This is a genomic window from Runella aurantiaca (assembly GCF_003339505.1).
Classification (GTDB): domain Bacteria; phylum Bacteroidota; class Bacteroidia; order Cytophagales; family Spirosomataceae; genus Runella; species Runella aurantiaca.
On sequence record NZ_QPIW01000032.1, the window covers coordinates 1 to 57671 of the forward strand.

The window sequence follows — 57671 nt, forward strand, 5'->3', positions numbered from 1 at the left end:
TTTTTTGAAGCAATTTAATAACTTCGTCCCTAATGATTTTTTTCATTCTTAAAGGCTGGTTTGATGCTTGGTCGCTTCAAAATTCAGCCTTTTTGTTTTACATAGCAATTATCTTCGGGTACAGTACGAAGAATGAATGATTTTAAAAGATTCTTAAAATTATACAATTAAACGTCATCATTTTCAATCTTTTAAGTAGATTAGTGTAGAAATAAAGCAATTTTTTAGGGAGACGTAAAATCAAAGCCGTAATTTTACGTTTTATTAAATCAGATGAGAATTTAGCTGTTATTATGAAATATTCGGTTCATTTCCTTGTCCTGCTGTTTCTTTTCTCCTATACATTACTCCGAGCGCAGGACAATCGTTCCAGTTTCCAAATCGAAGTCCCTACCGAACCCAATTGGAATTGGGTGTCGGAAGGGAGTCGTTTAGAATTTACTTTAAAAACATCAGGAGGCAAAGGTGACTCGGTGACTTTCGTCATTATGCAAGGGTTGATTGAAGGAATGTCCTTTGATTCAACAGGCCATTTTGCGTGGGTTCCCTCCTACGACTTGGCCGACCGCACCAATACGCAAAAAAACATTCAGGTTATTTTTGAGGCACGAAACAATCAAAACGAAACCACCACACGTTCGGTAGAGCTCAAGGTATTTCACGTCAATCGCCCACCACGGGTCGAAGATTTAAAGCCTTTTTACGTACAAAATCGCACGCAGAATGTTTATAAAATAGACGCCAATGCGCTCAAAGACGATGACAGCGACCCTTTAGTCATCATTCCCGTCGCGGAGACCTTGCCCGAAGGCGCTAAGCTTAGTTCGGCAGGAGAACTCACGTGGCAACCTTCGCTGACGCAGTTTAATAACCTCAAATCAAGCCCGATTTTTATTGATTTTTTTGTGGAAGACCAGCCAGCTAAAGCACGGGCCAAAGGGCGTCTAAAAATTGAGGCTACGCAGATGGATTTGCCACCAAGCATTATTCAGATTCCCAAAGGAGAATATTTTAAGTCCAAAGAAAACGCAACCGTTAATCTTAAGTTTTTCCTGTCTGACCCCAACGGCGATGATGATATTGCCACGTTTGACTTAGTAACCGACAACCCAGAGGTTCCAGCAAGTACGCTGGTACGAAATACGCCTAACCAATACGAGTTTATTTGGACGCCTAATTATGATTTCGTTAAAGACCCCTACGATTCTTTGTCGTTCCACATCACTTTTTTTGTGATTGATAAAGAGCAAAATCGCGATGAGCGTAAAATCAGATTTACAATTCTCAATGCCGTCAATGAAGCCGAAAAAGACCGACAACTCTATGAAATGTACCGGGTGTCGTTGGTAGAAGCTTGGAATCTAGTTACGCAACTCAGTGAGAAAGAGCAAGAACTCAAAAGATCGTACTTAAAAGCCAAAAAAGGAAAAAAGAATCGGTCGATGGTCAACGCAGGCTTAGGCGCAACGACGGGTCTTTCTCCAGCCATCATAAAAACGCCACAAACTAAATCCATTGTATCGGCCGTGGGTGGTACAACGATTGTCACTATCGGAGCCTTAGAAGCAGCCGAGGTCATTGGAAAACCGCTACGCGATTTGTTGGACCGGTACAATTATGTATTGGAAAAGAAAATCGAGATTCAAAATAAAGGCGACGTTTTTGCCCGTGAATATGCCCTCAAAGCAGCGCGCCGTCAGCCAGATTATGCCAAAAAACGCGATGAATTTAAAGCCGCGCTTTCCATCAAAGGGCTAGTAACGCTTGATTTGGATGCTGGTTGGGAAAACAAAAAAGAAGCCACCGATAAGGCTATTGGCCGCGCTTTCAAGGATTTTACACCGTTGGAATCACAGAATCGCGCCCGTCAATAAGTACGAATTACAACAAAAAACGACCTCTAAGCAAGCTTAGAGGTCGTTTTTTGTTACTCAATTGTCAAGTAGTAAAACCCACTGACAATCATCCTATTTTTTTTATTTGGTCACTTTCAACTTGCCTTGCATCAAGGTATGGTGTCCAGGAAATGTACACAGAAAAGTGTAGTCGCCGGGTTCGTTGGGTGCGATAAAATAAATGGCTTCGCTTGTTTCTGGCTGCAAAATATTGGTATGAAACAATACATTTGCTGACTTAGGAACATATTGTAAATCAGACCCTTTCAAACCTAACTTAATGGCAGCTTCGCCGATTGGATTGGCCGTCCCAGGTTTTACAATGACGCAATTGTGAAGCATGTCATCGTTGTTATTGAAGACCCATTTTATCCGGCTTCCCGCTTTTACTTGTACCTGAGTGATGTCAAACTTTAATCCTGGCACTGTACCAAGGGTTATCACTTGGTCGGGACCGTTTGTCCAGTCTGCGGGTTGTTCAACGTTTCTTTTTGCAGTACTTGGCCCTTTGGGCACAGCGGTTGTAGCGGCAGGCATGGTATGCCCACTGTGGGCCGCCATAGAATTATCGGCTGGTTTTGATACACTTACCGTCCATTGAGACGCGGGGATTTTTTCACCTTCTGCAATTTCATTCAGAGTATAGTAACCTACGTTATGTAACAAAGGCAAACCCGCCGCCGACCGAATGCCTTCGGCTTTGATTTCGTGGATATAGCCCAGTTTCAAGCTATCCAACACAATTCTGGCTTTCAAGCCATTGTCCGACACAACAATGTGGCGTATTGCGCGCTCAGAAGCATTGATGATGGGACTTCCGTAGTTGTGGTGATACTTGTAGGTAAACGAATTGAACTGGTACGAGGCTGGATCCTGCGCCGTTTTTTTATCAACGGGCAATGTAAATTCCACTTCAAAACCATCAGGCTTCGAGATAACTTTTTTCATTTCAAAAGGCATTTGCCCAGTCCACACCAACCGTTGGATGCCAAACGGGTCTTTGCCAGTAGCCGACCAACCCCGACTGGTTTGTCCTACAAACATCGAACCATCCAATCCCCAGACCATCCGTAAAATCCCCGACTGAAATCCTTCACGAAAAGGGAAACAGATACCCTGCCAGCGGCCTTTTACTTTTTCAAGCATCACCCGCATGATTTTACTGTGGCCTTGGTCTCCCACAAACAATTGCCCTTCAAAAGGCCCAAAGGCCCCTTTTGTCATATCCTCTGTAATGTCTGACGTTGAAATTCCCATCAGCGTATGCGGAAACCAAACCGCAGGCGCTTTCAGGCCCGGCACTCGTTTAGCAACATCATACAAAGGCTCGCCCGTATCAGGGATGTCTTTCATGGTCAATTTTACAGGGGATTCGGGGTCCTGACTCCAAACAAGCCCTTCGGGATTACCAGCAAAATCTCCTGTTTCTAAGTGCGTCATGCGGCCAGACCCAACCCAATCACCTTGGTTTTCGGTATAAAACATGTCACCGTTTTGTAGCGCAATATAGCCTGCGGGAGAGCGCAAGCCCGTGGCAATGGGCTTCATATTGGCTTTATCGTCGAACTTCAATAACCAGCCACGCCACTTTGCCAAACTCGCTCCGTGGCCAATCCAGTCCAAATTGAGCGTAACCAGCAAATCACCGTTGGGAGCCAATACTGGGCCATACGAATATTCGTGGTAATTGCCCGACAAAGGCCATTTGTAAAACGACTCGTAGACATCGGCAACCCCGTCGCCATCTGAATCCACCAAATGCGTAATTTCTCCCCGCTGCGAAAGCAAAAAGGAGCCATCTGGACGGTACAGGAGGCCCAATGGCTCGTGCAAACCGTGCGCAAAACGCTTGTAAGTAGGTTGTCCTGAACCTTTTAGATAGGGATTATTAATCATCCAAACTTCTCCACGACGGGTAGAGGCGGCCAAGCGGCCATCAGGTAATACTGACAAGCCTCCGACTTCCAATTGGACATTTTCGGGAATGGGAAGTGTGACAATTCGATAATAATCTTCTTCGGTCATGGGACGGTTCTGCGCCTGACCCACGAGTGCCGAAGCAAACGACAGAATGAATGAATATAAAACGATTTTTTTCATGAACACCAACCTTGTTTTAACTGATAAAGACCACTTAGCCCTGCTTTTACCCAAAAGAAAAGCGAGGTACACAAGGCGCCCCGCTTTTCTTTGTAAGAACTTAACGTCAATTACATCGTTGAAAGTACGTTGTTCATCGTGCGAACAGCATCGGCCGATTTGGCAAACGTTGCTTTTTCAGCTTCGCTCAAGCGTAGGCTGATGATTTTTTCCCAGCCACCAGCACCGATTACTACTGGAACACCTAAGCAAATGTCTTTTTGGCCATATTCGCCATTAAGATATACTGAACAAGGGAAAATGCGCTTTTGGTCACGAACGATGCTTTCTACCAACGTAGCTACCGCCGCACCTGGGGCGTACCAAGCTGAAGTACCAATCAATTTAGTTAGGGTAGCACCGCCCACCATAGTGTCGGCGGCTACTTGCTGTAGTTTTTCTTCGGATAAAAAACGGCTTACCGGAATACCGTTGTAGGTAGCCAAACGGGTCAAAGGAATCATGGTAGTGTCACCGTGACCACCGATTACCATTCCGTGAAGGTCGTTGGGAGATACGTTCATCGCCATTGATAAGTAGGTTTTGAAACGTGCGCTGTCCAAAATACCACCCATTCCGATGATGCGTTTTTTTGGCAATCCCAATTCTTTAAATGCCAAGTAGGTCATAGTATCCATTGGGTTGGAAACAATGATGATGATGGCTTTAGGCGAATATTTCAGAATATTTTCGGCAACTCCCTTTACGATACCCGCGTTGATGCCAATGAGTTCTTCGCGCGTCATACCGGGCTTGCGCGGAATTCCTGAAGTGATTACTACTACTTCCGAACCTTTGGTTTTTTCGTAGTCGTTGGTCGAACCAGTGATTTTGGTATCGAATCCGTTCAAAGTAGCGGTTTGAAACATATCAAGGGCTTTTCCTTCCGACAAGCCTTCTTTGATGTCGAGCAATACTACTTCCTGAGCCAACTGACGGCGAGCGATGTTGTCAGCGCAGGTTGCGCCTACTGCCCCTGCTCCTACTACGGTAATTTTCATTGGGATTATGAATTTATTGGTGAATTAACGTTTTTTTTAAACCGGCCGTAAATATAGGGCGAAAACCTTTTAAAGCTACTCTTAAAGGCATTTTTAATGCTAAAAACATATAGTGAAGCGGTAGTTAGGAGTTTATAGAGCAAACTTCTTGACTTAGGTAAGTGATAGTTTGAAACAGGATTTCCTAAGCTCTCCAAAGGAACCATGCGTCTGACGGTTCTGAACCGTCGGACAGCATGATGCTGCATCTGGCTGCCTGAGCGCCCCCGTTAAAACTGTCGGATACATTCTTCCTTTTACCGTTCATCCAAGTTTTACAAGAGTGACTTTAATTAAAAAGGCTGCTCATCCGATTTCATTGGTGGCCTTTAAATCAATACCTTACCTTTACGTTACCTTTTTCAGCCATGAAACACTAACTTTATCGTTGATTATCAAACAACCTTTACACACATGACACCTAAACGTCAAGGGGCCGTCGTCAAGACTGTCAAAGACATTACAATCGGCGCTGCCCTGACGGTGGCGTTATTGAACGGAGGAATGATGCTCCAAAGCTGCAGCAGTTCCGACGACGAACAAAAGCAACAGGAAGCCCCTTTTAAAGGGCGTCCCGTGAGGACTTACATCACGGAAATGAAACCCGGTGAGTATAAAATCACGGACGAAGTAGCCGTCAGCAGTGATAAAGAAGCGGGCGCCATAGTTCGTTATGTGGACGGGCGACGCGACACGCTCACCGTGGCGGAAGCACAAAGATTGGTCAAAACCGACTCGACCACCCGCGATTATTACAACAATCCCAATCACTACCATTCGCATCATCACCACAGCAGTTCGTTATCAAATGCCTTGCTATGGGGCGGTATGGGGTACATGTTGGGTCGGAATAATAATTCTCAATTCTATAACGAAGGGCGCGAACGGCAATACAGCTCTGGCGCTTATGCCAACTCTTCCGTTTATCAGCGTTCGGCTGGTATTCACGAAAGCTACCACAGCCACCGCAAAAGCGTAGCCGCGCGTCCGAGCAGCAGCCGCAGTGGATTTTTCAGCCGCAGTCGCAGTTCTGGGAGTTAATTTTTTATTCAGGCAAAGAGGCATAAGATGCAGAGACGCAAAAACACTGCGACTTAGCGGCTCTGCGTGAACTTACATTTGATAAAAAAATGATCAACACAAGATATTTGAATAACAGTCCAGAAACCCAACTGCGCAATGTAGGCTGGGATTGGATGCTCGGGGCTGATACGTTACCTTATCTGACCAACGAGGCGGTCACGGTGAAGACCTACGAAGCAGACGCTTATTACAACGCCGCCAACGAACTGTATGAGATTTATGCAGAGGCCGCTCAACACGCCATTGACCGCAATCTGTGGAAGGAAATGGGCATACCTGAAAGTCTCATTGAATTGATAAAACTGACGTGGGAAGACGACCGTCATTGGCACATCTATGGGCGTTTTGACTTGGCCGGAGGCGTAAGCAGAGAACCCATCAAACTCATTGAATTCAACGCCGACACTGCTACCTGCATTCCCGAAACGGCCGTGGTGCAATGGGCGCACCTCAAGGCCAATCACATGGATGAAAGCAAGCAGTTCAACAATGTGTATGAGGCATTGAAAGAGCAGTTTGCCGAGCTTCGCCGCCGCAATATGCACCTGACGCCCACGCTGCTGTTCTCAACTATGCGCGACGCTCCCGAAGACGACACCAACGTAGCAGTACTCGGTGAAGCCGCTCGTGAAGCAGGGTTTGACGTAGAATTTAGCTACATGGACGAAGTGGAATTTACGGCCACCGAAGGAATTTTCAAGCAAAATCCCAAAAACGGCAAGTTTGAGCAATTTGACTTTTGGTTTAAGCTCGTACCCTGGGAATACATCGGCTACGACGAACCTGAATTGGCGGAATTACTGACAAAAATCGTTAAAAACGGCAAAGCGGTCATCATCAATCCGGCATATACATTGCTGTTCCAATCAAAATATATCTTGAAATTGTTGTGGGATTTGTACCCCAATCACCCTCTTTTGTTGCCCACTACGGCACAGCCGCTTCCCAATAAAGTAAGCGTAGAAAAAGTGCTCTTTGGCCGCGAAGGTGCCAATGTACGCATTCTGGAAACCAACGGCACGGTCATCACGGCCGCCGACGGCGACTACGGGGATTATGAAAAAATCTATCAGGAATACGTAGAGTTCCCACGCGACGCCCTCGGCCAGCGCTACCAAGCGGGCGTATTTTGGGCGGGCGACGCCTGCGGGTTAGGCTATCGTCGCGGTGGAAAAATCATTGACAATACGGCGCAGTTTGTGGGGCATTTGGTGGAGTGAAGAAGCTGAACGAAAAGGAATCAGGCCGCAGCAGCGAGCGTAATTTTAACCAGCAGTTGAGAAGCCAATGAGGGCAATTTCAAAAAACAGCGAGTGAATTCTGCTCGAAGCAGGGATTGTTCGGCAAGGGAAAGCGTAGCAATTTCCTGCCATAACTTTTGAGTTAATACATCTTTTTCAGCTTCCGTGTCAGCCATCAGATAAAGCGTAAAAAAAGTAGAATCGTCGGTTAAACGATTGACGAATTCCCTAACTTTTGCGTATTTATTAAGCATTTTTAGTCTCGTTTTAGCAGTTCATCAATTTCATTGGCTCTGTATTTACTTGAAAATTAAGCCAGTATCGGCAAGCTCACCTCCCCCCGCTCACAATCTTCCCATCCGACATTTCAATGATCCGATCGCCGCCTTTGGCGAAGTCGGGGTCGTGGGTGACGGTGATGATGGTTTGGTGGTTTTCGTGGGAGATTTTACGAAAAATATCAAAGACTAGATTTGAATTTGCTTTGTCGAGGTTGCCCGTCGGCTCGTCGCCCATGATGATGGTCGGGTCGTTGATGAGCGCGCGGGCAATGGCTACGCGTTGCTGCTGTCCGCCCGACAGTTTGGAAGATTGCTTGCGGGCGTAGTCTTCCATGTTGACCAGTTTTAGTTTTTCGTAGGCGCGGGCTTCAATCTCTTTGGTGCTGTATTTTCCCAGTTTTTGCGCTGGCAACATCACATTCTGTAATACGGTAAACTCAGCCAACAAAAAGTGAAACTGAAACACAAACCCCAGATGCTCATTGCGAAAGTCGGCAAGGCGGTCTTGACTGAGGCCCGTAAGGCGACTGCCATTCATTTCCAGATTGCCTTCGTAGTCGGTATCCATGGTCGAAAGGATATACAGCAATGTAGACTTGCCGCAACCAGATTTACCAACGATTGACAAAAACTCCCCTTTTTTCACTTCAAAGTTGACATTCTCCAACACCTGAAACTTTTCTGGCTCGTAGAAATATTTGTTGATATGGCTGGCTTGAAGAACCGTATTGCTCATGGTTAGTGTTGTTTGTTGCTACGCAGACACAGAAAAAAACAATTACCCTCTCAATATCGCTACTGGATCAATTTTAGAGGCTTTTTTGGAAGGGAAATACCCCGCTAAAATGGTCGTAATCAAGCCAAAAGCCAATCCCATCACGTAATATTCGACGCGAAAAACCACGGGAAATGTTTTGAGGCTAATCATATCGCCCGTTTCAAACGGGGAAATGGACAAAAGATAGCTGATACCGAATCCAATAACCAACCCCAACAATCCTCCCGCCAAGCCAATGATGATGGCTTGCAACAGGAATACCGCCACCACATCTTTGCCACCAAAACCCGTCGCTTTCAGAATGGCAATGTCTTTGAGTTTGTTAATGACGTTCATGTTCATAATATTATAAATCCCAAAACCTGCCACCACCAGCAGCGTCATGGACACCACAAACGTCATGACGTTACGGATTTTCTCTCCCGCCAAAATAGCCTGATTGGCCGTAGACCAATCTTCGGTGTAGGTATTGAATTGCTTGCTGAGGGTTTTGCCAAAGGCAATGGCCTGCAAGGGGTCGTCCATTTTAATGTGAATATCGGTGATATAACTTGCGTCTTTTCCGAGTATCTCCTGCACCGTGCTGATGCTTGTATAGCAGCGAATATTGTCGACCGTGCCAATGCCAAATCCAAACGTACCGACCACGCGTAAGGTGATATTGCCGCCAAGCGGTGTCGTTACGCTTACTTTATCCCCTACTTTTACATTCAGCTTTCGGGCCAACGTAGCTCCTAACACAATGCCATTGGGATTGGCCAAAAGCGACTTAAAACTGCCCGTTTTTATCCGGCTGTCGAGGTTATACAATCGGTTTTCGCGCGGGTAATCAATCCCCGCAATGACGCCCGAAATCTGAATGGGGCCATTGTTGAAAAATGCCTGCGAACTTACCTCTGGCGAAACGCCCAACACGCCCGGCATTTGCTCAATCATGCTCACCATTTGTAGCCCGTTTTTGATGCGGGTCAGTTGTTGTTTGGGTTTTTGGTGATAGACAATGTTCATTTGGTCGTCACCATTTTCAACCGCATCAAGGATGCTGGGCCGCTGGGTGTTGACATCGTTGTAAATCCGTACGTGTGGACTGGCATCCAGCGCGGAATCTTCCAAAAATTGGTTGACACCCTGCATAAAGCTGATCATGACGATAAACATCGCTATCCCAAACGTGACGCCCAACATGGCCACCAACGTTTGGCGTTTTTTGGCTAAAAGGTGGGTTTTAGCGATTTGGAAGGAGAGACTAAGGTTCATAGTTTTCTAAAATTTTTCATTGCATCTTTCTTTCCAAAACTCTTCTACTTCAATCAGCAAATATCCGCGCTCTTGGGCGATAATTTCCATGCCTTCGATGATGGTTTGGTAATCATTGTAGGTCACAATGTCTTTTACTTTTTGCCGATAATGGGTCTTCTCCAAAATATCACGGCGGTCTTTGTAGGCATCTTCAATGCCTTCCCACAAACCATTATCCACCAAAGGATGAATCCATTTTATCAAATCGGGGCGACCAAAACCTGCTATATTAACCGTAGTTTTTAAAAAATAATTGAGCACTTTAGCGGCCCATCCTACGGACAAATTCGGCTTTTCGATAATCATTTCGAGCACCGTTTGCCGATGCCAATTCTCAAACTCATGTTTTGTGATTGGTTGTTCTCCGTCAAATATTTGAGTATAGTCGGGCATTGCTCTTTCGATTTTTTAATGGTATTCTGCCAAAAGCTGTTCTAAATTTTTCAATTCGCGATAAGCCTATAGTGAGGCTGCCTACCCGAAACTCACCAGAATATTTTCACCTTTTTCCGTTAACATTTCTCCGTCTATCCTTACTTCCCTTTTTCGGGCGCATCGGCGCTCCGATTTACATTTCTCGGTTTTACATTTTTCAGTTTTACACCGCGAGGGCGGTTTATCGTTACTCTTTCACCAACACACTCTTGTCCGTCAATCCGCCTTTTACTTCTACCAATTCAAAGTTTTCGGCTCCTTTTTGCACTTTTATCTTTTTCTTTTCTTTGCCTTCTTCAATCCACACGCTGTCTTTCCCCACCATATATGCCTTGGGAATGGTCAGTGCTTTAGGGTTTTTGGAAATAACGATGTTGGCTTCAACCGTCAGGCCGTAATAGGCCGAGGGGCTTTCGCCCACAAAATCGGCATCGACCCTAAACGACTGGTCTACTTTGTTGAGTTTTGGATAAATCTTGGTGACTTTGGCTTTAAACACTTTTTCGCCATAAGCATCCATCTTAATCAATACTTCCTGCCCCTCTTTGAGTTTTGAAAAATCTGTTTCATCCACGGCTAATTGTAAATACACTTCGTTGGGATTTCCCAACAGCGCAATGGCTTCACCTTTACGGACCAATTCTCCCACTTTTTTATACACTTCATACACCCGCGCCGACTCAATGCTCCGAATCCGATAATTATCTCCTTCGCGGGCATTCACCCGAAAATTGGAACGTGTGTTTTGTAAATCTACATACAATTGGCTCTTGGTCCGTGCCAACGCTTTTTGGCGGGCTGCCAAGTCATTTTTGGATGTACGATAGGCCAGTTCTACCCGTTCGAGGTCGGCTTTAGCGGTTGCATTTTGGTCGTATAATGCTTTGTAACGAAAATAATTAACAGAATCATTTTCAAGTTTTGTGCGGACGCTACGCAAAGCGGCTTCCAATTCGGCCAAAATCGGTGAGTTATCAGCATAATTGGCTTCGGCTTGTCGGTAAATATTGGCTGCTGCCTCGGCGCGGGCATCCTGTGAGAGGCTTTCTAGCGTAAATAACAATTGATTTCCTTTCACTACATCTCCTTCATTGACCGACTGCTGCTGCAAATACCCATCGGCATTGGCCACGACTTTGTACTCATTTTTCGGAAACACGTTCCCAGAAGCATAGACTGCTTCGGTAAGGTCTTTATAGGTTGGAGAGGCGGTTTCAGTTTTAGAGTTGCAGGAAGTAAGCAAAAGAGCCATCGCCAACATTATAGAGGTCGTTTCACAGATCCTTTCAGGAGGACAAAAAGGTATTTTTTTCATTTTCTTTTCAAGTCTAATCATCAATATGAACTTCTGATTTCCAACAGTTTACCATTAATCATCACATCTGCTAGCGTGCGGAGGTACTTGTTCTGGGCGTTGAGCGCTTCATTAAATACGTTGAGGTATTGGTCATAGCTCAGGATGCCACCTCTGTATTTAATGAGCACTAATTTCATATTCTCCTCATTCAGTTGGTACGCTTCCTGATTGATTTTGAGCGAATTAAGCGATTGATTGTACGTAATGAGCAAATCCTGCGTTTCGGAATCATACTTGCGTTTTTCGTTGTCAAGTTGCAATTGGGCAATTTCAGCATTGACCCGAGCGCGGGCAATGCCGCTTTCCCGAATCCGTCCGCTGTAAATCGGTGCTTCAAAACGCAGCCCCGCTACGCCAATTCCAAACCATTTTTCATTGAAATTCAGAAAATTCAATTGGTTGCGTTGCGCCTGCTCAGAATAACGGGCATAAGCCGAAAGCGTTGGCAATCGGAGCTTTTGCTCTTTTTTAACCTGCTCTTTGGCCAACGAAAACTGCGCCGCCCGGAGCTGTAGGCGGGGCACCTCATTGCTGGAGGGAAGTTCGCCCCCCTTTTCCTTGAAGGAGACGGGATTGGGAGATGAGGTTATCACCGTGGCAGTTGAATCTCCCAGCACCAATCTCAATTGATTTAGATTCTTTTGGTAGGCCATTTCATTTTGGTGAAGTACATCTTCGATGGCCAAACGCGTAGAGCGTACACGATTGTATTCGAGTTGGTCAATCAGGCCTTTTTCTTTACGCTCCGCAACTATACGAGCAATGCTGTCGGTATTGGCAAGATTTTGTTGGGTAATGGTAATGTATTGCTGGGTAAACACCGTCGCAAAATACAGCCGTGCGACTTGCGTGCTGAGGTCGTCTTGCAAGACTAGAGTTTGTAAAATACCGATTTTTTGGTTGGCTTTGGCAATCTCTACCTCTTGTTTCAAGCCCGCATTCCAAAGAGGAACATTTCCTTCTAGGCCTGCCGTGAGGTTGAACGGAACACCGAATTGAATACTGCGAAACTCCCCTTCTCTACCACCAAAAAACTGCGCGGGTATCAACTGCGTAGGTAAAACAAAATTATAATCAAAAGCGGTCGTAAATTTTAACTGCGGCAATCGGACGCCTTTGGCCGCCGTCACATTCCACTGCTGTACCTGAGCGGTTTGTCGTGAAATTTGAAGGTCTAGGTTACTTTTTCGGGCGAGTTCAATCGCTTCATTTACATCCTTAATAACGGTTTGGCTAAAAATAGGATGCGAGAACGAGAGAATGAGAATATAAACCAGCGTTTTCTTTTTCATCATGCTGTATGAACTAGGTTCCTAATAGAATGGCAATGATTACGATTCAAAACAACATAACCTATGACTAATATCAAAGTCAAGGTTTTTGAAGCGGACAAAAAGCGCCATAAAACGGAAGAAAGCCCTTACCTTTGTGTACCACATATCTTACGCGTTTTTCGTCAACCACCCCCGAATTTTTCTGGTTAACGGAAAACAGACAACCGAAACAAAATGCACGTTACAGGCTTTACTTTTATTCGCAATGCCGTCAAATTTGACTTCCCGATTGTTGAAGCAATTACGTCTATTTTACCTATCTGTGATGAATTTGTGGTAGCCGTCGGAAAAAGTGAAGATGAAACCCTGCAACTCATTCAAGAAATAGACCCCGTAAAAATTCGAATCATTGAAACAATCTGGAACGAATCGTTGCGGGAAGGCGGGACGGTCTACGCCAAAGAAACCGACAAGGCTTTTCAGGCAATTTCCCAAAAATCAGACTGGGCATTTTATATTCAGGGCGACGAAGTAATTCACGAAAAAGACCTTCCAGCCATCAAAACCGCCATGCAACGCTGGAAAGATGACGACAACGTTGACGGTCTTTTGTTTAAGTACATCCACTTTTATGGTTCATACGATTACGTGGGCGACTCGCCCCAATGGTACCGCCACGAAATACGCATTGTCAAAAACAACAAAAACATCTATTCATACCGCGATGCGCAAGGGTTTCGAAAAAACGACAACCAAAAGCTGCGCGTCAAGCCCATTGAAGCGAGTGTTTATCATTACGGCTGGGTGAAAGACCCGCGTGTGATGCAGCAAAAACACCTTCATATTCATAAATATTGGCATCCAGGCGACCCCGAAAAGCACATAAAAGTCTCCTCGGAGGGTTTTGATTATTCACAAATTGATTCTCTGGCCAAATTTACGGGTACGCACCCCCACATAATGCAAGCGCGGTTGAAGCGACAAAATTGGCAGTTCAGCCACGACATTTCTCATAAAAACCTGAGCCTAAAATACCGACTGAAACTTTGGGTCGCCAAACTGACGGGCTGGTACATTGGTGAATACAAGAATTATAAAGTGGTGTAGTCCAATGATTTTTAACTTGAAACCCTGTTGCACCCGTTTTTTATTTAAACTTGCCTCATGAAATGGTTTTCACTCTTTTGGGCAAGCTATCTGGTGATTTTGTCGTGCATTCCCTGCACGCATCACCACGATTTGCATATAATTCCCGATAGAGAAACGATTTCTCACCACGCATCACACGACGACGAAAACGACCATAACGAGGATGACAATGAACACCATCACGTTTGTTCTCCTTTTTGCCAGTGTACCTGCAATGGCGGTTTTACGGTTCCTACGCCTCATTTCGAACTTCAAATAATACCGCTGATTTGCTCAGCCCAAACGCGTGTTTTTAGCAATCAATCTTCTTATACACCAAGCCTTTTTGCTGCCATCTGGCAACCGCCCAAATTGCCAGTACAGGGATAATTATGCCCTTTTTTCGCTGAATTCAATTCATTTCATCTGATTTTGAGGAAAAATACCTCCTCATTGAAGTACGAACCAACGCGCTCCTTGGGATTGGAGTTGCTTTTTTTCAATGAAACACTATTGGCAAAAATCCATTCTTGCTTTTGGATTGATAATGCAATTCAGCCCTCTAATTATTGGGCAAGTCAGGCTCTCCGCTGAGGAGGCCGTCAATCTCGCTTTGCAGAAAAATCCAGCAATCAAAGCCTCGGCATTGGCTGTGGAGCGCAACGAACAGCTATTGGGCGCAACCCGTAACGTTCCAAATCCTGACCTAACGTTTGATAGTCCAACGGGTGTTTTTTATACCATTGGGGTTCAGCAATCGTTTCGCTTTCCTACGGTGTACGGCCGTCAATATCAACAACAGCAGCAGCAAATACTGTTGTCCCAAAAAGAACAGGTCATTACGGCCAATGACCTTAAATACCGCGTCCATACCATTTATTCCGCTATCCAATCGGCCGAAGCTTATCAACGGCAACTGCTTTCTCAAGACAGCTTGTACACCCAAATCAGCCAAGCGGCACAACGTAACTTTGATGCGGGAACCATTGATAAACTGGCACTTCTATATGCCCAAACGCAGGCCGCAGAGGTAAAAAGTCAGGCGCGAACTGCGGGTTTTCGAGTTTTGAGTCAGAAAAAACAATTAGAGATTTTAATGGGAATCTCGCTTTCTGCTTCTGTATTCACGCCTTTAGCAAAACTTCCATCTCCCGCATTGGATACCTCAACCATTGTCCAAAACCCAACAGTTCAGGTGGCACAGCAATGGGAAAACGTAACTCAAAAAGCCGTTGAAGTGGAGCGCGCCAATGCCCTCCCAGGTTTTATGGTAGGGTATTATAACCAAGGCACGCAAGAAGCCGCTTTCGGATTACGCTGGCGGGCAGGAATCAGCCTTCCGCTGTGGGCAGGACAATATAAAAGCCGCATCAATGCCGCGCAAACCGAGCAACAGATGGCCCGCCAAAACACCGAAGTGCAAAAACAAACGGTTAGCTCGGCATTGCAACAGGCGCAAGATGACCTGATTTCATCCGCCAATTCTCTGACTTTTTACGAAACCATTGCTTTGGGCCAAGCCGACGCGATTATAGACATAGCAAGGCGTTTTTTTGAAAATGGCCAAACCGACTACACCAATTTTTTACGCACTACCAACGACGCATACGCCATCAAACTACGCTATTTGGAAGCCTTACAAAATTATAATCAAGCAGTATTGGCCATTCATTATTTGACCGGAAACTTATGAAACAGATACTAAAAAAAGCAATGGGAATAGGGAACACGGAACACGGAGACATGTTCTTATCCAAAGTATATCCAAACTTCCACCAAAAATATACATGGTTGCTAATCCTCGTATTTATTACCCAATCCTTCCTGCTTACTGCTGCTTACGCCCAACACGACCATGACCACGGTGACGGCGGCCACAGCCACGGCGAAGAAACGGCAAAGACAGAAGAGGTAAAATTACAGAAATCTGAAGCAGTTTCAGGTAAGTATGAAGCAGTGCTGAAATACGAACACCTTCATGCTGGCGAAGCCGAAAAAATGACCCTTTATCTCGCCGACCCTACCACCAATCAAGCCATTGCGGGCGCATCATTGAAATTGACGACCTCATTGGACAGCAAAGCCAAATTTGATATTATCCCCAAAGAATCAGGAGTTTACGAAATATCTGCCACTTTCTCGCGCGATAGAACTTTTACGTTAACGTTGGCCATCAACGGCACTAATGGCACTGAAATACTTCTTTTGAAAGGAATCAGAGTAGGCCATGATGAAGATGCTCATGTCCACAATGAAGCCAACGGATGGCAGGTAGCCTTGGGAAATTGGCAAACTTGGGGCATCTTTGGCGGCGGTCTTTTGGTAGGGTTAGGGGTCATGTTTTTGGTCATGAAAAGCCGAAATCGGACATTATTTGTCATTCTGATTTTAGGATTTTGTCTTTTTCCTCTCGCCAATTATCAGCCTGTTTCTGCCCAACACGACCATGACCATGAGGGAGAAAATACCCATCAGGCCAATGCAACGTTGACCGATGTATTTGAAGTACCGAAAGAAACCCAATTTTTGTTTGAAGTGTTGACCCAACCAGTCAGCGCGGGTGGTTTTGTTCCTACTACGCAGCTCAACGGCACAGTTATTCCTTCTTCCACGGGGCTGGCCGTGGTACAGCCTCCCCAACCCGGGCGAATCATTTCGCTAAATGTGCGGGTAGGCCAAAAAGTAACTAAAGGCCAAACCTTAGCCATCATAGAACAGACTTTGGACGCAACAGCATTGGTAGGCCTCCAAGTGGAGCGCAATACCCTTGAAGCCGAGCTTTCTGTGGCCCAACGAGAATATGACCGCCTCAAAAAAATCGAAGACATTGCCACTAAGCGTGAGGTATCAGAAGCCACTGCACGCTTGCAAAAAGCACAGGAAAATCTCAAAGTGTTCAACGACATTGCCCAAGGCGGCAAAGGTACCCATCGTCGCTTTCCGCTCGTTGCGCCCATTAGCGGGCTGGTATCGCCCTTTAGTGTCGCTATCGGCTCTACCGTTGGGATGGGAGATACAGTTTTTCAACTGACCAACTTAGCCAAAGTGTACGTGGAAGCACAGCTATTTGAACGCGATGCTGAGAGCCTACTCTCCGCAACTGGCTACGAAGTTATCTGTCAACGGGAGGCAGGCCAACACCGTACAACCCGCGTGCGACTATTATCCGCCGCACAGTCGGTCAACGCCAATCAGTCCCAAAAAGCACTTTTTGAAGTTGAAAATCCTGAGGGTGATTTTAAAATTGGCGAGTTTGTGTCGATTCGAATTCAGGAGAAAGCAAATGGGAACACTTTAGCACTGCCCAATTCGGCTCTAAGTCAAGTCAACGGAAAACCCTGTGTTTTTATCAAAGAATCCCCAGAAAATTACCGAATTCAATACGTAGCCACTGGCCCTAACAACGGTGACTTTACGACCATTCTAAAAGGCATCAACAACGGCGATAAAGTAGTGGTGGCTTCGGCCTATCAATTAAAAATGATCTTTATAAATCGGTAATATGCTCGACAGAATCATCAAATTTTCGTTACACAACCGTCTGTTGGTCATCGCATTATCGGCAATGTTGTTGGTCTATGGCGTGTACGTAAGTCTTCAACTTCCCATCGACGTGTTACCCGATTTGAATCGCCCTAGGGTGACTGTTTTTTTGGAATCCAATGGATTAGCACCCGAAGAAATAGAAACACAGGTGGTATTGCCCGTCGAAACAGCCCTCAACGGCGCTCCGGGCGTAGAAACCGTCCGAAGCACTTCTGCCATCGGATTGGGAATGGTGTTTGTGGAGTTTGACTGGGATGTTGAGATTTACAAAGCTCGTCAACTGGTGGCGGAAAAGCTCCAAACGGTGCAGCTTCCCAACGGCATCACGCCCATCATGGGGCCGATAAGCTCAGTCATGGGCCAAATCATGTACGTAGGTGTAAGCGCCGACACCACCAATCCCGCCGACCTTCGGACGTTGGCAGATTTCAGCATTCGACGCAGGCTATTGAGTATCAAAGGGGTATCTCAAGTCATTCCGATTGGTGGCGAGCGGCGTCAGTATCAAGTACAAGTTTCTGGCCAACGGCTCAAGCAGTATAAGGTGAGTCTCGACCAAGTTGAAAATGCGCTTTCAAAGGCCTCTCAAAATACGTCAGGAAACTTTTATTATGAATACGGAAGCGAGGTTTTGATTCGTAACATTGGCCGCGCCCAATCGTTGGAAGACTTGGCCAATACCGTGGTCACAAGTCAGGGCGGTGTGCCGATTCTACTATCTCAGGTGGCCGATGTCAAATTTGGCTCTGCCTTCAAACGAGGCGACGGTAGCATCAACGGAAAACCCGCTGTGATATTGGCCGTAGAAAAACAACCGGGTGCGAATACTGTCGGCCTCACAAAACAGATTGAGCAGGCCTGTAGCGAACTTCAACGGTCACTCCCGAAAGACATTACGATAAATCCATCCATTTTTCAGCAAAGCAAATTCATTCAAGCATCCATTGACAATGTTCTGGAAGCGCTCCGCGATGGATTTATTCTGGTCGTTATTGTACTGTTTTTATTCTTGATGAATCTCCGCACCACCGTCATTACCTTGACAGCCATCCCATTATCACTGGTCATTACCGCCCTGATTTTCAAAGCATTTGATTTGTCTATCAACACCCTAACCTTGGGCGGCTTGGCCATCGCCATTGGTGAATTGGTAGATGACGCCATCGTAGATGTCGAAAATGTATTTAGGCGTCTGCGCGAAAATCAGCAACTCGATATGCCCAAATCTACCTTACGCGTGGTTTATGAAGCCAGTTCTGAGGTTCGAAATTCCATCGTGTATGCCACGGTCATTGTGGTGCTGGTTTTTATCCCGCTGTTTTACATGGAAGGCATCGAAGGGCGGATTTTTGCCCCTTTGGGCATTGCTTACATTACGTCCATTACGGCCTCGCTGTTTGTTTCTCTCACACTTACGCCCGTCTTGTGCAGTTATTTTTTAAAAATAAAAAGTGCTAGTAAGCAGTCAAAAGGCTTTTGGAATCGAATTTCAACATTAGCGACTTCAGAAACCGACACCCGTTTGGTAAAGTGGTTAAAAACAAAAGACACGCGGTTGCTTCATTGGTCGCTCAATCGGCCTAAGGCCATTATTGGTACTGCTATTCTAATGATTTTAATTTCTTTGGGAACGGTTCCTTTTTTTGGGACTGAGTTTTTGCCGCCATTTAATGAAGGTGCTTTTACCGTTAATTTAATTGCCCCCACGGGAACTTCGCTTGAGGAATCCAATAAGATAGGGACGCTGGCCGAAAAACTAATGATGCAAATTCCCGAAGTGGAATACGCCAGCCGTCGAACAGGCCGAGCCGAGCTGGACGAACACGTTGAACCCGTCAGTCGGTCGGAAATTGATGTCACGATACGGCCTGATATTGAGCGGAGTCGTAGCGAAATCATTGCCGATATTCGCAAAAAACTGAGCATTTTAAAGGGCGTTTCAGTAGGCGTTGGGCAACCGATTTCTCACCGCATTGAGCATTTGCTCTCGGGGGTTCAGGCGCAGGTTGTGTTGAAAATTTACGGAAACGATTTGGCCGAACTGCGCTCTACTGCTCAGAAGGTGCAGGCTACCATACAGGGGGTAGAGGGAGTAACTGACCTTGCCATCGAACGCCAAACGCTGGTGCCCCAATTGTTGATTCGGGTACGGCGCAATGACCTGCAACGTTTTGGATTACAGGCGGGAAAAGTCACCGAAGAATTGGAAGTATTTTATAATGGAAAGATAACGGGACAAATCTACGAAGGGCAAAAATCATTTGACATCCTGATTCGCACCAACGAGCACGAACGCAGCAATTTAGAAGCCATTCGAAACACCCAAATCTCCACGCCCGAAGGTGAGCTTATTCCATTGCACCAAATCGCGGATATTGAACAAACCATGACCGTCAATCAAGTGGTACACGAAAATACCCAACGGCGCATGGTGGTTTCGGCCAATGTACAGGGACGTGATTTGGGGAGTACGGTTGAAGAAATCAAGCAGAAAATGAGCAAAGTTCCGTTGCCTCAAGGCTATTTTATTGTGTATTCAGGCCTGATTGAGAGTCAAGAATCAGCCTCGCAATTGATTGTATTTTTAGCCATTTTCTCGATTTTGGCCATTTTTTTGGTGCTTTATACCCATTTCAAATCCATCGCCATCGTATTACAAATCATGCTCAATATTCCGCTGGCGTTGATTGGCAGCGTGGTAGCGGTCATGCTTACGGGTGGCACTTTTTCGGTTGCTACGCTGGTTGGATTTATCACACTCACGGGCATCGCGAGTCGAAATGGGATTATGATGATTTCCCACTACATTCACTTGGTGGAAAAAGAAGGTGAAACATTCGGCAAATCCATGATTATCCGAGGTTCTCTCGAACGGCTTGTACCCGTATTAATGACGGCACTGGTAGCCGCCTTAGCGCTCGTTCCGCTCACGCTCGACCCACAAGCGGCGGGCAAAGAAATACTTTACCCCGTTGCAACGGTAATTCTGGGCGGGCTGCTTTCGAGTACATTCTTGGATATTATTGTAACGCCCGTGGTGTTCTATACGTTTGGTAAAAAAGCATTGGAAACCTATTTTTCCCTAAAGAATAAGCAAGATATATTAAGTTAAATTCTATCAAAATGGTTAACAAACACACCGCTATTCTCCTTATTTTACTGACATTCACTACTACACTTTTGGCGCAAACCAAAGGAGTAGTTCTATCGGGCAAAATCAGGGATGCCCAAACCAAAGCTGCGCTGCCCTTTGTAAATATTGTCTTAAAAACCGACACCGACAGTGCTTTTGTGGTCGGGACAATCACCAATGAGGAAGGGATTTTTTCGCTGCCTTCCGTCAAAAAGGGTAAATACAAATTGACCGCTTCGTTTGTGGGGTATCAAGTTACCAAACAAACGGTATCGGTGGGGCAATTGAGCGACTTTTTAGATTTAGGCACCATTGACTTGCCCGAAGACCGTCAGGTACTTGAAGAAGTAAAGGTAGTGGCTCAGCAACAGGGTATTGCGGGCACAATGGATAAAAAAACATTTATGACCGCCGATAATATCAGCCAAACTGGCGGCTCAGTATTGCAAATGATGAACAATCTGCCGGGCATTACCACCTCACAAGAAGGTAAAATTCAGCTCAGGGGCAGCGATAAAGTGGTGGTGCTGATTGACGGAAAGCAAACGGCATTGACGGGCTTTGGCAGTCAAACAGGGCTTGATAATCTGCCCGCTTCGGCCATTGAAAAAATCGAAATCATCAACAACCCTTCCGCCAAATATGACGCCAACGGCAACGCGGGCATTATCAATATCATTTTCAAAAAGAATGAACAATACGGCTGGAACAGCAAAGTCGGCTTGGCGGCGGGCTTGGGCGCTTTATGGGTTAGAAAAGAAAACCTGCCTACGATTCGTCCCCAGTTTCAGAATACTCCCAAGCTAAACCCTTCCTTTTCCATCAATCACCGCAAACACAAAGCCAATGTGTTTTTACAAGGCGATTGGCTTTATACCCAAACGCTCAATAAAAATGAATTTTCTACCAGGACCTATGATACGGGAGAAAACATCATTCAGCAAATCAAACGCAACCGAACCACCACCTATGCCACCGTCAAAACGGGAATGGACTACGCTTTCAATTCCAACAATACACTGACGGTTTCGGGGCTGTTTAACCGTGAAAAGATTCTTGACAACGGCGACAACCCCTATTTTAAGGACGATTTCTCCAATCGGTATCGTTTATGGCAGTTTTTGGAAGATGAGGTGAAATACACCGCCATGGCCACGGCGGTATTTGTTCATAAGTTCAGACAACCAGGACGTTTGCTAAATTTCAATTATAATTACACGTTTCACCGCGAAGACGAAAAATACTTCTTTACTAACACCCTGCCAGCATCTATTGGCACTGATTCCTTCAAATTGCTTTCGGATGAGCAAGTTTCCGATTTCAACGTTGACTACGTCCGCCCGCTTCGGCAGGGCAAGTTGGAAACGGGCGTGAAGTTGAGAAGACGGAGTATTCCCGTCAATATGCAATTCTTTCCAGATCAAAATTCACCGTTGGACGTAAATGCCGGCGGTTGGGCCAATTATTACGAAACCATTCCCGCCCTGTACGGAAATTATGTGTTTGAAAACGATAAGATAGAATTGGAAAGTGGCCTTCGGGTGGAGTACGTAAAGGTCAATTACGAAGTAAATCCCAACCATAATACCTACAAAAGCGACGGCTATAACTACACACAGCCTTTTCCAAACCTGAGGCTGGCCTATAAATTCAATGATAAAAACAAAATTTCGTTCTTTTTTAACCGGCGCGTAGACCGTCCCAATGAAGTAGATATTCGCATTTTCCCCAAATACGATGAACCTGAGCTGATAAAGGTCGGCAACCCAACCCTCAAACCTCAGTTTACAAGTTCTTTTGAAATGGGGTATAAAACCAATTGGCTAAACGGTAACCTTTATGCCGCAGCGTACCAACGCATCACCGACGGTACCATTACACGCATTGCCACTCAGGTGCCGGGGAGTGTTTTACTGTATAATATCTTTCAAAACATCGGGCGAAGCTACAACACCGGCATAGAAATGGTGTGGCAACAGCAACTTACCAAACCAGTCTCGCTGAATGCAAGTGTGAATATTTATCAAAATACGATTAACGCATTTTCGGTTATCAACAAATATCCCGTACCCACAACCTATACCGCCGATAAACAGCAACTCGTATCTGGAAACGTGAAGCTCAACAGTCTGGCACATTTGTCAAACGGCTTTGATGTGCAGGTCAGTGCCGTCTATCTAGCCCCCGACCTTATTCCGCAGGGGCGCATCGAACAACGCTTTTCACTTGATTTAGGCATTAAGAAAAATGTACAAAAAGGTAAAGGTGACATTTTTTTGAACGCCACCGACCTACTGAATACTATGCAAATCAGAAAAAAAATTACGGGAAATGGTTTTGTACTACAAAGCACTGACTATTACGAAACGCAGGTAGTGCGCTTAGGATATAATCGCAAGTTTTAATCAGAAATAAGCCAAACAACCATGAATGAAATCCTCTTTGGGTCTTTAGTTTTAAGCATTTTACACGCCCTGATTCCTAGTCATTGGCTACCTTTTGTGACCATCGGCAAAACCGAACATTGGTCTGAAAGCCGCACGCTGGCGGTGACGGGTTTAGCAGGACTGGCTCATACGGTCAGCACAACCATTTTGGGGCTTATCATCGGATATGCGGGCTACGAATTATCCGAAAGCTACCACGAGCTTGCCGAAAGCGTTATTCCTGCGGTTTTATTGATGTTGGGCCTTTGGTACTTGATACAACACATTAGACATTCGCACGCTCACGAGCACATTGACCCCTCTGCCATTAATGGAAAATCGTTCAAAACCCTGCTTTTATCGCTTTGTGTGGGCATGTTTTTATCGCCTTGCATGGAGATTAATGCGTATTTTCTGAGCGCGGGCGCGTTGGGTTGGCAGGCGTTGGGTTTAGTTGCTTTGATTTACAACGTGGTTACGTTGGCAGGAATGATTCTGATGGTTTGGGTGGCGAGTCGGGGTCTACGGTTGGTCAATGCGCACTGGTTTGAACACAACGAGAATCTTATTACGGGTCTCACACTCATTGGGTTAGCCATTTTAAATTTCTTTATTGAGTTCTAAAAAGACATTTATATGAAAAATACCGATAGTGTCCCTTTGCCACAACAGACTCCCGAAAAAGCCAATAAGCCTACCCACGACCACGAACATAATCACTCAAAAGCCCCTGAAGAAAGTCTCCTAAAAATCTATTGGCGGTTGTGGTTAAGCTTGGCTATTTTGATGGGTTTTCTGCTGCTAACATTTGTCTTATCCTACGAACTGAGTCAATCCGTAGAGATAGGCCTGATGGCGGCGGCCTACTTATTGGCGGGTTATCCTACCCTCGAACGCGCTTTTCGCTCAATAAAACGCGGCGATTTTTTCAATGAATTTACGTTGATGTCAATCGCTACACTCGGTGCTTTTTACATTGGCGAATACAGCGAAGGCGTGGCCGTGATGGTCTTTTACGAAATCGGTGAGTTGTTTCAGAGTCTGGCGGTAAATCGTTCCAAACGTTCTATCAAAGCCTTATTGGATATTCGTCCCGATTCGGTTACTGTTGTACGCAATGGAAATCATCAGGTAATTCATCCTTCCGACGTGGCAGTTGGGGAAACGATTATGGTAAAAGCGGGGGAAAAAATCGCGCTTGATGGTGCACTTCTCACCGAAAAAGCAACTTTCAATACCTCCGCCCTCACGGGAGAATTTCGCCCCGCTACCAAACGCGCTGGCGATGCTGTATTGGCGGGAATGATTAACTTAGAGACGGTCATTAAAATGCAGGTTTCAACCGCTTTCAAGGACTCTAAGCTGTCGCGCATTTTGTCTATGGTCCAAGACGCCACCGCCCGAAAAGCCCCTACTCAGCTGTTTATCAGCCGTTTCGCCAAAGTCTACACGCCCATTGTTTTCTTTTTGGCATTATCGGTGATTCTTCTTCCTTTCTTTTTTGTGGATACCTATCAATTCAGAGAATGGCTGTACCGAGGCATGGTTTTTCTGGTGATTGCGTGCCCATGTGCCTTAACGGTCTCCATTCCGCTGGGCTATTTTGGGGGAATCGGGCTGGCTTCTCGTCATGGAATCTTGGTGAAAGGCGCTAATTTTTTGGATGTAATGACCGAGTTAACCACCGTTGTTTCTGACAAAACGGGGACCCTTACCAAAGGGGTTTTCAAGGTTCAGGAAATAAAAACAAGTCTTGACGAACAGGAATTTATTGACACTGTGGCTGCGCTGGAAAAGTCCTCAACACACCCCATTGCCAAAGCCATCGTCGAATATGCCCATGAAAAAACCCAAACACACAACGTTGAAAGGGTAGAAGAAATCGCGGGACAGGGTTTAAAAGGAATCGTTGCTGGCAAAACCGTTCTGTGCGGCAATCTTAAACTTTTGCAAAAATTCAACATTACTTATCCCACCGAGCTGGAACGAATCGTTGACACCATCGTCGCTGTTGGTATCGATAATCAATATGTTGGTTATCTTACCATTGCCGATGAAGTAAAAGAAGATGCCCTAAAAACCGTAGCCGATTTAAAAAAGTTGGGCATTGAGACCATTATGCTCTCGGGCGATAAAGCGGCGGTGGTTCAAAAAATAGCCAACCAACTTCACATCTCAACCGCCTACGGCGATTTGTTTCCCGAAGATAAAGTACAAAAAGTACAGGAGCTTAAAAACGCGGGCAAACGCATCGCGTTCGTTGGTGATGGGGTCAATGATGCGCCCGTCGTGGCCCTTGCCGATGCGGGCATTGCCATGGGCGGCTTAGGCTCGGATGCCACCATCGAAACCGCTGATATTGTGATTCAAAATGACCAGCCTTCGCGCATTGTGACCGCCATTAAAATCGGCAAACTCACAAAACAAGTTGTTTGGCAAAACATTATCTTGGCAATGGGCGTAAAAATAGCCGTTATGGCGCTGGGTGCAGGCGGCGTTGCCAACCTCTGGGAAGCCGTTTTTGCTGACGTAGGCGTGGCGTTATTGGCGATTTTGAATGCTTACCGAATTCAATCCAAAACCCTTTCCTAAAGGCATGACTACCTATTCAGACATCGACGATTTTTTTGCCAATCAAACCCCCGAAATCCGACAGGTACTCCAGTACATTCGACAGTTATTGCTCGTCGCACACCCAAAAATGCGCGAAAAGTTTATGTACAGCAATACCATTTTTTTTATTTGCCTAGACTACATCTGTTATTTTGGAAAAATACACAAAACCAAAGGCGTTGAAATTGGCTTTGTAAAAGGTTTTTTGTTGTCAAACGAGCAGGGATTGTTGGAAGATAAAGGCCGCAAGCTAATTCGGGGTATAACGGTACGCAACCTTCAGGAATTCCGAGCCATTGAAGATTCCTTTCTGGAAATTGTGCAGGAAGCCATTCTAATTAACGAAACACAACCCGATAAAACCTTCGCCAAAATCATTTTTGAAAAGCGTAAAAAAACATAGAGACGCATGATTATGCGTCTCTACCCAATTAATTCCTTAAAACTCCATTTTCTTAATAACTCAAAATCGTAAATTCAGTACGGCGGTTTTTCTGGTGTTCATCTTCGGTTTTCGCCTCCTTGATAATCAACCGCGATTCACCGTAACCTTTGGCAATCAATCGTTCTTTTTCAATTCCTTTCGTCGCGATATAATCCACCGCCGATTGTGCCCGATTTTGCGACAGTTTGTTGTTGTAGCTCTCCGAAGCGCGCGCATCGGTATGCGAACTCAGCTCAATACTTACGGTAGGGTTATCTTTCAGGATTTGAACCAATTTGTCCAGTTCAACGGCGGCATCTGAGCGGATATTGAATTTATCCAAGTCGTAGTAAATATTTTCAAGTACAAAGGTCTTGTTCACCGCCAAACGGTCCATTTTCAGCGCTACATAAAACGTGGTATCCATCGTCAGCTTCTTACGAAAAATTTGCGGAATGGATTTTCCCGCCATCGTAAATGGCTCTCGTTTGGTGATATATCCCCGCTTTTCAATCAACAAAGAATAATCTTTTCCTTCTTCCAACGGAAACGTACCAAATACACCACCACCAGTTGAAACGCCCTGTCCCACCAAGCTATCGGCGCTGATTTCAAATACTTTTACAATGACCGAATCGAGCAACGCCGCTGGTGTTTCGTTGGAAGCAACCGTTCCTGCCAAGTAGTAATTGACAATTTTAGGCGGCTCGGGCTTGCCAACCGTCCGACGACGAGGGTCATCCAGAGGTAGTTTTTCAAGCTCGGCGATTTGGGTAGAATCTAACCCTACGCTTTCATCTTCAAAGGTATAAATATCGTCATCTCCCTTTCCTCCTTCTCGGTTGGAAGAGAAGAAACCGTATTTCATGTCTTCGTCGGCGTATACCAATCCAAAATCGTCAAAGCGGGAATTGATAGGAGCGCCGAGGTTTTCGATGGTAATTACCCCTTGCGAACGCGTTGCCACAAATAAATCCAGTTTGCCTAAGCCCGGGTGACCATCAGACGCGAAATACAGTTTCGCATCGGGCCCTACGTACGGAAACATCTCATCGCCAGGTGTGTTAATATCTTTGCCCATATTGACGGGCTTACTGAAACGCCCCGAGGCATCCATGTTGGCCCGATAAATATCAATTCCGCCCACTCCACCCAGACGATTCGAACAAAAATAAAGCGTCCGACCATCACGCGAAAAGGCTGGGCTACCATCCCACGCCGCAGAATCGCTCACGGGAATCAGGCGCGGCTCGGTCCATTTATTACTCGCAAAGCGGCTAAGGTACAAATCCACATCGGCGGTTCCTTTCTTTTTGCCCGTATTTCCGCGCGCAAATACAACCGTTTTTCCGTCTTTGGTAAACGTAACGTTGGCCTCATTGACTCCCTCCAAAAACAAGGCTGGACTGAACACCTCTGGCTCACCGCCCGTTTCGTCATAGTTTTCCGCCAATTTTACTTTATAAATTCCCGTCATCGGCATCCCGTTGTTTTTGTACAGGGTTGCTTTGCGGGTGGCAGCAAAAATCAGGTCTTCATCTTTCACAAAAGGCGAAAATTCTGCGCCAGCGGTATTAAGTTTGCCCAAATTTTTGACCAGATAAAAGGTCTTTTTCTGCTGAATAATATCAATCGCTTTGAGGGTATACAATTCACGGTTTGCTTTTTCGGTAGCTACTTTATTGGTAGGATTGCTCGCAATGTATTTTTCGAGTTGAGCGGCGGCTTCGGCGTATTTGCCTGCGGCTTTGAGCGCAAAGGCATAATTAAAGGGGGCTTCTGGATTGGTTACCCCGTTTTCTAAGGCTTTTTGATAATACGGAACCGCCAACTCGAACCGATTCGACATACGAAACGATTCGGCAATGAGATAGTTGGCACGACCAAGTTCGTAACCAGCGGTAACTGCCGCCTGTAAATCCTTAATTGCCAGGCTGTATTCACCGTTGTCAAACTTGCGAACTCCCTGTTTAAAAATAGATTGTGTAGAATTACACGCGGTCAAAATGGCCATTAAACCCACAAAGGCCAAGCCGGATATGAATGTATGCTTTTGCATAATAAGTCGGGTGCGATGCGTAAGCGGCTAAGTTAGCAAAATGATTAATTTCTGCTAAACTTTAACGCGAAATAGTGCTCAAATGTTGCATAAAAAAACCTGACGGAGTCGAAATTCCGTCAGGTTTTTAAAAGATATTTCCGTCAGTATTTTTGAGTTATAAAATCCAGCGGAAAAATACGTAGAGTGTAAACGACAGAAAAATAGAAACGGGCAACGTCAAAACCCACGCAAGCAAAATATTTCGAACCGTTTTGGCTTGCAGGTTTTTGATTCCTTTGCTGGCCACCATCGTGCCCGCAATCCCCGACGAGAGCATATGTGTAGTGCTCACGGGAAGTCCCAACCCAGAAGCCAAGCCTATCGTACTGGCCGCTACTAGCTCTGCCGATGCGCCCTGCGCATAGGTAAGGTGCGACTTACCGATTTTTTCACCCACGGTCACTACGATACGTTTCCAACCCACCATCGTACCCAAGCCCAACGAAAGCGAAATCATCAAAACAACCCAGAAAGGTGCGTAATCGGTATACCGCCGCAGGCCTTTTTTGTCATCGGTATTTTCTTTGATGGACGCTTTATCCTGCTCACTAAGGTTGGCCGAAGCACTTTCAGTCAATTTTTTCAAATTACTGTTAATCACCAATATATCGCGGCGCGCATTCAGGCGCTCGTCCTGCCGTATTTTCCCTTCTGTGGTGTGTACCACTAAGGTATTCAGGTCACTGCTGCTACTTCTGATTTTTGAGAGTTGTTTTTTTTCTTCGATTCCCAGCAATGTGGTATCAATCTTCGCCAACGTCTGTTCGATGGTCACCAAATTTTGCTTCAGTGACTTAGGGTCTACTTCATTGTTAAGCGCAAAATACGTAGGTACAATACCAATCAAAATTAGCATAACCAGCCCCACTCCTTTCTGACCGTCGTTGTTACCATGGAAAAAACTTACCCCTGTACAAGTTACAATCAGCACAATCCGAATCCACAACGGCGGCTTTTGGTTTTTCTTAGGTTCACTAAATACTTGTTCGCGGGCTTCTTTGCTCAAGGCACGCCGCAATACAAACATGAGGATAACGGCCAAACTAAACCCAACCAGCGGCGACAACAGCAGCGACCCAAAGATTTCGGTGGCCTTGCCCCAGTTTACGCCCGCACCTTCGGTGGCTTCGGGCATCACCGAAAACGCCAAACCTACCCCTAAGATAGAACCAATCAACGTGTGAGAACTTGAAGAGGGCAATCCGAAATACCAAGTTCCGAAATTCCAGATGATGGCGCTCAATAGCAACGCAAGCACCATAGCGATGCTGTGATAGACATTTTGGTCAATGAGCAACTCAACGGGCAAAAGGTTCACAATTCCCATTGCCACGGCAATCCCTCCCAAAATAACACCTAAAAAATTACAGAAACCCGACCAGATAACGGCGGTAGTGGGTTTAAGGGAATTGGTGTAAATAACGGTAGCAACAGCGTTGGCGGTATCGTGAAAACCATTGACAAATTCAAAAGCACAGGCGCATAAAATGCAAATACAGAGAAGAATAAAAATGTCTGTTTCTAAGCCAAACATGGGGAGTTCGTAGTTTATCGTTTATAGTTTACTTTTTACCTTTTTTTTGATACTTAAAGGCTTACACCTATGTAAACTATCTACTTATGTGTTTATTAAGCTAGGTTTTGAGGGCAAAGGTAAAGTAAACTTTTGAGGCGTATGTTAAGAAATTGTTAACACCATCTTTCAAAAACAAAGGTTATCTTAAGTTTAAAGGCGATGAATCTGGTCGGTCGGCCCGTCTTAACTTCTTACGCCAATCCAATTGATATTTCAACTTAATTTCCCCTTTTTCGTCCAAAGCCCTAATGACCAAATTATTTCCATTTAAGTTATGCATTATGGTATCATTTGTACTCCGTTTCAGGTTACTTAGGGGTACTTGCACCAACAAATCCGTTTTATCTCTGAAACTATAAGTTCCTCCCACAAAAAAGGTAAGCACGCTGGATTCGATTTTCATTTGCTCCATGTTTATCTCTTGTCCCTGAAGAATAAACTGGTTTTTAATGTTCTCAAACCGCACGTTTTCAAAATCTCTTTTTCTGAAAAAGATTCGTTGAATCCGTTGAATCGGCTCAAAATGATTCAATTCCCCATTGGAAAGCTCAAATGAAAGGCGCCCTTTCATGCTCGCTGGCACAAACTTAAATGAAGTCGTCAGTTGGCTGCTGTAAGTGAAATCCGTGCTGATTTTTCCGCTGAGATTACGGTCCGAAATGGTGGTCTGCCCAAAATTTTCAAACGCATAAAAAACCTTTTGGACGTCGGCATGATTTACATTTCCCCGCGCATATAGACGGTGAACTGGACGGTCAAAATCCTCAATTCCTCCAGTGACGTAAAAATCACCGCCAAAGGCGTTCATTTTTACGTTTTCACATTTTACTGATTTCTCACTGAAATAGATGTGCCCTTTTACATTTGTAGCTTCAAACTTACGATAATGCACTTTTTTAGCCATCACCACCGCCTTCAATTCAAGCTGTGACGCGATTTTGGCAATCAATTTGGTAAAAAGCTTATTGTTTTTTCTAGAAATCGTTTTGTTATAGTCCCGAATCCAATCCAATCCCAAATCTGGCGTAAACAGAGCTATGTATCCATTGACTTTATCGGACGAATTGAACGCATAAGGCAACAGCCCCGTCACTTTGCCACTTATCCGAATTTTGTTTCGTCGGTGATTAAAATGCAGGTAGGACAAATCAACCGTTTTTTCATTGAATCGGATAGAACTGTACATGCGGGTAAAATTCATTCGTTGAGGAAAATACGTAAAAGCGGCATTTTCGAGTTTGGCAGTCCCGTCCAACTTCCCGTTCAATTCATTGGTTTTTTCGTTAAAAATAGGATTCATTTTGCCCGTATAACAATAACTGATAAGCGCTTTTCCTGCATTTAATCTAAAGTAATTTTCGTCAAACAATGAATTTAATTGGGGCAAATCTGCTTGGAAGTTGCCTTCCATGGACAGAAAGGGTGTCTCAAAATTAGTGACCGTGAAAAATGTATTCAATGGGATATTTCCATACAATTGGCCCGTTACATGCTTAGCAATCAGGCGGGAATTTTGGTCACTTGCCGGCAGCGCAGGATTGGCCTGATTGGTAAAATGGGCCGTTGCCACTACGTTTAATATAGCTCCAATGGGGCTTTCATAATTAAATGTTTTGGTCTGAAAATCAATTGACACCGTTGGATTTTCCCGTTGAAACAACGGCGCATCCAACTGGACGGTAGCAGTTACGACGGGCAGAATATTAAACCGGCTGATTGTATCGGCTAGCCGTTTGGGGAGAATCGCCAATGCCCGCGTCGCGTGAATCGTGTCGGTCTTAATTTCAAGGCGAGCGTGGCCTTGAGGTGCAAAATCAAAGCTACCTTTCAATTCAAAAGTATCGTCATAGACTTTGACCTTGGAAGGAAAAATGCGCAAAAAGGACGTTTGAGAGCTAAACGTCATGTTCATATCCAGTTCGGTGGGTTTATGATTCAGAAACGCCCCCCGCTTTTTATTGAACGTCATTTCATCAAAATAGACTTTCCCTTTCAACTCCAGCTCCCAAAGCGTATCCCGTCGGTTGACGAAATTGGTCAAATCTTCGGCTTTTAAGGCAATGTGTTGGGCTTTGCGGATATTTTCCAAAGAAAAGGATACATTTTTGAGACACACATCCCTTAAATTTCCAATTACTTTATTGAGGGATGCAGGGTCTCTCTTTTGGCCCACTGACAAGCTATCTCGTGGACGAAAAACGCTAAGGTTACTGTACCCGTCTTTGTCGACGAGAATATTGATTTTACCTTCTTTCAGACAAACTGATTTAATTTGAAATTCTTTTTTAAACAGGCTTTTTACGTCTACCTGAATCGTAAGTTGCTGAATAAAAAGAAGCTCTGTACGATGCTTGGCATAAGCCGTATCTTGCAAATGAACGTCAAAAAGCGAGAAGGAGAAGCCAATTCCGTTAGCAAAAGGCGTAAAGCCAAAATCACGGGCCGTCAACCGACCATTAATATTTTGATTTGCTTTTTTTAGAATGTATTGAAAAGCGTCGTCGCGGTATTGATAGGCCCAAGTCAACATGCCTCCCACCACAACCGCTAACACGCCGAATAAGGAAAGGATGATTTGAGTTGTTTTGGAAAAAGACATACTTGAAACCGAAAAATTGCAAACAGTAAAACGTAAATAAAAAGGTATTGAGAAAGAGTACTTTGCAAACTAAAAATGGTCACTCTACACAAAAGTCATTTTTACATAAAAGTAATACTACAACATACATTACTTTTATCATATAAAAATATCATACCAACACGATGCAATATAGAAGATTTGGAAGAACAGATTGGCAGGTAAGCGAAATCGGCTACGGAATGTGGGGGCTGGCAGGATGGACTGGCTCCGAAGAAAATGAGTACAATGCGGCACTGAATCGCTCCGTCGAACTAGGCTGTAATTTCTTTGACACCGCCTGGGGATACGGTGCCGGGCAAAGCGAACGAACCCTCGGCGAACTAGTAAAACGTCATCCAGACCAACGTCTGTACCTAGCTACCAAAATCCCGCCTAAAAACTTTAAATGGCCATCCAAAGCTGAATATCCATTAGAAGAATGCTTTCCGGCGTCACATATTATTGAGTACACCGAAAAAAGCCTTCGGAATCTCGGCGTTGAAACCATTGATTTACAGCAGTTTCACGTATGGGAAGACCATTGGGCTCAGCACGAAGAATGGCAAAAAGCGATTGAGCAGCTCACCCGCGACGGAAAAGTACTGCACTGGGGTATCAGCGTAAATCGTTGGGAACCCGATAACGTACTGAACACTCTCAAAACAGGGCTTATTTCGTCGGTGCAAGTCATTTATAATATTTTTGACCAAGCGCCCGAAGACAATCTGTTCCCATTATGCCGCGAGTTGGACGTGGCTGTGATTGCCCGTGTACCATTTGATGAAGGTACGCTCACTGGAACGATGACCAAAGAAACCACGTTCCCGTCGAACGATTGGCGGGCTACGTATTTTGTGCCCGAAAACCTCAATTCCAGCGTCGACCACGCCGATGCACTACGGCCACTGATTCCGTCGGGTATGACCATGCCAGAAATGGCACTGCGGTTTATTTTAAGTAATCCCGATGTGGCAACCACCATTCCAGGAATGCGCAAACTCCGTAACGTAGAAGCCAACATGGCCTCTTCTGACGGAACGGGATTAGAGGCAGAATTGCTCGAAATACTCAAAGGCCACCGCTGGGACCGCGAGCCAACTAGCTGGAGTCAATAGGAGCAGAAAAAAATGCTGAAGGCAGGAACAACGCCTTCGGCATTTTATTTTCAAAACCGCGCTTCTTCCCGACTCGAATCCAAATCTTTCAGATAGCACTTATATACCGCCACTTTCTTTTGAATCCTTTCTTCTTTGGCATTCAGTTCTTCGATTCGTTTAATTACGGCCTCATAAAATTCCGTCAAATGATCCCGAAGACTGTTTCGGTGTTCGCACCTAGCAAATGAACCCGCATACTTTGTTGACGAATCTGGAGTTATGGTATGAAGGTACTGCAATTCCAAATCATCCACTTGATGGGCTATTACCAAAAGCCTGTCAGAGGTAGGCATAAAGGGCACCAAATTGGTGATGGTCTTCACAATGTGCCTCACAACGATGTAGTCCTCTCTTCCCCAAAAATAAATTTGATCAAAGGCCAAATCCACGAGTTGTTCGAAATTAAACTCCCGAATAAAAATATTTTTTGCGGCCAACAGTTTTGCTTCTTTGGAAACAATTTCGCTCAACGCCGCTTTTTCGATGATTGTTCCTAGATAATCAAGGCAGTTTAGGGCAGTAGTTGGGTCATTGACGGCGGGCGAGATGGCTTTAATGGCTATATCGACCAATTGCCTGATTCCGAAGGGGATATCCTGTTTATAACTGCGAAATTTATCCACCACAAAACAAGCCGATATGTCTTTTTCTAAGGCCTTAAAAAGGTTTTTTCTCTCGGAAGGACACTTTATTTCGGCTAAAATCCCCCCCTGAATCACAAAACTGCCAATGTGCGGACGCACATCCATTCTGACATGACGGTCATCGGGAAAAATTTGGGCTAACTTTTGATACCGCAAAGAATCCAAGTATCCGCTGATAGGTGACCTAATCCGAATCACCGTTTCTGTTTCAGGCAGAGGCGGCAGGGCGTCGTACAATTCGTCGATTTCCCGAACGGTTCGAAGGGCAATGTTATGCGTAATACTGGACGCGTTGATGTTGCCAATAATGTGATGAATGAATAACGGAAACACCATTATAATCAGGTAAAAGCTACCCACAATCCCGAATTTGGGATAAATCAGGGCCGCATCTGACCACCCAAAATATTGTAAACCCATCAGGTACGCTACGCACGCCAGAAATGACCACAGAAAAAAACGGCTAAATTGATCATATTCAAAAAAAGACCGTATGATACGCGGTGAAAATTGCACCGAAGCCAATTGCAACGCCACAAATACAAACGAAAAAGTAGTCACCACAATCGTGGTTAAAATACCTGCCAGAGCCGTCAGAAAACCGTCCAAAAGCACTCCTGCCTCCCCTGGTTGCCACGCGTGGAGGCCAAGCGTCAAAAAAGCGGTAATCAAATAAGAAGTCAAAACCAACCACAGCCAATTTGACTTGATTCGTTCATGAAATTGATAAATGCGGCGAAAAAACATACGAGTAAGAAAAAACAACTCCAATATTGAAGCGTACGAAAAAATGAACGCGGGTCAAAATTAGGCGATTATCAGCATTTTCCTAGTTTACTTTTTGCCTTTCCAACTTATCAGAAATACCCCCACAAGCACCAGCAATGTTCCGAAAATCTGGAGTGGGGTAATAAGTTCGTCTAAAATGGTGGTAGCCAGAAAAATCGTAAAAATCGGGCCAATACTGGCAATAATAGACGCATTTCCTGCTCCTACCCGCTTGATTCCCTCCGCCAACGCAAACGTAGGCAGTACCGTAACCACAATGGCCATCGTGATTCCAATCCAATAGACCTGCGGCGGATAGTGCCAAATTTCGAGACCGTTGACGGCATAACAATGTAAAATGGTAGGAATAGTGGCGGCAATCATTGCGTAGCTCGTAAATTTTTGCGAGCCTACTTTTGGAATGATTTTATCGCCTCCTACCAAATAAAACGCATAAACCAACCCGCTCAACGTAACCCAAAAAGCACCTAAAATGAGGTTTTTTTGCTGCCCAGGCTCAATGTTTTGCAGAAATGCTAACAAAATCCCAAAGTAGGTTAAGCCCAAGGCCGCCATTTGCAGTTTGGTTACACGTTTTTTTCTAAAAATGGCGTTAATAACCAATACAAACGTAGGATACGTAAACAACAGGATTCGTTCTAGGCCCGCACTGATGTAATTAAACGCCAAAAAATTAAAGTAGCTTGAAAAATAATACCCTGTAATTCCCAAACCTGCCACCCACAACCAATCTTTTAGGGTAAACCGAACATTGGTTTCCTGTACGGTAAGACGAAAGGCAAAAAACGCATAAATAGGGAACGAAAGCCCCATCCTGAGTGTCAAAAGTGAAATAGTATCTATCTCATAACGATACGCCAATTTGATAAATATTCCTTTGAGTGCAAAGCAAAAAGCCGCTACAAAAACCATTGCGGCCCCCAACCAATAGTATGTTTTAGACATATTGACTAAACTGAAAAACCTTTACCTTTGGTTCTTGCTTATCAAAAAAATCAGGCATGAATACTCATTCCAAAATCACTTCAACTCATCAACGCTAATGCACGTCTACATTGTTTCGGCCGTAAGAACACCCATTGGTAGCTTCGGCGGCACATTATCAAGTCTTTCAGCTACGAATTTAGGCGCGGCAGCCATTCACGGGGCGCTGTCATCTCTATCTCTCGACCCGCAACTCGTAGAAGCCGTGTACATGGGCAACGTGGTATCCGCCAATCTTGGGCAGGCTCCCGCGCGTCAGGCGGCTATTTTGGGAGGCCTCAGCAAATATGCTACCTGCACAACCGTCAACAAAGTATGCGCTTCTGGCATGAAGTCTGTGATGATGGGCGCACAGGATATTTTACTAGGTCAAGCCGATGTGGTGGTAGCAGGTGGTATGGAAAGCATGTCAAACGCTCCTTTTTATCTCGACAAGGCCCGTTTTGGCGGCTACGGCTACGGCAATGGCACCTTTATCGACGGTCTCGCCAAAGATGGTTTGGTAGATGCATACGGCGGGATGGCCATGGGCGTATGCGCCGATGCTACCGCCGTCAAATACGGTTTCACGCGTGAGGAGCAGGATGCCTTTAGCATCGCTTCCTATCAACGCAGCGCCGAAGCATGGAAGGCAGGCTATTTTGATAAAGAAGTGATTTCGGTTGAAGTCCCTCAGCGCAAAGGCGATGCCATCGTAGTGGCACAGGACGAAGAATACAAAAACGTTAAGTTCGATAAAATTCCTACGCTACGGCCCGCCTTCAACAAAGACGGCACCGTAACGGCAGCAAATTCTTCCACAATCAACGACGGAGCGGCGGCACTGGTCTTGATGAGCGAACGAAAAGTAAACGAATTGGGCATTACTCCTTTGGCCCGGATTGTTTCCTTTGCCGATGCTGAGCATGAGCCAGAATGGTTTACAACCGCTCCCACGGTGGCGGCTCCCAAAGCCCTCAAAAAGGCGGGCCTCACTATAGATCAAATTGACTATTTTGAAGTAAATGAGGCGTTTGCCGTAGTGACTATGGCATTTATGAAAGAAATGGGCATTGCCCACGAAAAAACCAACGTGTTTGGTGGCGCCGTATCGTTAGGCCATCCATTAGGGTGCTCAGGGGCGCGTATTATGGTCACCCTCCAAAATGTATTGAACCAAAAAGGCGGTAAATACGGTCTTGCCGCTATTTGCAACGGCGGTGGTGGCGCATCGGCGATTGTCATTGAAAAGGTTTAACCAGCGTTCTACCTAGTTAATGAGTCTCTTGCAAGAGAATTTATAGGTGACTTTTTGGTAGCAAACTTGACTATACGCCAAATGTCACTTATCTTTGTGTCAAATAGCACACTACCATGATGGCGCCATCAAGAAAATCAACCTTCATGCTGCTGACCTTTGATGACCCTTTTTTGCTCATCGAAAAAACCCGCGAAGGTCTCACCAAAGACGACGCCGATGCGTTGGCAGAAGTTTATGGCCTGACCGACCGCGAAATGGCTCGAATCCTTAATCTTTCGGAACGTACCTATCACCGATATAAAGAAGAAGCACGCCTTGATGTAAGTGCCTCTGACCGACTGTTGCAGTTAAAAAAATTACTCCAATATGGTGAAGAGGTATTTGAAGACCGGGAAAAGTTTAAGCGTTGGATGAGGCGACACCTGCGCACTATGTATGGCGAAGCCCCACTTGCCCTACTCAATACAATGACCGGTATGAAAATCGTTGAAACTGCCTTAGGACGCATCGAACACAGCGTGTATATCTGACAATGATTCAAGTATTTCGTCTTCAAAAAGCAAAGTTTGCTTCCATCGAAAACATTTTATCAGGATATGGTGCCGAACTATTTGGAGGTCGGTGGAACACGATTGGCAACGCCGTCGTTTATACTTCTGCTTCTCCAGAGTTAGCTCTTTTAGAAACGTTGGTACATATTGAAGAAATGTACCTTGATGATTTACCACGGCACGTTTTGGCAACCATCGAAATCCCGTCAGACACTATTTTGCGAGTGAATGCTGAGCTATTGCCACAAAACTGGAATGATATTCATATATCAGCGGCTACTCAACAATTTACAGCAAATTGGTTTGCTCAACAAACGCATTTAACAATCGGATTACCATCAGTTATTGTACCAATGTCTTTCAACTACCTTATCAATCCAAATCATCCCCGCATGAAGGAAGCAAAAGTTGTAGAAATTGTCCCTTTCTCCTTCGATAGCCGTCTTTTAAAATGAAATACCATTATTTCCTCATTTACAAGCCCTTCGGCATGATGTCGCAGTTTTCGCGAGAAGGCGACAAGGCTACGTTGGCAGATTTACCTTTTGATTTTTCCAAAGACGTGTACCCTGTCGGTCGGTTAGATGCCGATAGTGAAGGACTGCTTTTGTTAACCAACGATACTTTTCTCAACAATCGTCTGCTAAATCCAAAATTCAAACATCAGCGGACTTACTTTGTGCAGGTAGACGGACAAATTACAGACACCGCTCTTGAAGAACTTCAGAAAGGGGTAAAAATTTCGATAGATGGCAAGCCTCACCAAACGCTTCCCGCAAAGGTAGAATTATTGGTCAACGAGCCCCCTTTACCACCGCGCACTCCCCCGATTAGAGTGCGCCAAAGCATTCCGACAAGTTGGATAGCACTTACGCTTCATGAAGGAAAAAACCGCCAAGTGAGGCGCATGACCGCAACCGTAGGATTTCCCACGCTGCGCTTGGTCCGTTGGGCCATTGAAGATATTAAGCTGGGCACAATGCAACCCGCCGAAGTAGTTGAAGTAGAGAAGGAATGGCTGTTTAAAAAACTGAAAATCAACAGATAACAACCATTCCTTTGTCTTATATTATCTTAAATGCTTGTAATTGCTGCTCCATTTCCTGCTGCATTCGTTTTGCCTCCTCGCCCGCCTTTTGGGCAAAATCAATCCCTGAAGACGCGTAAATAATGCTCCGCGAAGCATTGACCAACAATCCACATTCTTTGGTCATGCCGTATTTACATACTTCTTCTAGGCTGCCCCCTTGCGCACCTACGCCCGGAATCAGCAGAAAATGCTCAGGCGCAAGTTTACGGATTTGTTGCAACATAGGTGCTTGTGTAGCCCCCACAACATACATAAGGCGGTCATTGCCCCCCCACTGTTGAGATACCCGAATGACCCGCTCAAACAAATATTCGTTTTCGTTATCCAGCACCACCTGACTGTTGGAAAGCCCAAAATCATCGTCATCGTTGCGGGAGAGTTTGGGGTTCATCATCATGGTTTGAAAATCAGCGCTGCCTTCGTTGGAAGTCAAGGCCAACAAAATCACCCATTTATCTTTAAATTCTAAAAAAGGAATGACCGAATCGCGCCCCATGTAAGGAGCTACCGTAATGCTGTCGAACGACATTCCCGAAGAACCTTTATCAAAAAACGCCTGTGCATAGAGCGAGGAAGTATTGCCAATATCACCCCGTTTGGCATCGGCAATGGTAAAACAATCCTTGGGAATGTATCCTAATGTACGCTGCAAACTATTCCAACCGCGCGGACCGAGGGCTTCATAAAAAGCAATGTTGGGTTTATAGGCTACGGCATAAGGGGCCGTCGCGTCGATGAGCCGTTTGTTAAACTCAAAAATGGCATCTGGCTCACGGAGAATATGCTTGGGGAGTTTTTTTAAATCAGGGTCAAGGCCAACACAGAGGAATGATTTTTTTCGTTTTATCTGTTCAATCAGTTGAGTACGATTCATGATTAGAGGGTTTCGAGAGATTGTAAATGAGCAATATCGTTTTCTTTTTGTAGAGAAAAGCTTTTTGAATTGTAATCGTAATGCAACAGATATAAGCCCAAATTAGTGTGAAGAAACTCATCCATCAAGTGCAAAGGTCGATTAAAAATAGTGGCTAAAAGTACCCTCATTGCCCGGCCGTGCATGGCTACCAGCACCGTTTTTTCTTCGGGGCGGGCCAGAATCAAGTCAATCACTGGCAACTGCCTTTTTTGAACATCTTCGGGACTTTCTCCTCCTTCGGCCTGCAAATCGGTTTTTCCCTGCTGCCAACTAGTCACTAGCCAACGGTAATAGTCGTTGTCCATGCTGTTGGGCGTACGCCCCTCTCTAATTCCCCAACTAATCTCATTCAGTCCCTCATATGCCTCGTGCGGCAGCCCCTTATCCAAAAAACCGCGTACACTTTGTACCGTCCTAATCAACTTTGAAGTGTATACTTTATCAAATGTGATGTCTTGATATACCTCAAAAAACGCTTTTGCTTGTGCCTCACCAAGTTCGTTGAGATGGGCATCAATGCCGCTTCCTTGTACAACACCGCGACGATTATAATCTGTTTCGCCGTGGCGAATCAAATAAATAGTTTTTGAAGACAATTTGTGGGTAATTTTAAGTTTAATGTATGTTCGGCGGTTCTTTGTAGTTTTGTGCAGAAAGAAAATATTATTCAACTTTCTAAAATCAAACGACCCGACCCCGACTTAAATTCTGTTTACAAAAATACCCCTTTTCCTGATGTTCAACAAAAATATTGCGCTCGAACACCTTCAACAGTGGAACAAAAACACCATTGGCGACCATTTAGGCATCGAATACCTTGAAATCGGCGAGGATTATATCGCGGCGCGAATGCCCGTTGACCACCGTACGCATCAACCGTTTGGTATATTACACGGGGGGGCGTCTGTTGTGTTGGCCGAAACCCTCGGTAGCCTCTCGTCATTCCTACTCCTGCCCGACGCCACCAAGCAGCAAGCCGTAGGGCTTGATATTAATGCCAACCATATTAGAGCGGTAAAAAGTGGGTGGGTCTACGGAAAATCCACCCCTATTCACGTTGGTCGAACGACGCACGTCTGGGAAATCCGAATTACGAACGAAGAAAACAAACTGGTTTGTATCAGCCGTTTAACAATGGCCATTATCAACCTATAAAACACCAAAACGCCTCTCTCTAAAGATAGAGAGAGGCGTTTTGGCAGTGTTTTTTCTTACAGAACGATTACTGAGTTCTCTTCGTAAGATACTCCGCTTGGGATATATTTGTCAGCGGCTTCGTCGTTGGTCCAGGTAGCGCCGTCGATCAAATAACGGAAAGCATATTCTTTTCCGGCTTCCAATTCGAGCGTTGCTTTATATGAACCATCTTTCTGTTTCTTCAATTTAGTAGCGGCTTCGGCAGCCCAGTCATTAAACTCGCCTACTACTGCTACATCTTTAGCATCTGCCACTACATCAGCAGACAGAGAGAACGTTACTTTGCAGACAGGTTTGCTTTTCAAAAATTGCTTTGCAATAGCCATAGTGTTTTTGTTGGTTTTGGTTTGCAGCACAAAGGTATAAAATAAATACAATTAAAGTCAATGAATACCAATTAGTTACCTATCAACATTCTTCTAAAAGTACATTTAAAAACTTTATCATTACAATTAACCCCAAAAAAAACCATTTTATCTAACCCCTTCAAAATCAATTTTCTTCCGAAATCTGCGCATTTACCTGCTGAACCCGTTGGTTCATAATTGTTGCTATACTATAAGCACGGTACTTGGCTTCGGCGGCAATGTCACCTTCAAACAAGGCATCCACATTTTCAAAAAACAAATGGAGCCAACGGTCAAAGTGCTCTGGCGTAAGTGTATACTTGGTAGTAAGGCGAAAATGAGGAGGCATAGGACGACCCATGTAATTGGCCGTTCCGAGCAAAATTCCTTCCCAAAAATCATACATTTTGGGAAGATGCAGGTCCCAGTCTATGTGTGCAACCTCCTCAAAAATATACCCAAGCTCAGCATCCTGACGAATTTTTTGGTAAAACTGATTAACCATCAGCTCTACATCTTCACGGGTTTCCAATAGTTTTGGCATGGTATAAAAACAAATGTCCGGCAAGATAGGTGCCGGACTTGGTTGAATGTAATGACAAAAATCATGTAAAAATGCCTAATCATTCAAAAAGCTGCTGCAACTGTTTGGCTTCCACGGCTCCCACCATTCTATTTTGCAATTGCAGATGTTGATCAAAGAAGACCGTCGTAGGGTACGTTAACCGCCCTTTGTCGGTTCCCAGCAGTTCAGCCAATTCATGCACGCCAGTATTGACGCCACTGGGTTTAAATTTATACTTTTTATTTAAAAACAGAATCGTACGGGTATCTTCGGCATTAAGATCTAAACAGTAAAATTGAGCGTTTAACACCTTCACAAGTTCGGGTTCGGTAAATGTTTTCAACTCCATCATTTTGCAGTACTTACACCAATCTGTATGGATAAAAATCAGCAAAGGACGCCGCTCTTTCCGAAGGCTGTCATTTAGATGCTCAAATGACGTCCATTGCAGGGTTTGGGCTTCTACCTGAGTGGTATAAAGCCCAAACCAAGCGAAAATCAAGATGAGAATGCCTTTTTTCATTTGAATAAATTATATCTAATTCCCAAAAATGTACGAATGCCTTGGTTGGGTGCATATACGTACGAGGGGTCAAACGTCAACGCATTGGGGTTATTGGGTGTCGGAATCACCTGCCCATCGGCACCAAAAGTCACCTGTTTATCAAAAGGGTCAAAGGCCCGAGCAATGGCGTCGCGTGTTGGGGTAAAGTTGAGCAGATTCTTTACACCTCCATAAATTTCTAGCCCATTATTAAATTTCTTGGTCAATTGAATATTCTGTAAGCTCCACCAAGGCGAATACTCAGGGCGCGGGTCCATCGGCCCTAAAATGGGCAATTTCATGGGGCCATACAGATTTCCAGTATAATCAATCGACAAACCGATGCGCTGGAAAGAATACGAAACAGACCAAACACCCGTAAATTTCTCCGTCAGCAATTGCGTCATTTTTACCAACTCCCCACTTCCATCATCCTCTCGTTGGAATACATCCATGGCCGTAGCACCCGCCATGGCTTTTAGGCCATTCGCAAAGGAAAAATCCACATTTAGCGAAATCCCACGCGACACGGCATTACCAGCTAAGTTACTGTAAATGATTTTGTTAGGGTCGGTTAAGTAATCAGGGATGATACGGTTGTTAAAATAGGTATAAAAGGCCGTGGCATCCAAGCCAATGAAGCTTCCGTTTGTCAGGAAGAATTTGCGAACGTAATTCAAGTTACCGTTCCACGAACGTTCAGGCTTCAATTCTTCCGTAAATACCACCTGCCGCGCTCCCGTCAGGGCAGCGTGGTCTTCGGTAAATACGTTGGCTACTCGGTATCCATTGCCAAAACTAGCCCGCAATACATTTCGCTTGTCCGTGGAGGTCCATTTGTAGTTTAAACGGGGCGTCAGAATACTTCCGTGAATCGAGTTGTAGTCATATCGAAGTCCCAACAACAATTTGTTATTGGCATTCAGTGAAATTTCATCTTGGGCAAATATTCCAGGGAGCTTCACAACAGAAGGGGCATTCCGGCCATCAAGCGCAGTGGCGGTGGTATTATCGTCGTAGTGTGTGTAGCGAAGAGCAGTGCCAATCAACAAATCGTGATTCTCTCCCGCTTTCTTATCCCACGTTAACTGTCCGAAAGCAATTGTTTGCAGCGCATTAAAGGGAGTAGTGCCGTAGTATGAATCCTGATTGTGACCGTTGGCAGAAAATTGAAACGTGATTTTCTCTTTAATTGGCAATTGATACGCTCCTATCACCTCCCACCGCTTAGTTTGAATCGTTTCAGCGTATACTTCATTACTTCCTCGGTATTTGGGGGTCCATTGGGTTTGACCTCCCCAACGGTCTTCGTACACGTAGCGGGCGCCTACCGTAAACAAACGATTATCTTTACGTTCAACACTGAATTTATTGAATAATGAAATACGATTTTGAAGGGTAATATCCGTAAATCCGTCGCCGTTTTTATCAGTAGGCTGCTGAAAATTAAAGTAGTTTAGACCAAACAATGATTGGACTTTTTCACCTAACCGGTATTTTACTCCCAAATCAGTATTAAACTCAGACCATGAAGTTGCCATTACATCAGCCGAGACCAAAGGAGCAGACGATGGTTTTTTAGTAATAACATTTATCAGACCCCCTACCGCTTCTGAGCCATAAAGCGTTGATGCAGGTCCTTTTACGATTTCTACCCGCTCAATAAGGGCACTCGGAATTCCGCTCAAACCATAGACCGTCGACAAGCCCGAAACGATGGGCATTCCGTCAATCATAATCATGGTATAGGGTCCTTCCAAGCCATTGATGTGAATATCTCCAGTGTTGCAAACATTACAGTTTAACTGTGGACGAATCCCGTTGATGTTTTGCAGTGATTCAAAAAGGTTTGGCACTGGGTTTCGCTTAAAAAAAACAGGCGTGTAAATTTCAACGGGAACGGGACTGTCAAGCTTTGATACTTCTTTCATGGTTCCTGTAACCACCACCTCACTGAGCGAATTTTCCAATTCTTCGGTTTGAAGGGTAAGTTCCTGAAAAAACTTCGCTTCCGAAATCGTCACCGCCTTGGTGATGTTGCGGTATCCGATAGACGATATAACCAACTGATACGTTCCGTACTTTACATTTTTAAGCTCAAAAACTCCTAACTCATTGGTAGTAGTCCCATATTGTGTCCCCTTAAGGGCTGCCGTAGCAAACTCAAGTGGTTTTCCTTTTACGGTCACAGTACCTCTAATACTTCCTGTTTGGGCATACGCAGAAAGTTGTACCAGCAAAAATGCCAGCAATACATATAGTTTCTTCATTGAGAATCAGTGTAAATAAATAATGATGCAATACATCCACATCAATCCCCTGTTGCAGGTTTTGACATAGAAATCCATTAAAGAAATGAAATCATTAACACTGATGAGCGGGCGGGCCTCGATGGGAGAAATTGCCAAAGAATGGCTTACGATAGGCCGTTAATAAGTAGAAGGACTGATATTGAGGAAAAACAATCTGACTGATTTTGACGCTTGCCAAAGCCACCGTTAAGGTCAATCCCACAAACACCGCATTGGTGACGGTATCCAGCAAAAAAATCTCGTTACTGGAGTGGTCGTTGGGCTGAAAAGGAGAATTAGGATTGGACGGTTTGTAAGGGTGGGCGTGGGTTATTATTTTTCCGCTCGACAGTTTGTGCGCGTGCCTGAATACAATGCCATTCAGGAGCATCAGGGCAAAAAGCACCAAGATGCCATTGGCGATTGTTTTTCGTATGCGCTGACTGAAGAGCATGGAGATGGTGTTGTTTCGTAAATTTAACTACGTTATTTGATAAAAAGTTTAAATCCACAAAATAATTGCCAAAAACCGCGAAATTTACACGCGTCTCACCCTTACAACATTAATTTCTATGGAACTTTTTGGATTTTCTGTATTACTACTTTCTAAACTCTTTTTTGCAGCGTTTAACGGAATCCTATTTACCCAGTCGGGCTTGGACAAAGTCTTTCATTATCAAGGGAATCTGGATTATTTTAAAGGCCATTTCAAAAAATCTCCCCTTGCTTCTACCGTTGGTTTACTGATGCCCGTCATTACCCTGCTCGAAACATCGGCGGGTGTCACCTCTTTGGTTGGCTTACTTTTACTGCTACTTGGACACGACGCGGGCAACAGTGTTGCGGCTACGGGCATGGGCTTGGGAGGGTTATCGTTGGTGTGTCTGTTTTTTGGCCAACGAGTTGCGCAGGATTATGCAGGAGCAGCGACATTAGTGCCTTACTTTCTGATGACAATGGCGGGGTTTGTCTTGTACGCCTTTTAAGAATACGCCGCTAAAGTGCCCAATTTTTCGGTCTTTAGCGGCGTATACAATGTACCGGACTTTTACGGTTAGTTCATTCGGTTGGCTTTCCACTTACTTTTGACGGACCCTGCAGCGCCCGTGCTGCCACCGACTGGCTTTTTTGCCTGCTCCATCAAATACCCCACCAACGCCGCCGCAATTTGGGCCTCCTCTTCATCGATGCCTTTTTTTAGTACTTCTGGGGTAAAATAATGCTTCACAAAATGGGTATCAAATTGACCCGAAGTAAATGCTTCATGTAACATCACAAATCGGCAGAAGCCCAACGTCGTTTGTACGCCCGTGATTTCGTACTCATCTATGGCCCTTACCATCTTATCAATAGACTCCTGACGCGTAGCCGCATACGTTATCAATTTTGCAATCATTGGGTCGTAGTAAATCGGAATAGCCATGCCTTGCTCAAACCCATCATCTACCCGGACACCATTCCCCTGCGGACGAATGTAGGTATGTAAAGTGCCCACATCTGGCAAAAAATTGTTGGTCGGGTCTTCGGCATACACGCGTACTTCCATCGCGTGGCCGTTGATTTTCAGGTCTTCTTGTTTGATTTCCAAGGCCTTTCCTTCCGCGATATAAATCATTTGTCGCACCAAATCTACGCCCGTAATCATCTCCGACACAGGGTGTTCTACCTGCAAACGTGTATTCATTTCCAGAAAATAGAAATTGAGTTTTTCGTCGACAATAAACTCAACCGTTCCAGCACCATAATACCCGCACGAACGCGCTACGTCAATGGCGCATTTACCCATGGCTTCCCGGATTTCGGGTGTCAGGCAAGACGAAGGCGCTTCTTCCACCACTTTCTGGTGCCGGCGCTGTACCGAGCATTCTCGCTCAAATAAATGAATGATGTTGCCATGTTGGTCCCCCAACACCTGAATTTCTACGTGCCGAGGCGATGCGACGTATTTTTCGACAAAAACGGCACCATCGCCAAACGAGGAAATTGCCTCACTGACGGCACGCTCCATTTGTTCATCAAACTCTTCTTCATTTTCAACAATCCGCATCCCTTTACCCCCACCCCCAGCACTGGCCTTAATCAAAACCGGATAACCAATTTGATTCGCAATTAATTTTGCCTCAGCACGGTCTTCGACCGCATCGGGTGTGCCGGGCACCATTGGAATATTATACTTTGCCACGGTTCGTTTGGCCGATAATTTATCGCCCATAATCTCAATACTCTGCGCCGACGGGCCAATAAAAATCAGCCCTGCGTCTTTTACCATCTGCGAAAAGCGGGCATTTTCTGACAAAAAACCGTATCCCGGATGAATTGCGTCGACTCCTAACTGCTTACACACTTCAATGATTTTATCACCTCTCAAATAAGATTCTGAGGAGGCTGCCGGACCAATACACACCGACTCATCGGCGTATCTAACATGCAAGGCCGTACGGTCAGGCTCGCTATATACGGCTACTGTTTTGATGCCCATTTCACGGGCGGTGCGCATCACACGCAACGCAATTTCACCACGGTTGGCAACGAGGATTTTTTTTATAGAAGGCATTGGAAATCATTAGATTATATAAATTCAAATCGGCTGTTGGCCAGAAACACACAACCTACTTAAATCAATGAATAACTTTTGTGCTTTTAAAAGCACCGAAAGTTACAATTTATCGTTAAATGAGTTAAATTTATATTGGTAAATCACTATAGGCTAATGATAAAAAGCATTGGATTGTTGGGCGCTTGGTTATTTTTTGGGCATCAACTCGTTCAGGCCCAGAAGGTATCGGTTGTGAAATGGAAAGAAATCCAAGACATTTTGTCACAGTCGTCTGATACAACATACATTGTCAACTTCTGGGCAACGTGGTGCAAACCCTGCGTGGCAGAATTGCCGCACTTTGAAGAGGTTCAAAAAAATTACAAAGACCGGAATGTCAAAGTAATCATGGTTAGCATGGATTTTGCAAAGGATTTAACGGCGCGGGTAATTCCGTTTGTAAGTCAACATCAACTCACTGGAAAAGTTTGGTTGTTGAATGAACCAGATGCCAACAATTGGATTGATAAAATCAGCACCGAATGGTCGGGGGCGATTCCAGCAACGTTGATTGTCAACAATCAAAAAAAGAAAAAAGTCTTTTTTGAACAAAAATTAGACTATGACCGTTTGGTGAAGGAACTATCTGATTTTCTGTGACTTTTTAATCGAATAGGGTCAAAACAGCAGTTAACATAACTAACATGAAAAAGAAATTTTGGCTACCATTTATCATAACCCTGACCCTAGGCACTTTGGTCAGCGCGGCACTCCGACAAGAGAGCACTCAAACCCCGCCTGCGGGCTATCCGATAGGTGGAACCGTGGCCGACTTCAAGCTCAAAAACGTAGACGGCAACGTTATTTCTTTATCAAATTACAAAGATAAAAAAGGCGTAATTGTAGTCTTTACGAGCAATCACTGTCCATTTTCGAAGGCCTATGAAGAGCGCATCGTCGGACTGGATAAAAAATACGCCGCACAAGGCTTTCCGGTATTGGCCATCAACTCTAACGATGCTGGCGATTACGAAGAAAATTCCTTTGAAAACATGAAAAAACGCGCTCAAGAAAAAGGATACTCGTTCCCTTATTTACAGGATGAAACCCAAGGGGTCGCGAAAGCATTTGGCGCTACGCGTACTCCTCATGTATTTATACTACGAAACGACGGCGGCAAATTTACGGTACAGTACATCGGAACCATCGACGACAATTATCAAGACCCCGCTGGAGTAACCAAAAGATACGTGGAAGATGCCGTCTCCAATATTCTGATGGGCAAGCCAGTAGTTGTAACACAAACGAAGGCCGTTGGCTGCGCCATTGGTTGGAAAGACGCCTAAAATTTCTGATACAATCTATAAAGAAAAGGGCCAACGTTTGTTGGTCCTTTTCTTTTAGGCTTCCAATAAACTCCACTTCCAAAGGCCCAACTTGGCCAAGCAATAACGGCCAGAGACTCTCAAAACCCCCAACCCATACTTCATGCTTCGTTGAAAGTTAATGGAAGAAGCTTCATCAAAATACTTGGTCGGACACGTCACTTCCGCGATTTCGTAACCTTTCCAGAAAACTTGGGCAATCATTTCGTTGTCAAAGACAAAATCATCATCGCACTTATTGAAAGGAACCTTTCGCAGTACTTCGCCAGAAAAGGCGCGATACCCCGTATGGTATTCCGACAATTTTTGATTCATTAGAATATTTTGCGCAAGCGTCAAAAACCGATTGGCGATGTATTTGTACATTGGCATTCCCCCTTTAAGCGCTCCTTTTCCCAAAATTCTTGACCCAAATACCACTTGGTAAAGATCATTTCCAATGATTGAAATCATGGCCGTAAGTAGCAAGGGAGTATACTGATAATCAGGATGAAGCATGATGACGATATCGCCCCCAAGTTCAAGTGCTTTAGAGTAGCAGGTTTTTTGGTTGCCACCATAACCTTTATTTTTATCGTGGCGAATCACGTGTTTAATCCCAAGCCGTTCTGCCACTTCGGTGGTGTTGTCGGGACTGGCATCATCTACCAAAATCACCTCATCGACCAAATCAAAAGGTATTTCAAGATACGTTTTTTCGAGCGTAAGCGCTGCCTTATACGCAGGCATTACAACAATCACTTTTTTGTTTTTATACATAAAATCAGATTCCGCAATTCAACGTTTTATGAACTGCGAAGCGGCAAAATTAGTCTTATCAAACAGAATTTCCAATCGCTTCCAAAACTTCCACCCGAACAGGCACTCCCACAAAAACCGCGTTGCCAGTCAATTCATCAATGACCAAGTCATCCGTCAAGTCATTGACACTCACTCCTGCGTGCGTTTGCGCTACCGAAAGTTGGACACCCTCTCGCCCATGACCGTATCCATGAGGCAGACTCACGGTCCCTTTCATTACCTTTTCCGTAATTTCGACGGGAACCGTCACCTCCCCTACCCGTGAACTGATTTTTACATTATCCATCTCAGAAATAGCACGTTGCCTAGCATCGTCGGGGTGCATCATTAATGTACACCGATTGCGGCCTTTTACGAGTCGCTGCGAGTTGTGCAGCCATGAGTTGTTATCACGTAAATGCCGACGATTGGTCAATAACAAGTCAAAGTGCGTATTTATCTTACTTTCCTGCCACACCTTTCTGATACGGCTCATATCTTTTACCAGTAGTTCGGGGGCAAGATGAATTTTTTTATCCTGCGTTAACAACCGATTTGGTAAATCAGGCCGTAACGGCCCCAAATCCAACCCATGAGGATGTTGACGGAGCTGTTCTAAGCTTAAATTGTACCCACCAAAACGCAGGCCCAAATCAACTTTTACGTGCGGGTCTTGAGGAACGGCCCCAATCTCTCCCGAAAGCCGCGCCGATAGTTCTTGAAAAATTTCCCAATCGTATTTTCCATTTTCTATTTTGGGAAACAACGGCTCCGAAAAACGCGTGACGTTTCGAACGGCCAAGGCGTTGAATGTCAAATCGTAATGCGCCACCTCCAAGCCCGTAGCGGGTGGTAAAATATAATCTGCATGGCGGGTGGTTTCATTAATGTAAATATCAATCGCGACCATGAATTCCAGTCTTTCCAGCGCTTTATCCAATTGCCGACCATTGGGTGTCGACAGGATTGGATTACCACAACTGGTGATCAGTGCTTTTATCTGCCCCTGCCCTTCGGTTAGTATTTCTTCTGCAAGCACAGATACAGGAAGCTCGCCCATGAATTCGGGTAAACCCCGAACTCGGCTACGATGACGATTGTACTTATTATACATTCCTTTAGTGTTGGCCAATATATCAACGGCAGGGTGGGTAAACATGGCCGTACCAGCCCGGTCAATATTGCCCGTTACTACATTCAGGGCATTTAAAAGCCATTGACATGCCCCACCAAATGCTTGCATTGAAAGCCCGACGCGTCCATACACGACAGCTGAAGGAGCATTTGCAAACGCCCGGGTTAAGTTTCTAATGGAATCAGCCGCGATGCCCGTTTGCACTTCTACTTTTTCTGGTAAAAACTCGGCTACCAGTGCCCTTAACTCATCCAATCCCGTGACAAAAGCGGGCGTTTTGTCTAAGTCTTCGTCAAACACAACCTGCAACATCGCCAAAAGTAAAAACACATCTGTACCTGGCCGGATAAAATGATGTGCATCGGCTTTGGCAGCAGTTTCGGTAAAACGCGGGTCAATCACCACCACTTTTCCTCCCCGCTGTTGGATGGCTTTCAGTCGGTTAGCCACATCTGGAACCGTCATCAGGCTACCATTAGAAGCAATGGGATTACCGCCCATAATAAGCCAAAAATCAGTATGGTCAATGTCGGGAATGGGTAACAGAAAAGGATGCCCGAACATTTGCCAAGCCGCAAAATGATGAGGCAACTGGTCAACAGAAGTAGCAGAATATATATTTTGGGTCTTCAATGCCCGCATCAACCCCGTTCCAGAGAGGAAAGTACCCGAATTATGGACCGACGGATTGCCTGCATACATAGCAACGGCGTTGTGGCCATCGCGCTCCTGAATTGCTTTTAGCTTCGTTGTTATATCATCAAATGCTTCCGACCAACTTATTGTTTCCCACCCTGTTTCGGTACGCTTCAATGGCAACTTAAGTCGGTTAGTATCTTCGTATATATCCTTTAATGCCAATGCTTTAGGGCAAATATGACCTCGGCTAAAGGGGTCGTTTTTATCCCCGTTGATGGCCACAACTTCAGTGCCTGAATGAGAAATCTCTAATCCACAAATAGCTTCGCATAAATTGCACGCGCGGTAATGAACACTGGGATTTGTCATGTTTTTAGCTTGTTTGATGCAATTTATCAATTTTCTGAATGCTGATTGTGAGTTTTTTAGGTGAAAAACAATAAAGCGACAACACACTGTAAATGAACACTTTACTTTTTCATTCTCCTCTGAGTTTCTAACTTCTTTTTTTAGATACTTTTTTGATTTTCAAAAAGTTACTATCTTTGCGTCCCGTTTTAGAAAAAGCACAGTAACATCATAAATAGTTGATACAGAAATGAAAAAGGGCATTCATCCAGATTACAGAGAGGTAGTTTTTTGGGATTTGTCGAGCGATCACAAATTCATCACGCGTTCTTGCGCACCTACCAAAGAAACCATTGATTTCGAAGGCAAAAACTATCCTGTTTACAAAGTTGAAGTTAGTTCAGAATCTCACCCATTCTATACTGGCAAAAACACTTTGATTGACACCACAGGTCGTGTTGATAAATTCTTCAAGAAATACGGAAAGAAGTAATCATCCGTTATTTCCTGATTTAATTGGAAATCGAAACAAAAAAGCGGTAAGTTGCCTCTGGCATTTTACCGCTTTTTTTGTTTTTCAGTGGATAAGTTTGAAGAACTGCAAACCCGCCATTCCTAAAAATACCCAGCCCAGTAATTGATTAAGGTTGATTCTTCCCAACCTCCCAAGCAATTTTTCCCGGTATCGGCTTGTCAAATAGGCTACTCCAAACAATAAGCCTACTGCCCCCAAAACTGCTCCCATTATAAAAGCAATCTGTTCTCTCGGTAGGTGAACTTTTAATTGTTCATACCCTTGAAATTGCACCAGTATAAACAACCAATACGGAAAGAGTTGGGGATTCAAAATCGCTAAAGAGAAGCCTTTTAACACATCCGACCGGCCCGTAGGCGATTCCGCTTTATTCATTGTTTGGGCACTACTCCGAAGTATGGCAATGCCTATCGCAATAAATATCGGAATAGAAGCCCATTCAAGCAGTCGCCAAACATCGGGATGTTTTTCCAACCACATTCCAGCCCATACGGCGGCAGCGGCATAAATCAATTCGGGTACACATCCTCCCAGCGCAACCAATAATCCAGCCTTTAAGCGGCGTTTCAAGACCGTATGTATCACCGTAAGATTTACGGGGCCTAATTGAAGCGAACCTACAAAACTAATTCCTGCAGTAGTCAGAAAGATAAGAAGAGCTTTTTCCATGCATCCTTAACGCACAATGGCCTACGGTGGTTTCAACTTTCATAAGGCGACGGGCTCACTGCCGTCCATCCTCCATCCACAACGAGCGATTGCCCCGTTATATGACCCGCTAGAGGCGAAACCAAAAACAACGCCGCATGGGCAATATCCTGCACTTTGGCAGGCCGTCCGATTGGTGTTATGCGTCCCCACGTTTTTTCATACTCGGGGTCTTCAGCTGTGCGTTCGGTCATGGTAGCGCCAGGCGCTACGGCGTTAATGGTAATACCGTAAGGGGAAAGTTCAACAACTAAACTTTTGGCCAACATTTCGAGCGCCGCTTTTGTCATGCCATAGGCCGCAAGAAATTGGTGCGCTTGATGGCCCGTTACCGACGACATCAGCAAAACACGCCCTCCTTCTCCCTGTATGCGCATTTGTCGCGCCGCCGCCTGTGTTAAGAAAAAACTACCCCGGAGGTTTAAATCTAACAGCTTTTGCAGCGATTCGGGCGTGTACTCAAAAAAATCTCCAAAGGTAGTGATACCCGCATTGGCAACAATTATCGTAAGTTTACCAAACACGCGTACGGCTTCACTCACCATGGCCTGCACAAAATCTACATCTGCGGCATTGCCACTGTAAGCAACGCACTCTCCTCCCGACTTTTGAATAAATTCAGCAGCCTTTTCGGCCAGTTCTTCATCCAAATCATTGAGCAAAACCGCCGCTCCCTGCTCCGCCAATTGTCGCGCAATCTCTAGTCCAATGCCTTGCCCCGCGCCAGTTACGATGGCAACTTGATTTTTAAATTGTAACATTAATTGTTGTACTTATTTATTTTGAGATGAATCAATGGTGGGCTTTTTACTCCACCAACTCGCCAATAATGAGCCTGTGATATTCATAATGGGACCAAAAAGTGCTGGCGCAAGGCCGACGGTAGCTACTTTTCCCATTTGCAGCGCAATCCCTGATGCTAATCCACCATTTTGCAGTCCTACTTCAATCGCCACCGTACGACAATCCTGCTCGGGAAGTTTTAACGCTCGTGAGCTCCAATAACCCAACAAATAGCCACTTATGTTATGGATTAAGGTACAAATAATCAATACCCCTCCTACTTTGAGTAAACTTTCGCGCCCGGCTGCCGTAATGATGCAAATAATCAGAGCAATACCCGCCATAGAAACCAGCGGCATGTACTTATTTAAAAACTCTGCTTGATTTCTAAACACTTTATTGACTATCAATCCCACGCCAATTGGTAATATGATAATTTTCAGAATTTCAACCATCATCTTAAAGAAATCAACCTCAATAAATGCTCCTCCTAAAAGTTTCATTAGTAATGGCGTCAAAATAGGGGCCAACAAAGTCGCACACGAAGTAATGGTAAGCGACAACGCGACGTTAGCTTTGGCAATATAAGCCATTACATTAGAGGCCAAGCCACTTGGTGAACATCCTATCAGAATTACGCCCGCGGCAATTTCAGGAGGAAAATTAAAACTTGTTGCTAAGGTATAACCAATAAGCGGCATGATTGTAAACTGACAAATTAGCCCGATAACTACACTTTTTGGTGATTTTACAACGGCTTCAAAATCTTTAGGACTCATGGTGGTACCCATGCCAAACATAATGATTTGGAGCAAAGGTACGATGAGTGTTTTTAGCTGAAAATCTCCGACCTGGGTAAAGTATTCTGGAAAAATCATGGCCAGTGTTGCAGCCACTATAATGGATAGCGTGTACAGGTAACTTTTCATTCGTTAAGATAGTCAGAGGTTTAAAAGCATAAATGCACCTACAAAAGCAAAAGCAAAGCCTGAATTACTGCCAGTTGGCTATAAAGCCCCTTTTAAATTCAAAAAGCTTCCTGCCATTGGCAAGAAGCTTTTGAATTTAACTATTTGTATTTTTTATGCTTCAAACAATTTCACAAAATCATCGAAAAGATAACGTGAATCATGAGGGCCCGGCGAAGCTTCGGGGTGATATTGCACCGAAAACGCTGGCTTATCTTTTCTTTTAATTCCTTCTATTGTTTTGTCATTAAGATTAATGTGGGTCACTTCTACATCAGGATGCGCCTCGATTTCGTCAGGGCTAACCGCAAAACCGTGATTTTGTGAGGTTATTTCACACAGACCCGTTTGGAAGTTTTTCACGGGGTGATTTAACCCCCGGTGCCCGTGGTGCATTTTAAAAGTTGAAATTCCACTGGCCAAACCCAGAATTTGATGCCCTAAACAGATACCGAAAAGGGGTTTGTTCGTGTCCAAAAACTGTTGAACAGTCTTCACCGCATAAGGCATTGCCGAAGGGTCACCTGGGCCATTGGAGATAAAAAATCCATCTGGGTTCCATGCCATTACTTCTTCAAAAGATGTTTTTGCGGGAAACACTTTACAAAAACATCCCCGTTGGGTTAAATTCAACAAAATGCTTTTTTTAACCCCATAATCCATCACCGCTATACGATACTGCGCCGTTGATTCATCGCCCATAAAATAGGGTTCGGTCGTACTCACCAACGACGAAAGCTCCAGTCCATCCATGCTCGGAACCTCTTTCAAGTGTTCCATTAATTTTTTCTCATCGAGTATTTCAGACGAAATAATCGCATTCATAACCCCTTTTTGTCGTACATGACGTACCAACTGGCGGGTATCCACTTCACTTATGCCAACGATATTGGCTTTTTCGAAGTATGATTGAAGCGAAAAGTCGGCTGTTTTCCGAGAATAAATCTGCGAGAATGAATTACAGACCATCCCGCTTATTTTGATTGAGCTGGATTCCTCCTCACTTTCCAATTGTACACCATAATTGCCGATGTGCGCATTTGTATTAACTACAATTTGACCATAGTAAGATGGATCAGTATAGATTTCCTGATAACCCGTCATACCAGTGTTGAAACATATTTCACCACCCATGGTACCGATTTTACCGAGAGCTAAACCTTTCAGTGCTGTTCCGTCTTCAAGAAGTAAGAGTGCTGGTTGTTGAGAACCCATTTTATATTGGTATTGTATGGTTACGGTTGTCATAAACGAGCGTATTTTTTCTCTCTATTTATGCCAACCTTAATTTGATTTTGCAAATTTCAAAAAAAAGGGGCTAAACTTTCGTTTAACCCCTTCTATATTTTAACTTTTCTTCATTTTATTAAAGTATATATGAAAAAAGTTATTCTTGGCCACCGTTTAATTCATCTTGCCAAGCTTTCAATTCATCAAATTTGCCATCACGAGCAAGGGCGGCTTGCTGAGGCCATGTTGTGGGGCTTTTTGAACCGATGCCAGCTGCCGATACAATTTCCTGAATTGCTTCAGGAGTCATGTCTGCCAATTGAGCAAAAGTCGTTACACCTGCATCTGCAAGAGCTTCGGCGATTTTCGGTCCAATTCCTTCTACAATTTCCAAATCGTCAGCACTTGAAGTTTCAGCTTCTGCTACAGGAGCTTCTTCAATAACTGGAGTTGCTTTTACTTCTACGGCCGAGGTCTCAGCATCAGCGCCTTTTTTGCCACCGCGGCGGCTACGACGTGTTTTGGTTGCTTTTTCTTCGGCAGCAGTCAATAATGTTTCGTTGAAATCAACCAATTCCATCAAACAAACTTCAGCAGCATCGCCTTGGCGTGTACCCAGTTTGATAATACGAGTGTAACCACCCGGACGGTCAGCGATTTTGTCAGCGACAGTGCTGAAAAGTTCTTTCACTACATCCTTCTCAGGAATGTAAGAGAATACAATACGACGGTTGTGCGTATTATCTTCTTTTGCACGGGTCAAAATTGGCTCAATGAACTTCTTAAGTTCTTTTGCTTTCGCCAATGTTGTCTGAATGCGTTTGTGTAAAATCAAAGACGCCGCCATGTTACGCAACAAAGCGCTGCGGTGCGAGGAGGTACGTCCTAAATGATTGTCTTTCTTACCGTGTCTCATTGGTTTGAGTTTGTGATTAGCTTCGAGCGGCGGTTCACGCGCTTCAGAATACTAACCGGTGAAACAATTTACTTAAAATTTGGGCTTCGAAAGACCATGATTTATTGCTAAATCAGCTTTCGAAGCCCAGTAATTACTTAGTCCTCATCCAAGCGGTACTTCACAACGTCCATACCGAATATCAGATTTTTCTCAGCGACAAGTTGCTCCAATTCAGTAAGTGATTTTTTACCGAAATTACGGAACTTCATCATATCGGCTACTTCAAGTTTAACAAGGTCTCCCAAGGTCTTGATATCGGCTGATTTGAGACAGTTGTAAGCTCTCACTGACAAATCAAGGTCAGCAAGAGGTGTCTTCAGAAGTTTACGCATACGCAACATTTCTTCATCAACCTCGCTTACTTCGTCGTTTTTCTGAGTCTCAAACGTCATTGTTTGATCTGAGAACAACATAAAGTGCTGAATCAAAATGTAAGCTGCGCCTTTCAGTGCTTCTTCTGGGTGAATTGACCCATCGGTTGTCACTTCAATTAACAATTTTTCGTAGTCAGTTTTCTGCTCAACGCGCGTGTTTTCAACGCTGTACTTAACATTTTTGATAGGTGTGTAAATCGCATCAATAGGAATATGGCCGATTGGCAACTCCTGATTACGCGGTTCATCAGCTGGTACATAACCACGACCTTTTTCAATCAAGATTTCCATCTCAAATGTCATCTGGTCGTCAATATGGCAAATAACTAAATCAGGGTTTAAAACCTGGAATGATGACGTAAACTTGGCAATGTCGCCCGCAGTCACCACCGATTGATTTTTAACGCTTACTGTGATTTTGTTATCAACCATTTCCGAAATCTTTTTGAAGCGAACCATTTTGAGGTTCAGCACGATTTCGGTAACATCTTCCACAACTCCTTCAATCGAAGAGAATTCATGGAGCACACTGGGAAATCTGACGCTGGTGATGGCATAGCCTTCCAACGATGAAAGTAGGATACGACG

Annotated in this window: 51 protein-coding genes (1 of these 51 running past the window's edge); 22 read left to right on the top strand and 29 right to left on the bottom strand. The window is 44.7% G+C overall.

Features of this window, described 5'->3' with window-relative positions; genetic code table 11:
- The first annotated feature begins 293 nt into the window (after positions 1–293).
- Positions 294–1874: a hypothetical protein gene (locus DVG78_RS25540; protein ID WP_114463856.1), complete on the top strand. Its 1581-nt coding sequence runs from the start codon at positions 294–296 to the stop codon at positions 1872–1874.
- Between the two features lie 102 nt (positions 1875–1976).
- On the opposite strand, the gene DVG78_RS25545 is transcribed toward DVG78_RS25540, so the two are convergent.
- The gene (locus DVG78_RS25545) at positions 1977–3995 is read right to left on the bottom strand and encodes a plastocyanin/azurin family copper-binding protein (protein WP_114463857.1); all 2019 of its coding nucleotides are present in this window, start codon (positions 3993–3995) and stop codon (positions 1977–1979) included.
- A 110-nt stretch (positions 3996–4105) separates the two neighbouring features.
- A complete protein-coding gene (mdh, locus tag DVG78_RS25550) occupies positions 4106–5035 on the bottom strand; it encodes a malate dehydrogenase (protein WP_114068101.1) in 930 nt (309 codons plus the stop codon).
- A 453-nt stretch (positions 5036–5488) separates the two neighbouring features.
- Between mdh and DVG78_RS25555 the strand changes: the two genes are divergently transcribed.
- On the top strand, positions 5489–6115 hold the full coding sequence (locus DVG78_RS25555) for a Cj0371 family chemotaxis-regulating polar lipoprotein (RefSeq protein ID WP_114463858.1): 627 nt from the start codon (positions 5489–5491) through the stop codon (positions 6113–6115).
- An 89-nt stretch (positions 6116–6204) separates the two neighbouring features.
- Positions 6205–7377: a glutathionylspermidine synthase family protein gene (locus DVG78_RS25560; protein WP_114463859.1), complete on the top strand. Its 1173-nt coding sequence runs from the start codon at positions 6205–6207 to the stop codon at positions 7375–7377.
- Positions 7378–7397: 20 nt separating this feature from the next.
- On the opposite strand, the gene DVG78_RS29940 is transcribed toward DVG78_RS25560, so the two are convergent.
- The 6 genes from DVG78_RS29940 to DVG78_RS25585 form a co-directional block, all read right to left on the bottom strand.
- On the bottom strand, positions 7398–7652 hold the full coding sequence (locus DVG78_RS29940; RefSeq protein WP_147277173.1) for a hypothetical protein: 255 nt from the start codon (positions 7650–7652) through the stop codon (positions 7398–7400).
- Between the two features lie 76 nt (positions 7653–7728).
- Positions 7729–8415, bottom strand: a complete 687-nt coding sequence (locus tag DVG78_RS25565; protein WP_114463860.1) for an ABC transporter ATP-binding protein — start codon at positions 8413–8415, stop codon at positions 7729–7731.
- A 42-nt stretch (positions 8416–8457) separates the two neighbouring features.
- Positions 8458–9714: an ABC transporter permease gene (locus tag DVG78_RS25570; protein ID WP_114463861.1), complete on the bottom strand. Its 1257-nt coding sequence runs from the start codon at positions 9712–9714 to the stop codon at positions 8458–8460.
- A 6-nt stretch (positions 9715–9720) separates the two neighbouring features.
- Positions 9721–10149: a hypothetical protein gene (locus DVG78_RS25575; RefSeq protein WP_114463862.1), complete on the bottom strand. Its 429-nt coding sequence runs from the start codon at positions 10147–10149 to the stop codon at positions 9721–9723.
- Between the two features lie 229 nt (positions 10150–10378).
- A complete protein-coding gene (locus DVG78_RS25580) occupies positions 10379–11443 on the bottom strand; it encodes an efflux RND transporter periplasmic adaptor subunit (protein ID WP_310589136.1) in 1065 nt (354 codons plus the stop codon).
- A gap of 83 nt (positions 11444–11526) precedes the next feature.
- The gene (locus DVG78_RS25585) at positions 11527–12843 is read right to left on the bottom strand and encodes a TolC family protein (protein WP_114463864.1); all 1317 of its coding nucleotides are present in this window, start codon (positions 12841–12843) and stop codon (positions 11527–11529) included.
- Between the two features lie 213 nt (positions 12844–13056).
- Between DVG78_RS25585 and DVG78_RS25590 the strand changes: the two genes are divergently transcribed.
- From DVG78_RS25590 to DVG78_RS25630, 9 genes are all read left to right on the top strand, one after another.
- Positions 13057–13929: a glycosyltransferase family protein gene (locus tag DVG78_RS25590; RefSeq protein ID WP_114463865.1), complete on the top strand. Its 873-nt coding sequence runs from the start codon at positions 13057–13059 to the stop codon at positions 13927–13929.
- Positions 13930–13986: 57 nt separating this feature from the next.
- Positions 13987–14340, top strand: a complete 354-nt coding sequence (locus DVG78_RS25595) for a hypothetical protein (RefSeq protein WP_114463866.1) — start codon at positions 13987–13989, stop codon at positions 14338–14340.
- A gap of 112 nt (positions 14341–14452) precedes the next feature.
- Positions 14453–15643, top strand: coding sequence for a TolC family protein (locus DVG78_RS25600; RefSeq protein ID WP_114463867.1), 1191 nt, complete (start codon positions 14453–14455; stop codon positions 15641–15643).
- Positions 15640–17451, top strand: coding sequence for an efflux RND transporter periplasmic adaptor subunit (locus tag DVG78_RS25605; protein ID WP_114463868.1), 1812 nt, complete (start codon positions 15640–15642; stop codon positions 17449–17451). The genes DVG78_RS25600 and DVG78_RS25605 overlap by 4 nt, the downstream gene beginning before the upstream one ends.
- A 1-nt stretch (position 17452) precedes the next feature.
- The gene (locus DVG78_RS25610; RefSeq protein WP_114463869.1) at positions 17453–20608 is read left to right on the top strand and encodes an efflux RND transporter permease subunit; all 3156 of its coding nucleotides are present in this window, start codon (positions 17453–17455) and stop codon (positions 20606–20608) included.
- 11 nt (positions 20609–20619) lie between these two features.
- The gene (locus tag DVG78_RS25615; protein ID WP_114463870.1) at positions 20620–23034 is read left to right on the top strand and encodes a TonB-dependent receptor; all 2415 of its coding nucleotides are present in this window, start codon (positions 20620–20622) and stop codon (positions 23032–23034) included.
- A gap of 21 nt (positions 23035–23055) precedes the next feature.
- Positions 23056–23679, top strand: coding sequence for a hypothetical protein (locus tag DVG78_RS25620; RefSeq protein ID WP_114463871.1), 624 nt, complete (start codon positions 23056–23058; stop codon positions 23677–23679).
- A gap of 12 nt (positions 23680–23691) precedes the next feature.
- Positions 23692–25647 carry a heavy metal translocating P-type ATPase gene (locus DVG78_RS25625; RefSeq protein WP_114463872.1) on the top strand — a complete coding sequence of 652 codons (1956 nt, stop codon included), beginning with the start codon at positions 23692–23694 and terminating at the stop codon, positions 25645–25647.
- Between the two features lie 4 nt (positions 25648–25651).
- Entirely contained in the window at positions 25652–26071 is a 420-nt protein-coding gene (locus tag DVG78_RS25630; protein ID WP_158550097.1) for a DUF1801 domain-containing protein, read from the top strand.
- 52 nt (positions 26072–26123) lie between these two features.
- On the opposite strand, the gene DVG78_RS25635 is transcribed toward DVG78_RS25630, so the two are convergent.
- From DVG78_RS25635 to DVG78_RS25645, 3 genes are all read right to left on the bottom strand, one after another.
- Positions 26124–28151 (bottom strand): CHU_0125 family OmpA-like outer membrane integrity protein, encoded by a 2028-nt coding sequence (locus tag DVG78_RS25635; RefSeq protein WP_199563297.1) that lies wholly within the window; start codon positions 28149–28151, stop codon positions 26124–26126.
- 157 nt (positions 28152–28308) lie between these two features.
- On the bottom strand, positions 28309–29727 hold the full coding sequence (locus tag DVG78_RS25640) for an inorganic phosphate transporter (protein ID WP_114463875.1): 1419 nt from the start codon (positions 29725–29727) through the stop codon (positions 28309–28311).
- 181 nt (positions 29728–29908) lie between these two features.
- Positions 29909–32368, bottom strand: coding sequence for an AsmA-like C-terminal region-containing protein (locus DVG78_RS25645; RefSeq protein WP_114463876.1), 2460 nt, complete (start codon positions 32366–32368; stop codon positions 29909–29911).
- 164 nt (positions 32369–32532) lie between these two features.
- Here DVG78_RS25645 and DVG78_RS25650 point away from each other — a divergent pair, with 164 nt between their 5' ends.
- Entirely contained in the window at positions 32533–33504 is a 972-nt protein-coding gene (locus tag DVG78_RS25650) for an aldo/keto reductase (protein WP_114463877.1), read from the top strand.
- Positions 33505–33554: 50 nt separating this feature from the next.
- Here the strand turns inward: DVG78_RS25650 and DVG78_RS25655 are convergent, their stop codons facing one another.
- Complete coding sequence (locus tag DVG78_RS25655) at positions 33555–34937, bottom strand: DUF2254 domain-containing protein (RefSeq protein WP_114463878.1); 1383 nt, start codon at positions 34935–34937, stop codon at positions 33555–33557.
- Positions 34938–35024: 87 nt separating this feature from the next.
- A complete protein-coding gene (locus tag DVG78_RS25660) occupies positions 35025–35924 on the bottom strand; it encodes a DMT family transporter (RefSeq protein WP_114463879.1) in 900 nt (299 codons plus the stop codon).
- A gap of 97 nt (positions 35925–36021) precedes the next feature.
- Here DVG78_RS25660 and DVG78_RS25665 point away from each other — a divergent pair, with 97 nt between their 5' ends.
- The 4 genes from DVG78_RS25665 (at position 36022) to DVG78_RS25680 (ending at position 38802) form a co-directional block, all read left to right on the top strand.
- Positions 36022–37200 carry an acetyl-CoA C-acyltransferase gene (locus DVG78_RS25665; RefSeq protein ID WP_114463911.1) on the top strand — a complete coding sequence of 393 codons (1179 nt, stop codon included), beginning with the start codon at positions 36022–36024 and terminating at the stop codon, positions 37198–37200.
- 116 nt (positions 37201–37316) lie between these two features.
- Positions 37317–37733 (top strand): Xre family toxin-antitoxin system antitoxin, encoded by a 417-nt coding sequence (locus DVG78_RS25670; protein WP_229598322.1) that lies wholly within the window; start codon positions 37317–37319, stop codon positions 37731–37733.
- Between the two features lie 2 nt (positions 37734–37735).
- Positions 37736–38209: an RES family NAD+ phosphorylase gene (locus DVG78_RS25675; RefSeq protein WP_114463880.1), complete on the top strand. Its 474-nt coding sequence runs from the start codon at positions 37736–37738 to the stop codon at positions 38207–38209.
- Complete coding sequence (locus DVG78_RS25680; RefSeq protein ID WP_114463881.1) at positions 38206–38802, top strand: pseudouridine synthase; 597 nt, start codon at positions 38206–38208, stop codon at positions 38800–38802. The genes DVG78_RS25675 and DVG78_RS25680 overlap by 4 nt, the downstream gene beginning before the upstream one ends.
- Positions 38803–38818: 16 nt before the next feature.
- Here DVG78_RS25680 and pyrF read toward each other — a convergent pair whose 3' ends face one another.
- Entirely contained in the window at positions 38819–39718 is a 900-nt protein-coding gene (gene pyrF / locus DVG78_RS25685) for an orotidine-5'-phosphate decarboxylase (RefSeq protein WP_114463882.1), read from the bottom strand.
- Between the two features lie 2 nt (positions 39719–39720).
- Positions 39721–40356 carry a histidine phosphatase family protein gene (locus tag DVG78_RS25690; RefSeq protein WP_114463913.1) on the bottom strand — a complete coding sequence of 212 codons (636 nt, stop codon included), beginning with the start codon at positions 40354–40356 and terminating at the stop codon, positions 39721–39723.
- A gap of 139 nt (positions 40357–40495) precedes the next feature.
- Between DVG78_RS25690 and DVG78_RS25695 the strand changes: the two genes are divergently transcribed.
- The gene (locus DVG78_RS25695; protein WP_114463883.1) at positions 40496–40915 is read left to right on the top strand and encodes a hotdog fold thioesterase; all 420 of its coding nucleotides are present in this window, start codon (positions 40496–40498) and stop codon (positions 40913–40915) included.
- 56 nt (positions 40916–40971) lie between these two features.
- Here DVG78_RS25695 and DVG78_RS25700 read toward each other — a convergent pair whose 3' ends face one another.
- The 5 genes from DVG78_RS25700 to DVG78_RS25720 all read right to left on the bottom strand — a co-directional run bounded on the left by DVG78_RS25700 (position 40972) and on the right by DVG78_RS25720 (position 45158).
- The gene (locus tag DVG78_RS25700; protein WP_114070338.1) at positions 40972–41283 is read right to left on the bottom strand and encodes an isoamylase early set domain-containing protein; all 312 of its coding nucleotides are present in this window, start codon (positions 41281–41283) and stop codon (positions 40972–40974) included.
- Positions 41284–41449: 166 nt separating this feature from the next.
- The gene (locus tag DVG78_RS25705; RefSeq protein WP_114463914.1) at positions 41450–41848 is read right to left on the bottom strand and encodes a group III truncated hemoglobin; all 399 of its coding nucleotides are present in this window, start codon (positions 41846–41848) and stop codon (positions 41450–41452) included.
- A 79-nt stretch (positions 41849–41927) separates the two neighbouring features.
- Positions 41928–42392 carry a thioredoxin family protein gene (locus DVG78_RS25710; protein ID WP_114463884.1) on the bottom strand — a complete coding sequence of 155 codons (465 nt, stop codon included), beginning with the start codon at positions 42390–42392 and terminating at the stop codon, positions 41928–41930.
- Positions 42389–44683 carry a TonB-dependent receptor gene (locus tag DVG78_RS25715; protein WP_114463885.1) on the bottom strand — a complete coding sequence of 765 codons (2295 nt, stop codon included), beginning with the start codon at positions 44681–44683 and terminating at the stop codon, positions 42389–42391. The genes DVG78_RS25710 and DVG78_RS25715 overlap by 4 nt, the downstream gene beginning before the upstream one ends.
- Positions 44684–44777: 94 nt before the next feature.
- Positions 44778–45158 carry a DUF8478 family putative metalloprotein gene (locus DVG78_RS25720; RefSeq protein ID WP_114463886.1) on the bottom strand — a complete coding sequence of 127 codons (381 nt, stop codon included), beginning with the start codon at positions 45156–45158 and terminating at the stop codon, positions 44778–44780.
- Between the two features lie 118 nt (positions 45159–45276).
- Here DVG78_RS25720 and DVG78_RS25725 point away from each other — a divergent pair, with 118 nt between their 5' ends.
- Positions 45277–45690, top strand: a complete 414-nt coding sequence (locus tag DVG78_RS25725) for a DoxX family protein (RefSeq protein WP_114463887.1) — start codon at positions 45277–45279, stop codon at positions 45688–45690.
- Between the two features lie 68 nt (positions 45691–45758).
- Here DVG78_RS25725 and accC read toward each other — a convergent pair whose 3' ends face one another.
- Positions 45759–47258, bottom strand: coding sequence for an acetyl-CoA carboxylase biotin carboxylase subunit (gene accC, locus DVG78_RS25730; RefSeq protein ID WP_114463888.1), 1500 nt, complete (start codon positions 47256–47258; stop codon positions 45759–45761).
- A gap of 156 nt (positions 47259–47414) precedes the next feature.
- Here accC and DVG78_RS25735 point away from each other — a divergent pair, with 156 nt between their 5' ends.
- Together DVG78_RS25735 and DVG78_RS25740 are read left to right on the top strand one after the other, a co-directional pair.
- Complete coding sequence (locus DVG78_RS25735) at positions 47415–47900, top strand: TlpA disulfide reductase family protein (protein WP_114463889.1); 486 nt, start codon at positions 47415–47417, stop codon at positions 47898–47900.
- 44 nt (positions 47901–47944) lie between these two features.
- Positions 47945–48586, top strand: coding sequence for a thioredoxin family protein (locus DVG78_RS25740; RefSeq protein WP_114463890.1), 642 nt, complete (start codon positions 47945–47947; stop codon positions 48584–48586).
- A 54-nt stretch (positions 48587–48640) separates the two neighbouring features.
- On the opposite strand, the gene DVG78_RS25745 is transcribed toward DVG78_RS25740, so the two are convergent.
- Complete coding sequence (locus tag DVG78_RS25745; RefSeq protein ID WP_114463891.1) at positions 48641–49384, bottom strand: glycosyltransferase family 2 protein; 744 nt, start codon at positions 49382–49384, stop codon at positions 48641–48643.
- 58 nt (positions 49385–49442) lie between these two features.
- Positions 49443–51548: a molybdopterin oxidoreductase family protein gene (locus DVG78_RS25750; protein ID WP_114463915.1), complete on the bottom strand. Its 2106-nt coding sequence runs from the start codon at positions 51546–51548 to the stop codon at positions 49443–49445.
- Between the two features lie 229 nt (positions 51549–51777).
- On the opposite strand from DVG78_RS25750, the gene DVG78_RS25755 reads away from it, so the two are divergent.
- Positions 51778–52020: a type B 50S ribosomal protein L31 gene (locus DVG78_RS25755; RefSeq protein WP_013927405.1), complete on the top strand. Its 243-nt coding sequence runs from the start codon at positions 51778–51780 to the stop codon at positions 52018–52020.
- Between the two features lie 84 nt (positions 52021–52104).
- Here the strand turns inward: DVG78_RS25755 and DVG78_RS25760 are convergent, their stop codons facing one another.
- The 6 genes from DVG78_RS25760 to DVG78_RS25785 all read right to left on the bottom strand — a co-directional run.
- On the bottom strand, positions 52105–52731 hold the full coding sequence (locus DVG78_RS25760; RefSeq protein WP_114463892.1) for a LysE family translocator: 627 nt from the start codon (positions 52729–52731) through the stop codon (positions 52105–52107).
- A 32-nt stretch (positions 52732–52763) separates the two neighbouring features.
- Positions 52764–53531, bottom strand: a complete 768-nt coding sequence (locus DVG78_RS25765; protein ID WP_114463893.1) for an SDR family NAD(P)-dependent oxidoreductase — start codon at positions 53529–53531, stop codon at positions 52764–52766.
- A gap of 12 nt (positions 53532–53543) precedes the next feature.
- Complete coding sequence (locus DVG78_RS25770; protein WP_114463894.1) at positions 53544–54482, bottom strand: bile acid:sodium symporter family protein; 939 nt, start codon at positions 54480–54482, stop codon at positions 53544–53546.
- A gap of 153 nt (positions 54483–54635) precedes the next feature.
- Entirely contained in the window at positions 54636–55769 is a 1134-nt protein-coding gene (gene carA, locus DVG78_RS25775) for a glutamine-hydrolyzing carbamoyl-phosphate synthase small subunit (protein WP_374755736.1), read from the bottom strand.
- A 139-nt stretch (positions 55770–55908) separates the two neighbouring features.
- Complete coding sequence (gene rplQ / locus DVG78_RS25780; protein ID WP_114463895.1) at positions 55909–56667, bottom strand: 50S ribosomal protein L17; 759 nt, start codon at positions 56665–56667, stop codon at positions 55909–55911.
- A 137-nt stretch (positions 56668–56804) separates the two neighbouring features.
- Positions 56805–57671: the 3' portion of a DNA-directed RNA polymerase subunit alpha gene (locus DVG78_RS25785; protein ID WP_114463916.1), read on the bottom strand. Its footprint extends 123 nt past the window's final position; the window shows 867 of its 990 coding nt (coding positions 124–990); its start codon lies off the right edge, out of view — the gene reads right to left on this strand; the stop codon is at positions 56805–56807.

What these genes read in the sequence shown, in the direction of transcription:
- mdh (WP_114068101.1), bottom strand. Translation starts at nt 5,035, where the DNA reads ATGAAAATTACCGTAGTAGGAGCAGGGGCAGTAGGCGCAACCTGCGCT.
- DVG78_RS25725 (WP_114463887.1), top strand. Translation starts at nt 45,277, where the DNA reads ATGGAACTTTTTGGATTTTCTGTATTACTACTTTCTAAACTCTTTTTT.
- DVG78_RS25660 (WP_114463879.1), bottom strand. Translation starts at nt 35,924, where the DNA reads ATGTCTAAAACATACTATTGGTTGGGGGCCGCAATGGTTTTTGTAGCG.
- DVG78_RS25680 (WP_114463881.1), top strand. Translation starts at nt 38,206, where the DNA reads ATGAAATACCATTATTTCCTCATTTACAAGCCCTTCGGCATGATGTCG.
- DVG78_RS25570 (WP_114463861.1), bottom strand. Translation starts at nt 9,714, where the DNA reads ATGAACCTTAGTCTCTCCTTCCAAATCGCTAAAACCCACCTTTTAGCC.
- DVG78_RS25740 (WP_114463890.1), top strand. Translation starts at nt 47,945, where the DNA reads ATGAAAAAGAAATTTTGGCTACCATTTATCATAACCCTGACCCTAGGC.
- DVG78_RS25750 (WP_114463915.1), bottom strand. Translation starts at nt 51,548, where the DNA reads ATGACAAATCCCAGTGTTCATTACCGCGCGTGCAATTTATGCGAAGCT.
- DVG78_RS25720 (WP_114463886.1), bottom strand. Translation starts at nt 45,158, where the DNA reads ATGCTCTTCAGTCAGCGCATACGAAAAACAATCGCCAATGGCATCTTG.
- DVG78_RS25545 (WP_114463857.1), bottom strand. Translation starts at nt 3,995, where the DNA reads ATGAAAAAAATCGTTTTATATTCATTCATTCTGTCGTTTGCTTCGGCA.
- DVG78_RS25655 (WP_114463878.1), bottom strand. Translation starts at nt 34,937, where the DNA reads ATGTTTTTTCGCCGCATTTATCAATTTCATGAACGAATCAAGTCAAAT.
- DVG78_RS25595 (WP_114463866.1), top strand. Translation starts at nt 13,987, where the DNA reads ATGAAATGGTTTTCACTCTTTTGGGCAAGCTATCTGGTGATTTTGTCG.
- DVG78_RS25705 (WP_114463914.1), bottom strand. Translation starts at nt 41,848, where the DNA reads ATGCCAAAACTATTGGAAACCCGTGAAGATGTAGAGCTGATGGTTAAT.
- DVG78_RS25540 (WP_114463856.1), top strand. Translation starts at nt 294, where the DNA reads ATGAAATATTCGGTTCATTTCCTTGTCCTGCTGTTTCTTTTCTCCTAT.
- DVG78_RS25635 (WP_199563297.1), bottom strand. Translation starts at nt 28,151, where the DNA reads ATGCAAAAGCATACATTCATATCCGGCTTGGCCTTTGTGGGTTTAATG.
- DVG78_RS25630 (WP_158550097.1), top strand. Translation starts at nt 25,652, where the DNA reads ATGACTACCTATTCAGACATCGACGATTTTTTTGCCAATCAAACCCCC.
- DVG78_RS25585 (WP_114463864.1), bottom strand. Translation starts at nt 12,843, where the DNA reads ATGATGAAAAAGAAAACGCTGGTTTATATTCTCATTCTCTCGTTCTCG.
- DVG78_RS25755 (WP_013927405.1), top strand. Translation starts at nt 51,778, where the DNA reads ATGAAAAAGGGCATTCATCCAGATTACAGAGAGGTAGTTTTTTGGGAT.
- DVG78_RS25620 (WP_114463871.1), top strand. Translation starts at nt 23,056, where the DNA reads ATGAATGAAATCCTCTTTGGGTCTTTAGTTTTAAGCATTTTACACGCC.
- DVG78_RS25600 (WP_114463867.1), top strand. Translation starts at nt 14,453, where the DNA reads ATGAAACACTATTGGCAAAAATCCATTCTTGCTTTTGGATTGATAATG.
- DVG78_RS25735 (WP_114463889.1), top strand. Translation starts at nt 47,415, where the DNA reads ATGATAAAAAGCATTGGATTGTTGGGCGCTTGGTTATTTTTTGGGCAT.
- DVG78_RS25605 (WP_114463868.1), top strand. Translation starts at nt 15,640, where the DNA reads ATGAAACAGATACTAAAAAAAGCAATGGGAATAGGGAACACGGAACAC.
- DVG78_RS25560 (WP_114463859.1), top strand. Translation starts at nt 6,205, where the DNA reads ATGATCAACACAAGATATTTGAATAACAGTCCAGAAACCCAACTGCGC.
- DVG78_RS25590 (WP_114463865.1), top strand. Translation starts at nt 13,057, where the DNA reads ATGCACGTTACAGGCTTTACTTTTATTCGCAATGCCGTCAAATTTGAC.
- DVG78_RS25645 (WP_114463876.1), bottom strand. Translation starts at nt 32,368, where the DNA reads ATGTCTTTTTCCAAAACAACTCAAATCATCCTTTCCTTATTCGGCGTG.
- DVG78_RS25700 (WP_114070338.1), bottom strand. Translation starts at nt 41,283, where the DNA reads ATGGCTATTGCAAAGCAATTTTTGAAAAGCAAACCTGTCTGCAAAGTA.
- accC (WP_114463888.1), bottom strand. Translation starts at nt 47,258, where the DNA reads ATGCCTTCTATAAAAAAAATCCTCGTTGCCAACCGTGGTGAAATTGCG.
- DVG78_RS25610 (WP_114463869.1), top strand. Translation starts at nt 17,453, where the DNA reads ATGCTCGACAGAATCATCAAATTTTCGTTACACAACCGTCTGTTGGTC.
- DVG78_RS25625 (WP_114463872.1), top strand. Translation starts at nt 23,692, where the DNA reads ATGAAAAATACCGATAGTGTCCCTTTGCCACAACAGACTCCCGAAAAA.
- DVG78_RS25580 (WP_310589136.1), bottom strand. Translation starts at nt 11,443, where the DNA reads ATGGCTCTTTTGCTTACTTCCTGCAACTCTAAAACTGAAACCGCCTCT.
- DVG78_RS25770 (WP_114463894.1), bottom strand. Translation starts at nt 54,482, where the DNA reads ATGAAAAGTTACCTGTACACGCTATCCATTATAGTGGCTGCAACACTG.
- DVG78_RS25695 (WP_114463883.1), top strand. Translation starts at nt 40,496, where the DNA reads ATGTTCAACAAAAATATTGCGCTCGAACACCTTCAACAGTGGAACAAA.
- DVG78_RS29940 (WP_147277173.1), bottom strand. Translation starts at nt 7,652, where the DNA reads ATGCTTAATAAATACGCAAAAGTTAGGGAATTCGTCAATCGTTTAACC.
- DVG78_RS25665 (WP_114463911.1), top strand. Translation starts at nt 36,022, where the DNA reads ATGCACGTCTACATTGTTTCGGCCGTAAGAACACCCATTGGTAGCTTC.
- rplQ (WP_114463895.1), bottom strand. Translation starts at nt 56,667, where the DNA reads ATGAGACACGGTAAGAAAGACAATCATTTAGGACGTACCTCCTCGCAC.
- DVG78_RS25670 (WP_229598322.1), top strand. Translation starts at nt 37,317, where the DNA reads ATGATGGCGCCATCAAGAAAATCAACCTTCATGCTGCTGACCTTTGAT.
- DVG78_RS25615 (WP_114463870.1), top strand. Translation starts at nt 20,620, where the DNA reads ATGGTTAACAAACACACCGCTATTCTCCTTATTTTACTGACATTCACT.
- DVG78_RS25715 (WP_114463885.1), bottom strand. Translation starts at nt 44,683, where the DNA reads ATGAAGAAACTATATGTATTGCTGGCATTTTTGCTGGTACAACTTTCT.
- DVG78_RS25675 (WP_114463880.1), top strand. Translation starts at nt 37,736, where the DNA reads ATGATTCAAGTATTTCGTCTTCAAAAAGCAAAGTTTGCTTCCATCGAA.
- DVG78_RS25640 (WP_114463875.1), bottom strand. Translation starts at nt 29,727, where the DNA reads ATGTTTGGCTTAGAAACAGACATTTTTATTCTTCTCTGTATTTGCATT.
- DVG78_RS25565 (WP_114463860.1), bottom strand. Translation starts at nt 8,415, where the DNA reads ATGAGCAATACGGTTCTTCAAGCCAGCCATATCAACAAATATTTCTAC.
- DVG78_RS25650 (WP_114463877.1), top strand. Translation starts at nt 32,533, where the DNA reads ATGCAATATAGAAGATTTGGAAGAACAGATTGGCAGGTAAGCGAAATC.
- DVG78_RS25575 (WP_114463862.1), bottom strand. Translation starts at nt 10,149, where the DNA reads ATGCCCGACTATACTCAAATATTTGACGGAGAACAACCAATCACAAAA.
- DVG78_RS25555 (WP_114463858.1), top strand. Translation starts at nt 5,489, where the DNA reads ATGACACCTAAACGTCAAGGGGCCGTCGTCAAGACTGTCAAAGACATT.
- DVG78_RS25710 (WP_114463884.1), bottom strand. Translation starts at nt 42,392, where the DNA reads ATGAAAAAAGGCATTCTCATCTTGATTTTCGCTTGGTTTGGGCTTTAT.
- carA (WP_374755736.1), bottom strand. Translation starts at nt 55,769, where the DNA reads ATGACAACCGTAACCATACAATACCAATATAAAATGGGTTCTCAACAA.
- pyrF (WP_114463882.1), bottom strand. Translation starts at nt 39,718, where the DNA reads ATGAATCGTACTCAACTGATTGAACAGATAAAACGAAAAAAATCATTC.
- DVG78_RS25760 (WP_114463892.1), bottom strand. Translation starts at nt 52,731, where the DNA reads ATGGAAAAAGCTCTTCTTATCTTTCTGACTACTGCAGGAATTAGTTTT.
- DVG78_RS25745 (WP_114463891.1), bottom strand. Translation starts at nt 49,384, where the DNA reads ATGTATAAAAACAAAAAAGTGATTGTTGTAATGCCTGCGTATAAGGCA.
- DVG78_RS25765 (WP_114463893.1), bottom strand. Translation starts at nt 53,531, where the DNA reads ATGTTACAATTTAAAAATCAAGTTGCCATCGTAACTGGCGCGGGGCAA.